56 protein-coding genes and 1 tRNA gene (2 of these 57 only partly in view) are annotated in these 55,146 nt (G+C 61.7%); 20 read left to right on the top strand and 37 right to left on the bottom strand.

All coding sequences use genetic code 11. The annotated features are described in order from the left end of the window. Window positions 1-50, bottom strand: a tRNA-Gly gene (locus tag BMZ35_RS02805); it reaches 25 nt to the left of the window's first position. 123 nt (window positions 51-173) lie between these two features. Between BMZ35_RS02805 and BMZ35_RS02800 the strand changes: the two genes are divergently transcribed. The 4 genes from BMZ35_RS02800 to BMZ35_RS02790 all read left to right on the top strand — a co-directional run bounded on the left by BMZ35_RS02800 (window position 174) and on the right by BMZ35_RS02790 (window position 2,541). Next, the gene (locus tag BMZ35_RS02800; protein WP_093090674.1) at window positions 174-542 is read left to right on the top strand and encodes a hypothetical protein; all 369 of its coding nucleotides are present in this window, start codon (window positions 174-176) and stop codon (window positions 540-542) included. Window positions 543-572: 30 nt separating this feature from the next. Then, on the top strand, window positions 573-713 hold the full coding sequence (locus BMZ35_RS20845; RefSeq protein ID WP_165609989.1) for a hypothetical protein: 141 nt from the start codon (window positions 573-575) through the stop codon (window positions 711-713). Between the two features lie 92 nt (window positions 714-805). Beyond that, window positions 806-1,669 carry a glycosyltransferase family A protein gene (locus tag BMZ35_RS02795; protein ID WP_131814313.1) on the top strand — a complete coding sequence of 288 codons (864 nt, stop codon included), beginning with the start codon at window positions 806-808 and terminating at the stop codon, window positions 1,667-1,669. A 32-nt stretch (window positions 1,670-1,701) separates the two neighbouring features. Beyond that, on the top strand, window positions 1,702-2,541 hold the full coding sequence (locus BMZ35_RS02790; protein ID WP_093090670.1) for a hypothetical protein: 840 nt from the start codon (window positions 1,702-1,704) through the stop codon (window positions 2,539-2,541). Between the two features lie 51 nt (window positions 2,542-2,592). Here BMZ35_RS02790 and BMZ35_RS02785 read toward each other — a convergent pair whose 3' ends face one another. After that, entirely contained in the window at window positions 2,593-6,036 is a 3,444-nt protein-coding gene (locus BMZ35_RS02785; protein WP_093090668.1) for a pyruvate carboxylase, read from the bottom strand. A 235-nt stretch (window positions 6,037-6,271) separates the two neighbouring features. On the opposite strand from BMZ35_RS02785, the gene BMZ35_RS02780 reads away from it, so the two are divergent. Next, entirely contained in the window at window positions 6,272-6,730 is a 459-nt protein-coding gene (locus tag BMZ35_RS02780; protein WP_110680240.1) for a rhodanese-like domain-containing protein, read from the top strand. Here the strand turns inward: BMZ35_RS02780 and BMZ35_RS02775 are convergent. Further along, window positions 6,727-7,860 (bottom strand): alpha-hydroxy acid oxidase, encoded by a 1,134-nt coding sequence (locus tag BMZ35_RS02775; RefSeq protein ID WP_093090664.1) that lies wholly within the window; start codon window positions 7,858-7,860, stop codon window positions 6,727-6,729. The two genes, BMZ35_RS02780 and BMZ35_RS02775, sit on opposite strands and share 4 nt — an antisense overlap. 132 nt (window positions 7,861-7,992) lie before the next feature. On the opposite strand from BMZ35_RS02775, the gene BMZ35_RS02770 reads away from it, so the two are divergent. Together BMZ35_RS02770 and BMZ35_RS02765 are read left to right on the top strand one after the other, a co-directional pair. Beyond that, complete coding sequence (locus BMZ35_RS02770) at window positions 7,993-10,428, top strand: ATP-dependent helicase (RefSeq protein WP_093092504.1); 2,436 nt, start codon at window positions 7,993-7,995, stop codon at window positions 10,426-10,428. Window positions 10,429-10,506: 78 nt separating this feature from the next. Beyond that, window positions 10,507-11,136, top strand: coding sequence for a glutathione S-transferase family protein (locus BMZ35_RS02765; RefSeq protein ID WP_093090662.1), 630 nt, complete (start codon window positions 10,507-10,509; stop codon window positions 11,134-11,136). Between the two features lie 424 nt (window positions 11,137-11,560). On the opposite strand, the gene BMZ35_RS02760 is transcribed toward BMZ35_RS02765, so the two are convergent. Beyond that, window positions 11,561-11,776, bottom strand: a complete 216-nt coding sequence (locus tag BMZ35_RS02760; RefSeq protein ID WP_093090660.1) for a DUF1127 domain-containing protein — start codon at window positions 11,774-11,776, stop codon at window positions 11,561-11,563. A gap of 243 nt (window positions 11,777-12,019) precedes the next feature. Between BMZ35_RS02760 and BMZ35_RS02755 the strand changes: the two genes are divergently transcribed. After that, entirely contained in the window at window positions 12,020-13,093 is a 1,074-nt protein-coding gene (locus tag BMZ35_RS02755) for an Mrp/NBP35 family ATP-binding protein (protein ID WP_093090658.1), read from the top strand. Here the strand turns inward: BMZ35_RS02755 and BMZ35_RS02750 are convergent, their stop codons facing one another. From BMZ35_RS02750 to BMZ35_RS02740, 3 genes are all read right to left on the bottom strand, one after another. Then, window positions 13,094-13,402: an EthD family reductase gene (locus BMZ35_RS02750; RefSeq protein ID WP_093090656.1), complete on the bottom strand. Its 309-nt coding sequence runs from the start codon at window positions 13,400-13,402 to the stop codon at window positions 13,094-13,096. Window positions 13,403-13,647: 245 nt separating this feature from the next. After that, window positions 13,648-14,361, bottom strand: a complete 714-nt coding sequence (locus tag BMZ35_RS02745; RefSeq protein ID WP_093090654.1) for an NYN domain-containing protein — start codon at window positions 14,359-14,361, stop codon at window positions 13,648-13,650. 300 nt (window positions 14,362-14,661) lie between these two features. Further along, window positions 14,662-15,798, bottom strand: coding sequence for an S-(hydroxymethyl)glutathione dehydrogenase/class III alcohol dehydrogenase (locus BMZ35_RS02740; protein WP_093092502.1), 1,137 nt, complete (start codon window positions 15,796-15,798; stop codon window positions 14,662-14,664). 144 nt (window positions 15,799-15,942) lie between these two features. Between BMZ35_RS02740 and BMZ35_RS02735 the strand changes: the two genes are divergently transcribed. After that, on the top strand, window positions 15,943-16,257 hold the full coding sequence (locus BMZ35_RS02735; protein WP_207502875.1) for an I78 family peptidase inhibitor: 315 nt from the start codon (window positions 15,943-15,945) through the stop codon (window positions 16,255-16,257). Between the two features lies 1 nt (window position 16,258). On the opposite strand, the gene BMZ35_RS02730 is transcribed toward BMZ35_RS02735, so the two are convergent. Together BMZ35_RS02730 and BMZ35_RS02725 are read right to left on the bottom strand one after the other, a co-directional pair. Next, window positions 16,259-16,699, bottom strand: a complete 441-nt coding sequence (locus BMZ35_RS02730; RefSeq protein WP_093090650.1) for a c-type cytochrome — start codon at window positions 16,697-16,699, stop codon at window positions 16,259-16,261. A 115-nt stretch (window positions 16,700-16,814) separates the two neighbouring features. Next, window positions 16,815-17,318 (bottom strand): fasciclin domain-containing protein, encoded by a 504-nt coding sequence (locus BMZ35_RS02725; protein ID WP_093090648.1) that lies wholly within the window; start codon window positions 17,316-17,318, stop codon window positions 16,815-16,817. A 264-nt stretch (window positions 17,319-17,582) separates the two neighbouring features. On the opposite strand from BMZ35_RS02725, the gene BMZ35_RS02720 reads away from it, so the two are divergent. Continuing rightward, window positions 17,583-19,241 (top strand): Y-family DNA polymerase, encoded by a 1,659-nt coding sequence (locus BMZ35_RS02720; protein WP_093090646.1) that lies wholly within the window; start codon window positions 17,583-17,585, stop codon window positions 19,239-19,241. 208 nt (window positions 19,242-19,449) lie between these two features. Then, window positions 19,450-19,797: a DUF2794 domain-containing protein gene (locus BMZ35_RS02715; protein WP_093092500.1), complete on the top strand. Its 348-nt coding sequence runs from the start codon at window positions 19,450-19,452 to the stop codon at window positions 19,795-19,797. 81 nt (window positions 19,798-19,878) lie between these two features. Here BMZ35_RS02715 and speB read toward each other — a convergent pair whose 3' ends face one another. From speB to BMZ35_RS02695, 4 genes are all read right to left on the bottom strand, one after another. Continuing rightward, window positions 19,879-20,847, bottom strand: coding sequence for an agmatinase (gene speB, locus BMZ35_RS02710; RefSeq protein WP_093090644.1), 969 nt, complete (start codon window positions 20,845-20,847; stop codon window positions 19,879-19,881). Next, on the bottom strand, window positions 20,844-21,722 hold the full coding sequence (locus BMZ35_RS02705; protein ID WP_093090642.1) for a C40 family peptidase: 879 nt from the start codon (window positions 21,720-21,722) through the stop codon (window positions 20,844-20,846). The genes speB and BMZ35_RS02705 overlap by 4 nt, the downstream gene beginning before the upstream one ends. Continuing rightward, window positions 21,722-23,110, bottom strand: coding sequence for a leucyl aminopeptidase family protein (locus BMZ35_RS02700; protein ID WP_093090640.1), 1,389 nt, complete (start codon window positions 23,108-23,110; stop codon window positions 21,722-21,724). Before BMZ35_RS02700 ends, BMZ35_RS02705 begins: the two co-directional genes overlap by 1 nt. Window positions 23,111-23,181: 71 nt before the next feature. After that, complete coding sequence (locus BMZ35_RS02695) at window positions 23,182-23,559, bottom strand: hypothetical protein (RefSeq protein ID WP_242654678.1); 378 nt, start codon at window positions 23,557-23,559, stop codon at window positions 23,182-23,184. A gap of 150 nt (window positions 23,560-23,709) precedes the next feature. Here BMZ35_RS02695 and BMZ35_RS02690 point away from each other — a divergent pair, with 150 nt between their 5' ends. Then, entirely contained in the window at window positions 23,710-24,360 is a 651-nt protein-coding gene (locus BMZ35_RS02690; protein ID WP_093090638.1) for a carbonic anhydrase, read from the top strand. Window positions 24,361-24,438: 78 nt separating this feature from the next. Here the strand turns inward: BMZ35_RS02690 and BMZ35_RS20840 are convergent, their stop codons facing one another. The 4 genes from BMZ35_RS20840 to BMZ35_RS02675 all read right to left on the bottom strand — a co-directional run bounded on the left by BMZ35_RS20840 (window position 24,439) and on the right by BMZ35_RS02675 (window position 29,093). Further along, complete coding sequence (locus BMZ35_RS20840) at window positions 24,439-24,576, bottom strand: hypothetical protein (protein ID WP_165609988.1); 138 nt, start codon at window positions 24,574-24,576, stop codon at window positions 24,439-24,441. Window positions 24,577-24,990: 414 nt separating this feature from the next. Then, window positions 24,991-26,601, bottom strand: a complete 1,611-nt coding sequence (locus BMZ35_RS02685; protein WP_165609987.1) for a DUF4139 domain-containing protein — start codon at window positions 26,599-26,601, stop codon at window positions 24,991-24,993. A 172-nt stretch (window positions 26,602-26,773) separates the two neighbouring features. Then, window positions 26,774-27,796 (bottom strand): aspartate-semialdehyde dehydrogenase, encoded by a 1,023-nt coding sequence (locus tag BMZ35_RS02680; protein WP_093090633.1) that lies wholly within the window; start codon window positions 27,794-27,796, stop codon window positions 26,774-26,776. Between the two features lie 124 nt (window positions 27,797-27,920). After that, the gene (locus BMZ35_RS02675) at window positions 27,921-29,093 is read right to left on the bottom strand and encodes an MFS transporter (RefSeq protein WP_093090631.1); all 1,173 of its coding nucleotides are present in this window, start codon (window positions 29,091-29,093) and stop codon (window positions 27,921-27,923) included. A gap of 156 nt (window positions 29,094-29,249) precedes the next feature. Between BMZ35_RS02675 and BMZ35_RS02670 the strand changes: the two genes are divergently transcribed. Next, a complete protein-coding gene (locus BMZ35_RS02670; protein ID WP_341350616.1) occupies window positions 29,250-30,401 on the top strand; it encodes a DUF3095 domain-containing protein in 1,152 nt (383 codons plus the stop codon). Between the two features lie 3 nt (window positions 30,402-30,404). On the opposite strand, the gene BMZ35_RS02665 is transcribed toward BMZ35_RS02670, so the two are convergent. The 6 genes from BMZ35_RS02665 to BMZ35_RS02640 all read right to left on the bottom strand — a co-directional run bounded on the left by BMZ35_RS02665 (window position 30,405) and on the right by BMZ35_RS02640 (window position 36,811). Beyond that, window positions 30,405-31,463, bottom strand: coding sequence for a branched-chain amino acid ABC transporter permease (locus tag BMZ35_RS02665; protein ID WP_093090629.1), 1,059 nt, complete (start codon window positions 31,461-31,463; stop codon window positions 30,405-30,407). A gap of 1 nt (window position 31,464) precedes the next feature. Next, complete coding sequence (locus tag BMZ35_RS02660; RefSeq protein WP_093090627.1) at window positions 31,465-32,496, bottom strand: branched-chain amino acid ABC transporter permease; 1,032 nt, start codon at window positions 32,494-32,496, stop codon at window positions 31,465-31,467. A 60-nt stretch (window positions 32,497-32,556) separates the two neighbouring features. Then, on the bottom strand, window positions 32,557-33,279 hold the full coding sequence (locus BMZ35_RS02655) for an ABC transporter ATP-binding protein (RefSeq protein ID WP_093090625.1): 723 nt from the start codon (window positions 33,277-33,279) through the stop codon (window positions 32,557-32,559). Further along, complete coding sequence (locus BMZ35_RS02650) at window positions 33,272-34,036, bottom strand: ABC transporter ATP-binding protein (RefSeq protein WP_093090624.1); 765 nt, start codon at window positions 34,034-34,036, stop codon at window positions 33,272-33,274. The genes BMZ35_RS02655 and BMZ35_RS02650 overlap by 8 nt, the downstream gene beginning before the upstream one ends. Window positions 34,037-34,111: 75 nt before the next feature. Beyond that, window positions 34,112-35,290 carry a substrate-binding domain-containing protein gene (locus BMZ35_RS02645; protein ID WP_093090622.1) on the bottom strand — a complete coding sequence of 393 codons (1,179 nt, stop codon included), beginning with the start codon at window positions 35,288-35,290 and terminating at the stop codon, window positions 34,112-34,114. A gap of 108 nt (window positions 35,291-35,398) precedes the next feature. After that, window positions 35,399-36,811, bottom strand: a complete 1,413-nt coding sequence (locus tag BMZ35_RS02640; RefSeq protein WP_093090620.1) for a pyridoxal phosphate-dependent decarboxylase family protein — start codon at window positions 36,809-36,811, stop codon at window positions 35,399-35,401. A gap of 99 nt (window positions 36,812-36,910) precedes the next feature. On the opposite strand from BMZ35_RS02640, the gene hpaR reads away from it, so the two are divergent. After that, window positions 36,911-37,351: a homoprotocatechuate degradation operon regulator HpaR gene (gene hpaR, locus BMZ35_RS02635; RefSeq protein WP_423227740.1), complete on the top strand. Its 441-nt coding sequence runs from the start codon at window positions 36,911-36,913 to the stop codon at window positions 37,349-37,351. Window positions 37,352-37,353: 2 nt separating this feature from the next. Here hpaR and maiA read toward each other — a convergent pair whose 3' ends face one another. The 7 genes from maiA to hmgA form a co-directional block, all read right to left on the bottom strand. Further along, window positions 37,354-37,995 carry a maleylacetoacetate isomerase gene (gene maiA / locus BMZ35_RS02630; RefSeq protein WP_093090618.1) on the bottom strand — a complete coding sequence of 214 codons (642 nt, stop codon included), beginning with the start codon at window positions 37,993-37,995 and terminating at the stop codon, window positions 37,354-37,356. 79 nt (window positions 37,996-38,074) lie between these two features. Further along, window positions 38,075-38,620 carry a VOC family protein gene (locus BMZ35_RS02625; RefSeq protein WP_093090616.1) on the bottom strand — a complete coding sequence of 182 codons (546 nt, stop codon included), beginning with the start codon at window positions 38,618-38,620 and terminating at the stop codon, window positions 38,075-38,077. A 5-nt stretch (window positions 38,621-38,625) separates the two neighbouring features. Beyond that, a complete protein-coding gene (locus BMZ35_RS02620; protein ID WP_093090614.1) occupies window positions 38,626-38,823 on the bottom strand; it encodes a DUF2783 domain-containing protein in 198 nt (65 codons plus the stop codon). A gap of 5 nt (window positions 38,824-38,828) precedes the next feature. Beyond that, window positions 38,829-40,442: an FAD-dependent oxidoreductase gene (locus BMZ35_RS02615; RefSeq protein ID WP_093090612.1), complete on the bottom strand. Its 1,614-nt coding sequence runs from the start codon at window positions 40,440-40,442 to the stop codon at window positions 38,829-38,831. A 167-nt stretch (window positions 40,443-40,609) separates the two neighbouring features. Continuing rightward, complete coding sequence (locus BMZ35_RS02610) at window positions 40,610-41,560, bottom strand: MBL fold metallo-hydrolase (protein WP_093090610.1); 951 nt, start codon at window positions 41,558-41,560, stop codon at window positions 40,610-40,612. An 11-nt stretch (window positions 41,561-41,571) separates the two neighbouring features. Continuing rightward, window positions 41,572-42,831: a fumarylacetoacetase gene (fahA, locus tag BMZ35_RS02605; protein ID WP_093090608.1), complete on the bottom strand. Its 1,260-nt coding sequence runs from the start codon at window positions 42,829-42,831 to the stop codon at window positions 41,572-41,574. Between the two features lie 13 nt (window positions 42,832-42,844). Continuing rightward, complete coding sequence (hmgA, locus tag BMZ35_RS02600; protein WP_093090606.1) at window positions 42,845-44,206, bottom strand: homogentisate 1,2-dioxygenase; 1,362 nt, start codon at window positions 44,204-44,206, stop codon at window positions 42,845-42,847. Between the two features lie 77 nt (window positions 44,207-44,283). Between hmgA and BMZ35_RS02595 the strand changes: the two genes are divergently transcribed. Further along, the gene (locus BMZ35_RS02595) at window positions 44,284-44,730 is read left to right on the top strand and encodes a MarR family winged helix-turn-helix transcriptional regulator (RefSeq protein ID WP_093092492.1); all 447 of its coding nucleotides are present in this window, start codon (window positions 44,284-44,286) and stop codon (window positions 44,728-44,730) included. Window positions 44,731-44,739: 9 nt separating this feature from the next. Here the strand turns inward: BMZ35_RS02595 and BMZ35_RS02590 are convergent, their stop codons facing one another. Continuing rightward, window positions 44,740-45,549 carry a division plane positioning ATPase MipZ gene (locus BMZ35_RS02590; RefSeq protein ID WP_093090604.1) on the bottom strand — a complete coding sequence of 270 codons (810 nt, stop codon included), beginning with the start codon at window positions 45,547-45,549 and terminating at the stop codon, window positions 44,740-44,742. Window positions 45,550-45,654: 105 nt separating this feature from the next. Continuing rightward, window positions 45,655-46,203: a pseudouridine synthase gene (locus BMZ35_RS02585; protein WP_093090602.1), complete on the bottom strand. Its 549-nt coding sequence runs from the start codon at window positions 46,201-46,203 to the stop codon at window positions 45,655-45,657. Window positions 46,204-46,298: 95 nt separating this feature from the next. On the opposite strand from BMZ35_RS02585, the gene BMZ35_RS02580 reads away from it, so the two are divergent. Both BMZ35_RS02580 and BMZ35_RS02575 read left to right on the top strand, forming a co-directional pair. Further along, window positions 46,299-47,441 carry a trans-sulfuration enzyme family protein gene (locus BMZ35_RS02580; RefSeq protein WP_093090600.1) on the top strand — a complete coding sequence of 381 codons (1,143 nt, stop codon included), beginning with the start codon at window positions 46,299-46,301 and terminating at the stop codon, window positions 47,439-47,441. A 130-nt stretch (window positions 47,442-47,571) separates the two neighbouring features. Further along, window positions 47,572-48,792, top strand: coding sequence for an MFS transporter (locus tag BMZ35_RS02575; protein WP_093090598.1), 1,221 nt, complete (start codon window positions 47,572-47,574; stop codon window positions 48,790-48,792). Here the strand turns inward: BMZ35_RS02575 and BMZ35_RS02570 are convergent. Continuing rightward, the gene (locus BMZ35_RS02570) at window positions 48,734-49,630 is read right to left on the bottom strand and encodes a LysR family transcriptional regulator (protein ID WP_093090596.1); all 897 of its coding nucleotides are present in this window, start codon (window positions 49,628-49,630) and stop codon (window positions 48,734-48,736) included. The two genes, BMZ35_RS02575 and BMZ35_RS02570, sit on opposite strands and share 59 nt — an antisense overlap. A gap of 101 nt (window positions 49,631-49,731) precedes the next feature. Here BMZ35_RS02570 and BMZ35_RS02565 point away from each other — a divergent pair, with 101 nt between their 5' ends. Continuing rightward, window positions 49,732-49,956, top strand: a complete 225-nt coding sequence (locus BMZ35_RS02565) for a hypothetical protein (RefSeq protein ID WP_093090594.1) — start codon at window positions 49,732-49,734, stop codon at window positions 49,954-49,956. Window positions 49,957-49,963: 7 nt separating this feature from the next. On the opposite strand, the gene BMZ35_RS02560 is transcribed toward BMZ35_RS02565, so the two are convergent. The 3 genes from BMZ35_RS02560 to rplS form a co-directional block, all read right to left on the bottom strand. After that, window positions 49,964-51,700 carry an adenylate/guanylate cyclase domain-containing protein gene (locus tag BMZ35_RS02560; RefSeq protein ID WP_165609986.1) on the bottom strand — a complete coding sequence of 579 codons (1,737 nt, stop codon included), beginning with the start codon at window positions 51,698-51,700 and terminating at the stop codon, window positions 49,964-49,966. 149 nt (window positions 51,701-51,849) lie between these two features. After that, complete coding sequence (gene rpmE / locus BMZ35_RS02555; RefSeq protein WP_093090590.1) at window positions 51,850-52,071, bottom strand: 50S ribosomal protein L31; 222 nt, start codon at window positions 52,069-52,071, stop codon at window positions 51,850-51,852. Between the two features lie 11 nt (window positions 52,072-52,082). Continuing rightward, complete coding sequence (gene rplS, locus BMZ35_RS02550; protein ID WP_093090588.1) at window positions 52,083-52,457, bottom strand: 50S ribosomal protein L19; 375 nt, start codon at window positions 52,455-52,457, stop codon at window positions 52,083-52,085. Window positions 52,458-52,880: 423 nt separating this feature from the next. Between rplS and BMZ35_RS02545 the strand changes: the two genes are divergently transcribed. Together BMZ35_RS02545 and BMZ35_RS02540 are read left to right on the top strand one after the other, a co-directional pair. After that, a complete protein-coding gene (locus BMZ35_RS02545) occupies window positions 52,881-53,690 on the top strand; it encodes a glycoside hydrolase family 25 protein (RefSeq protein ID WP_093090586.1) in 810 nt (269 codons plus the stop codon). A 97-nt stretch (window positions 53,691-53,787) separates the two neighbouring features. Then, window positions 53,788-55,086: an FAD-dependent oxidoreductase gene (locus BMZ35_RS02540; protein ID WP_093090584.1), complete on the top strand. Its 1,299-nt coding sequence runs from the start codon at window positions 53,788-53,790 to the stop codon at window positions 55,084-55,086. Window positions 55,087-55,142: 56 nt separating this feature from the next. On the opposite strand, the gene BMZ35_RS02535 is transcribed toward BMZ35_RS02540, so the two are convergent. Next, a protein-coding gene (locus BMZ35_RS02535; RefSeq protein WP_093090582.1) for a YegP family protein crosses the window boundary here: on the bottom strand, window positions 55,143-55,146 show its 3' portion. It continues 329 nt past the right edge of the window; only the last 4 of its 333 coding nucleotides appear in the window; the start codon falls outside the window, past its right edge — the gene reads right to left on this strand; it ends in the stop codon at window positions 55,143-55,145.

Raw genomic sequence — 55,146 nt, 5'->3', positions numbered from 1 at the left:
CCCGACCCTAACCTTGGCAAGGTTATGCTCTACCCCTGAGCTACGCCCGCTTCCTTGGGTGAGGCGTGGAATATAAAGAGTCGGGTTAGGCCGCAAGGGGTAAAATGGTCTGGCGTCAAAAAAAATAGCCTGAACAGACGACGGAAAGGGGCGCGCTGCGCGTATGAGGTCATATGACAGAAGAGGTTTCCAAATTCAGCCGCCGAGGAATTGTTCTGGGTGCACTGGCATGGCCCTTGGCCGGGCTGGCGCATTCCGGCCATGGAGTGGGATTCGTCGTGGCGGACGTCACCCTTCGGCGGGTGCGCGGCCAGACAGCGAGCCTGGTTGTCACCCTGTTCAACAGGGGAGAATCGGTCGTGAAGCTTGTTGGCGCGCAGGTGGATGGTGCCGCGGGAGCCATGCAGGCGGTCGAGCTCAAATCCGGCGCGCTGGTGGAGGTTGATCTGGCAATGACCTTTGATGGGGCGGTGCCAGCGGTTTTCACGGTGGTTCTGGATTTTGCGGAGCATGGAGAGATTCCGGTGGCGGTCTTTCGCTGACCGGGGAAGGAATTGAAGAGGACAAGAGGGATGTTCAAGGCAGAGAATGTACGGGTGGTCATGCTGGCGTTTGCGATCATGCTGGGTTTCGCGGCAAGTGGCGATTTGCGGGCCGACCCCAGCCACCTGTGTCCGGGAGAGGGCATTGCAGTGCAACTTGGAAGCGGTTGACGCGATTGCAAAAATACCGCCCGTGCGTGACTTGACCGTTTGGCGCGGCGTGGTAGGGACATGGGCAAGGAAAATTGCAAAGCCCCGAGCGCGTGTCCCAGAGATATATCATTACCCTGTCTTCCATTCCGCCGCGGTTTGGCCAGTTGCGGCCAACGCTGGAAAGCCTGCTGAACCAGACGGTCCCTGCCGAACGGGTGATCCTGTATCTGAATCGCCGGTATCGTCGCTTCCCCGACTGGGACGGCGCGCCGCCCGAGGTTCCCGAGGGGGTCGAGATTCGCTGGGTGGACGAGGATTGGGGCCCGGCGACCAAGATCCTGCCCGCCTTGCGGGACTTTGCCGGTCAGGATGTAGACCTGTTTTTCTGTGACGACGACCAGGAGTATCGCCCCTATCTGCTGGAGCGGATGCTGAAGGCGCGGGCAGCACGTCCCGAAGACTGCATCGCGATCAGCCCGATGGATGATTATCCGGCCCCTGTGGGGAAAGCCCGCAGAAGTGACAAGCGCCACCCGCATGTTCTTCGGCTTTGGAAGGCGACCAATGTCGGGTTTCACCTGCGTGACAAGTTGTGCCGGATCGGGGCATGGCTGAAGAAGCGCCCCTATGTGCAGCCAGCGCGGCGCAACATCTTGCGCACCGGGTACGCGGACGGGTTTGAAGGCTGGATGGGAGTTCTGGTGCGTCCCGACTTTTTTGCCGAAGAAGTGTTTGATATCCCCGAGTTTGCATGGCCGGTGGACGATGTCTGGCTGTCCGGGCATGCCCGCCGCAAGGGACATTGGCCGTGGATCATCGGCGGGTTCGGCGAGCCGATTCTCGAACCGTGGAGCGCCGAGGAGCATAACGGCGAGACCGCATTGCACCGGGCGGTGTTCGGCGGTTCGGATCGTGACGATTCCAACTTGGAAGTTGTACGTTATTTCCAGGAAACCTATGGCCTCTGGACGTGATCACGCCATGATGCGGTGAAAGGACCAAGCCCGTGCGCCCTTATGTGATCAGCCTGACCTCGATTCCATCGCGGTTTGCACATTTGAACCAAACCCTGAAGGGGCTGGTACGCCAATCGGTGCCGCCGCTGGCGATCCATGTCTATATCCCCGAAACCTATCGCCGGTTTCCTGACTGGGACGGGCGGTTGCCCGAGGTTGTGGAGGGTGTGACGATACGGCGTTGTCCCCAAGATTTTGGACCAGCCACCAAGGTTCTGCCCGCGCTCAGGGACTATGCCGGTCAGGATGTGGATATCCTGTTTTGCGACGACGAGATGCGCTATCCGCGGCGCTGGGCATCGTGGTTCCTGCGGCAAAGACAGCGCCAGCCCGAAGCCTGTATCGCGCTGGTGGGTGAAGATATTGCCGATATTCCACGCGCAGAGCGGACCGACGCCGTCGCGCCCAGGCCGCTGGACCTGTGGAAGGTCACGAATCCTGAACAGTGGATCAAGCGTGGGATCGAAGCCTTTGGGCAGCGCTGGCTGGGCTGGCCGATGCGCCATTTGGGGCGGCGGCTTTACCTGACCGGGGGATTCCTCGACACGTTTCAGGGGTTTGGCGGGGTCATGGTGCGCCCGCATTTCTTTCCAGAGCAAGTGTTTGATATCCCCCCAGTCCTTTGGGCTGTCGACGACCTTTGGTTGTCGGGTATGGCCAAGGTTGGAGGACATCCGGTGTGGGTTATTCCAATGCGCCCATCTCCGAATTCCCACCCGCATTACAAGGCGGATGCGCTGCATGAAGCGGTGATCGACGGGCATGACCGTGATGAGGCAAACCTGTTTGCCGAACGCTATATGCGCGACCATTACGGTATCTGGAAATGACAACGCCCCGCCGGGTTGGGCGGGGCGTGCGAGGTTGGCTTTCTACCGGGATCAGTCCAGTTCGACGAGGAGGTCCTTGGCGTCGATCTGGCCGCCTGCCTGAACGTGCAACGCCTTGACTGTGGCGTCGCGTTCGGCGTGGATACCGGTTTCCATCTTCATGGCTTCGATGGTCAGAAGAAGGTCGCCTTCCTTGACCTGTTGGCCGGCGCTGACCGCAACCGAGGCCACGACCCCCGGCATCGGCGCGCCGACATGGTTGGCATTGCCCTCTTCCGCCTTGGGGCGTTGGATGGTCGAGGACTTTACCAGACGGTTGGGCACGCGGATGGTGCGGGGCTGGCCGTTAAGTTCGAAGAAGACCTTCACTTCGCCGTTCTCGTCGGTTTCCCCCAGCGCCTGCAGGCGGATTTCCAGCGTCTTGCCGGGATCGATTTCGGCCGTGATTTCTTCGCCGGGCTCCATGCCATAGAAGAAAGTTCGTGTCGGCAGGGTGCGGACCGGACCGTAGGTGCGGTGGCGACCCATGTAGTCGAGGAAGACTTTGGGATACATCAGATAACCATTGAGATCTTCGCTATCGACCTTGAAGCCCTCGAGCTCCTCGACCAGCGCGGCGCGGGTGGCTTCGAGATCGACTGGCTCTAGATGTTTGCCGGGGCGCTCGGTGTTGGGTTTCTCGGACTTGAGCACCTTTTTGACGATGGTGTCAGGGAAACCGCCGGGGGGCTGGCCCAGGTTGCCGCGCATCATGTCGATGACCGAGTCCGGGAAAGCGACGTCGGTCTTGGGGTCTTCGACGTCGGCGCGGGTGAGGCCCTGAGAGACCATCATCAGCGCCATGTCACCCACGACCTTGGAAGATGGTGTCACCTTGACGATATCGCCGAACATCATGTTCACATCCGCATAGGACTGAGCGACCTCGTGCCAGCGTTCTTCAAGGCCAAGGCTGCGGGCCTGTGCCTTGAGATTGGTGAACTGGCCACCGGGCATCTCGTGCAGGTAGACTTCGGAGGCCGGGGCCTGCAGGCCGCTTTCAAAGGCCGCATACTGACCACGCACCGCTTCCCAGTAATTCGAGATTTCGCGCACGGCCCCAATATCGAGATCGCTTTCGCGATCGGTAAAGCGCAGCGCCTCGAGGATGGAGCCAAGCGTGGGCTGCGAGGTGTTGCCCGAGAAGGCGTCCATGGCGGCGTCGACACAATCGACCCCTGCGCGCGCGGCGGCGAGAACGGTGGCAATGGCGGCGCCGGACGTGTCGTGGGTGTGGAAGTGGATCGGGATGTCGACCGCATCTTTCAGGGCAGGGAACAGGACTTCGGCGGTGGGCACTTTCATCAGCCCGGCCATGTCCTTGATGCCCAGCACATGCGCGCCCGCGGCTTCCATTTGCTTTGCCATATCAACGTAATAGGCGATATCATACTTGGAGCGGGCCGGGTCGAGCGCGTCGCCGGTATAGCAGACGGTGCCTTCACAGATTTTGCCGTTTTCCTGCACCGCATCCATGGCAACGCGCATGTTCTCGACCCAATTGAGCGAGTCGAAGACGCGGAAAACGTCGACACCAGTTTCGGCGGCCTGACGAACAAATTCCTGCACCACGTTGTCGGGGTAGTTGGTGTAGCCCACGCCGTTGGAGGCGCGCAGCAGCATTTGCGTCAGGATATTGGGCATGGCTGCGCGGATATCGCGCAGGCGCTGCCACGGGCATTCCTGAAGAAAGCGATAGGCCACGTCGAAGGTCGCACCGCCCCAGCATTCCACCGAGAAGAGCTGTGGCAGGTTGGCGGCATAGGCCGGGGCCACCTTGATCATGTCGATTGAGCGCATCCGGGTAGCCAGAAGCGACTGGTGCCCGTCGCGCATGGTTGTGTCGGTAAACAGAAGCTGTTTCTGCGCCTTCATCCAGTCGGCAACAGCCTTGGGACCCTTCTCGCTAAGAAGGGTACGAGTGCCTGCCGGGGGCGTGTCCACGCGGCGTTCCGGGCAGCGGGCCGGTTTGAGGTCTTCGGCGGGCATCGGGCGGCCCTGCACCTCGGGGTGACCGTTCACCGTGATGTCGGCGATATAGGTCAGAACCTTGGTGCCGCGGTCGCGCCGTTTCTTGAACTGGAAAAGCTCCGGGGTCTCGTCGATGAACTTGGTGGTGTATTGGTTCGTCAGGAATGTCGGGTGTTTCAGCAGGTTCTCGACAAAGGCGATGTTCGTCGAGACGCCGCGAATACGGAACTCACGCAGGGCGCGGTCCATGCGGGCGATGGCCTTTTCCGGTGTCGGGGCCCAGGCGGTGACCTTGGTCAGTAGCGAGTCATAGTAGCGCGTGATGACGCCGCCCGCGTAAGCCGTGCCGCCATCCAGACGGATGCCCATACCGGTGGCCGAGCGATAGGCGGTGATACGGCCATAATCGGGAATGAAGTTGTTCTGCGGGTCTTCGGTGGTGATCCGGGTCTGAAGGGCATGTCCATTGAGGCGGATGTCGTATTGCGACGCCTTGCCGGTGGCTTCGGCGATGGATTTGCCTTCAGCGATCAGGATCTGGGCCTGCACGATGTCGATACCGGTGACTTCCTCGGTGACGGTGTGTTCCACCTGCACGCGTGGGTTGACCTCGATGAAGTAGAATTTGCCGGTTTCCATATCCATCAGGAATTCGACGGTGCCGGCGCATTCATAGTTCACATGGGCGCAGATCTTGCGGCCCAGTTCGCAGAGTTCTTCGCGCTGCGCTTCGGAAAGATAGGGGGCCGGGGCGCGCTCCACGACCTTCTGGTTGCGGCGCTGGACCGAGCAGTCGCGCTCGTAGAGGTGATAGATATTGCCCATCTTGTCGCCGAGGATCTGAACTTCGACGTGACGGGCGCGGGTGATCATCTTTTCAAGGTAGCCTTCGCCGTTGCCAAAGGCGGCTTCGGCCTCGCGACGGCCTTCGAGCACTTTTTCCTCGACCTCGTCGGGCCCGTGGATCGGGCGCATGCCGCGCCCGCCGCCGCCCCAGGAAGCCTTGAGCATCAGCGGATAGCCAATTTCTGCGGCTTCCTTGCGGATGGCCTCCATGTCATCGCCCAGCACCTCGGTCGCGGGGATGACGGGTACCCCAGCCTGGATCGCGACCTTGCGGGCGGATGCCTTATCACCAAGCGCGCGCATGGTCGCGGCCTTGGGGCCGATGAAGGTGATGCCGTTCTGTTCACAGGCGTCCACGAATTGCGGGTTCTCGGACAAAAGCCCATAGCCGGGGTGGATCGCGTCGGCACCGCATTCCTTGGCGACACGGATGATTTCGTCAATCGAGAGGTAGGCCGCGACGGGCCCCATGCCTTCGCCAATGCGATAGGCTTCGTCCGCCTTGAAACGGTGCAGGCCAAGCTTGTCTTCCTCGGCAAAGACCGCGACAGTCTTTTTACCCATTTCATTGGCGGCACGCATCACGCGGATGGCAATTTCGCCACGGTTGGCAATCAGGATCTTGTTGAAGTCGGTCATGGGCAGGCTCCCCCCTCTTCGGTGTCTGTCCGGTTGTTCGCTGCGCGCACCCTAAGGGGGTGCTGCAGCGCAGCGCAATACCAAGTCCTACGTATTTTGTTACATTTCTGTAGGGTTTCGTTCCGCGTTCAGTCTTATGGCACACGAATAAGTGACGTCACGCTCTTTGCGACCTGTTGATTACGATTCACGCCTGTGGCAGTTGTTACATGCTTGGTTTGGAATGTGAGTTGCCATGAATCGTAGAACGATGATCCTTGGGCTGGCTGTGCTGCCAGTGATCCCACATGTTGCATCGGCGAACCCGTTGAAGATTTCCGCCGGTGAAGCATTGTCGGAGGTCCGGGATGACAAGCTCATCCTGATTGATGTGCGCCGCCCGGAAGAGTGGCAATCAACTGGCGTTGCCGAGGGGGCTTGGCTGCTTGACATGACGCACAAGCAGTTTGGTCCACGTTTCCTGGCCGTGCTGGAGCGCAACCCGAACCACAAGATCGCCATCATCTGCCGAACCGGGAACCGAACCGGGTATCTGATGAAGGTCTTGGCCGAAAACGGAATCTCTGGCGTGTTGGATGTGTCCGAGGGTATGGCTGGCGGGCCAAATGGCAGGGGGTGGATCCCTTCCGGGCTGCCGCTGCAATCCGCGGAAGAAGCGCTTGACGCGATGCCGAAAGATCTGACCAAGGGCTAAGGCATCAGGCAGTTCGCGACGGGGTCGAGGGTTTCGAGACCCATCTGCCCCATGTTTGCGATCAGGTCCTTTTGTAGAATGTCGATAAGGTGATCCGGGCCTTTGGCGCCAAGCGCGGCGAGGGCATAGTGAAAGCCGCGCCCCATCATCACGAAATCCGCGCCCAAGGCATGGGCGCGCAGGATATCGAGGCCGGTTTCAAAGCCGCTGTCGACGATCAGGGGCAGATCAGTGGCCGCCCGAATCGTGGGGAGCACATCAATTGTGGCAGGGGCGGCGTCGAACTGGCGACCGGCGTGGTTTGAAATCCAGAGCGCGTCAACACCGGCTTCTTGCAACTTTGGTGTGTCTTCGGGACGCATCACGCCCTTGACCAAAAAGGGTCCGTTCCAGTGATCGCGCAGCCAGTGCAAATAATCCCAGTCGGGCGAGGTGCGCAGCAGGTATCCGGCGTGGGCGGTGGAATCCATGCCGGTAAGGTTCCCGGCATATTCGTCGATCAACCGCATGCGCGGCATGCCCTGTTGCAGGGTGCCAAGCGCCCATGCCGGGCGCATTGCGACCTGTGCCAGCAGGCGTGGGGTCAGGCGTGGCGGGGTGGTCAGGCCCGAGCGCACCTGTCGTTCGCGCCGGCTGGCGACGGGAACATCCACGGTCAGGATCAGGGTGGTGAACCCGGCGCGTTTTGCGCGAGCCAGCATATCCTTGCGAATCTCGGTGTCGCGAGGCGGGTACATCTGGAACCAGCCATGCGCACCGAGATGCGGGGCGATGGCTTCGGGTGTCTGGCTGGCGACGGTGGAAAGACAATAGGGAATGTTCAGGCGCTTGGCGGCGGCGGCCAAGAGGCGTTCGGCATCGGGCCAGATCAGGCCGGACATGCCCACGGGGGCAATGCCGATGGGCAGCGGGAACGACTGATCCAGAAGGGAGGCGGAAGTATCCGGTGTGATCTCGCCGTGCAGGATCGACGGCTGAAACAGGATTTGATCCAGCGCAGCACGGTTGCGGGCCTTGGTCCGCTCGTCACCGGTGGCGCTGTCGAGGAACTCCCAGACAAACTTGGGAATCCGGGTGCGCGCGCGGGTGCGCAGATCGCTGAGCGCGGGATATGTGCTGTGCAAGTCCATATCTCTTTGTTGGCTTTGCGCGGGCGGCTTGTCCAGAGGGGGCGAGATGTTTGGGGGGAATCGTAAAATGTGTGCAGAACATAGAGAGAACGAAGCTTTAACGTGGTTCCGCTTTGCGCTATTCTGGCGCGCATGAGCAGTTTTGACGAATTCGACGCCTTCGAAGGCGCTTCTCTTTCGGCTCGCGCCATGGCGGCGCGGCCGATGCCCTATCTTGACGAGTTGAATCCGGCCCAGCGTGAGGCGGTGGAGCAGCTGGACGGGCCGGTGTTAATGCTGGCCGGGGCAGGCACGGGCAAGACCAAGGCGTTGACCGCACGGATAGTACATTTGCTAAACACCGGGAAGGCGCGGCCGAACGAGATTCTGGCGGTGACCTTTACCAACAAGGCCGCGCGGGAAATGAAGAACCGCGTCGGCAACATGCTTGGCCACCAGATCGAGGGCATGCCGTGGCTGGGAACGTTCCATGCGATCTGTGTGAAGCTGCTGCGGCGGCATGCGGAGATGGTGGGGCTCAAGTCGAACTTCACGATTCTGGACACGGATGATCAACTGCGTTTGCTCAAGCAATTGGTGCAGGCGGCCGGTATTGACGACAAGCGCTGGCCTGCGCGGCAGTTGGCGCATCTGATCGATAGTTGGAAGAACCGAGCGTTGACACCCGAGACCCTGCCAGCGGCGGATCATGGCGCCTATAACCACCGCGGCGGAGAGTTGTATGCGCAGTATCAGCAGCGCTTGCTGGAGCTGAACGCGGTTGATTTCGGCGATTTGCTGCTGCATGTGGTGACGATTTTCCAGAAGCACCCGGATGTATTGGCGCAGTATCAGCGCTGGTTCAAATACGTGCTGGTGGACGAGTATCAGGATACCAACGTGGCGCAGTATTTGTGGTTGAGGCTGCTCGCGGGCGGACACAAGAATATCTGTTGCGTCGGTGATGACGACCAGTCGATCTATGGCTGGCGGGGTGCCGAGGTGGGCAATATCCTGCGGTTTGAAAAGGATTTTCCCGGCGCGCATGTGGTGCGGCTGGAGCAGAATTATCGCTCGACCGAGCATATCCTGAAGGCGGCGTCGAATGTCATTCGCGGCAATGAGGGGCGGTTGGGCAAGGAGCTTTGGACCGAGGCCGAGGGCGGTGAAAAGGTCCGTCTGATTGGCCATTGGGATGGCGAAGAAGAAGCACGCTGGATCGGGGAAGAGATCGAGGCGCTGCAAGGTGGTACGCGGGGGATGTCGCCCGTTGGGCTGGACGAGATCGCCATCCTCGTGCGGGCGTCGCACCAGATGCGCGCGTTTGAGGATCGGTTCCTGACGATTGGGCTGCCATATCGGGTGATTGGCGGGCCGCGGTTCTATGAGCGGATGGAGATTCGCGATGCCATGGCCTATTTCCGGCTGGTGGTGTCGCCCGACGACGATCTGGCCTTTGAGCGGGTGGTGAACACGCCCAAGCGCGGGCTCGGCAATGTTGCGCAGCAGAAGATTCAGACCTGTGCCCGGGCCAACGGAGTGAGCCTTGTGGAAGGCGCGCGTATCCTGCTTGAGGAAAAGGGACTGGGCGGCAAAGGCGCCAAGGAGCTGGCGCTGTTTCTGGACGGGTTGGAGCGCTGGCGGCGGCAGGGCATGGCGCCTGTGGTCGAGGTGCCGTTGGACGATGACGCGGTTGTGGATGATGAAGCCACGGTGACGGCGACGCGGTTGCAGGAGGGCAAGCCCGAGCTGTCACATGTGGAACTGGCGCAGGTCATTCTGGACGAATCCGGCTATACGGCGATGTGGCAGAACGACAAGACGCCCGAGGCGCCGGGGCGGTTGGAGAACCTCAAGGAACTGGTCAAGGCCCTGGAATCCTTTGAGAACCTTCAGGGATTTCTGGAGCATGTCAGCCTGATCATGGACAATGAAAGCGATGATGCGGAGCAGAAGGTGAGCATCATGACGCTGCATGCGGCCAAGGGCCTGGAATTTCCGGTGGTGTTCCTTCCCGGTTGGGAAGACGGGCTGTTCCCGTCGCAGCGCAGCATGGATGAGACCGGGCTCAAGGGGCTCGAGGAAGAGCGGCGGCTGGCCTATGTCGGGATCACGCGCGCCGAAGAGCTTTGCACGATTTCCTTTGCCGGGAATCGGATGGTGTTTGGGCAATGGCAGTCGCAGATGCCGTCGCGTTTTATTGATGAGTTGCCCGAAGAACATGTCGAAGTGCTCACCCCGCCGGGGCTTTATGGTGGGGGCTATGGTGCGGCTTCGGCGCGGCCGGTGGCCTCGGCGCTGGAAGAGCGGGCAACACGGGCGGATGGGTATAATTCGCCCGGCTGGAAGCGGATGCAGGCGCGTGCCGGTCAGTATGGCACCAGCCAGCCGCGCGAGAGCAAGCAGTCCGCGATCGATTTGCAGGCAGTGTCGAGCTTTACCGTCGGGGACCGGGTGTTTCATCAGAAATTTGGCTATGGCGTGATCACGGATATCGAGGGCGACAAGCTGAACGTGGCCTTTGAAAAGGCCGGAGAAAAGAAAGTGGTGGCGCGTTTCGTGACCGCACCGGATGACATCCCGTTTTGAGGCGCGCAGCTTTGACCCCGCGTCCGGATTGACAAGGGGGGGCGGTCCGCGCCCTGTTGAAGGCAGGAGGAGGACCACATGATTTTCTATGATTGCAGCACGGCGCCTAGCCCGCGGCGGGCGCGGATGTTCATCGCCGAAAAGGGGGTCGAGATTGAGACCCGCAATATCGACATGAGCAAGGCGGAGCAGTTGTCGCCTGAATTCCTTGCCGTAAACCCGCGTGCCACCGTGCCAACCTTTATCACCAAGGATGGGCAGGTTCTGGGAGAGAATATCGCGATTGCCACCTATCTCGAAGATGTGTTCCCCGACCCGCCCCTGATGGGGGGCGGGGCCGAAGAAAAAGCGTCGGTCATGATGTGGAACGCGATGAGCGAATTTCACGGTGGCATGGCAATTGCCGAAGCGCTGCGCAATGCGCATCCTGCGATGAAGGGGCGGGCCCTGCCGGGGCCCGAAAATTATGAGCAAATACAAGCGCTTGCCGAGCGCGGTCATGCGCGGGTGGGAGTGTTTTTCGATATGTTGGAGCAGCGCTTGCAGGAGAGTCCTTACCTTGCCTCGGGGCGGTTCACCTTTGCCGATATCACGGCCTTTGTCTTTTGCGATTTTGCACGTGTCATCAAGCGCAAGCTTCCCGATGAGCACACGGCCGCGCGGGACTGGTTCGCGCGCATCCAGGAGCGGCCAAGCGCCAAGCTTTGAGCGGTCTCTTCGGAAAAGAAAAACGGCGACGCAAAGGGAGGAGCGCGTCGCCGTTTCTTTTTTCAAGACACTCAGGGAGGAGGAAGGGTGCCTTGATTCCGGTGGGCCGTTTGACCCGATGTTCTGGCGCGGCGACACCAGGGAGGAGGAGAGGTGCCGCCGCTCTAGTCTCAAGGCGCCCCAGGGAGGAGGAGAGGGTCACCTTGATTCCGTTTGGGCCGCTTGGCCCGATATTCTGGCGCGGCGACACCAGGGAGGAGGAGAGGTGCCGCCGCTCTAGTCTCAAGGCACCCCAGGGAGGAGGAGAGGGTTGCCTTGATCCCGGTGGACCGTTGGGTCCGTATTTTGCTGCGGCAATGTCAGGGAGGAGGAGACATCGCCGCAGATGTGGAAAGCCCGAGGGAGGAGAGGGCTCTCCGAAACCTTAATGTTCTGCCGCGGCCTCCATCGCGACCCGACGCAGCATCGACCGGCTCATACCGAGGTCAGCCAGTTCGCGATCAGACAGAGCGTTCAGCTCGGCAAAGGTCTGACGGAACTTGCGGTGACGCTCAAAGCGTGCGACCAGATCGGCGAAGAGGGTGGAAAGGCCGCGCCCGGATGCCGAAGCAACTGCGGTTTGGTTTGCAGCGTATGCCATTTCAAAAACCCTTTCGGATGTGTCACTGTTCGTCGTTGATGATGAGCATATAGGGGCATGCTGCAGGTGCACAATGGACGGCTTCGCAAAGCTGCTATGCACTGAGGGAATGGGGACGTAGGGTCAATTCACGTTATGCTGCAAATATACGCAACTAGACGTAATAGTTGGTAAAATAGTTGTGAATTGTCCGGGCGGTCAAAAAAGAGATGCATTTTGCATGTGCAGAAAAAGGAGAGAAAAATGGGTGTCGAAAAGGCGGTGATTCTTGAAGGTCTGAGCCGTCTGGCGTTGCCGGACGGAGGCGATCTGGTCTCTCGTGATATGATAAGGGCGTTGACGATTGATGAAGGCGCGGTGCGTTTCGTCATCGAGGCGGCTTCTCCGGCGGTTGCACGTCAGATGGAGCCGCTGCGTCGTGCGGCGGAGGAGCTGGTGGGCAAGATCGACGGGGTGACGTCGGTTCAGGTTGCCTTGACGGCCCATGAAGCGGCGCCTGCGGCCAAGCCTGCGCCCAATCTAAAGATCGGTGGACATCCCAAGCCGCAAGCCGGCCCGATGCAAGTCCCCGGCGTGAAGCGTATCCTCGCCGTCGGATCGGGAAAGGGGGGCGTCGGCAAGTCCACCGTGTCCTCGAACCTGGCCGTCGCGCTGGCCAGGCAGGGGCGCAAGGTCGGTCTGCTGGACGCTGATATTTACGGCCCAAGCCAGCCACGCATGATGGGTGTGAACAAACGCCCCGCGTCACCTGACGGCAAGACCATCCTGCCGCTGCACAGCCACGGTGTGACGATCATGTCCCTGGGTTTCATGTTGGATGAGGACAAGCCGGTGGTCTGGCGAGGTCCGATGCTCATGGGTGCGTTGCAGCAGATGCTCACGCAGGTGCAGTGGGGCGAGTTGGACGTGCTGATCGTGGACCTGCCGCCGGGCACAGGGGATGTGCAATTGACCCTGTGCCAAAAGACGGAACTGACCGGGGCGATCGTTGTGTCGACCCCGCAGGACGTGGCGCTTCTGGATGCGCGCAAGGCGCTGGGCATGTTTGATCAGCTCAAGACGCCGGTGCTGGGACTTATTGAAAACATGAGCGTTTTCCATTGTCCGAACTGCGGCCACGAGGCGCATATCTTTGGCCAGGGCGGGGTTGCCGCCGAAGCCGAGAAGATTGGTGTGCCGCTGTTGGGCGCATTGCCGATTGACCTTGATACGCGGCTGGCCGGGGATGGGGGCACGCCGATCGCCGCTGGCGACAGCGATATGGCCAAGGCCTATGCGCGGATCGCCGAAGGGCTGGTCAAGGGGGGGATGGCCTGATCAGGCCACCACCTCTCCGATCAACACGTCGGGCTTCACATTGGTGAAGTTCGGCACATCGGCCATCACTGGGCCAGAGGCGGCCATGGCCGCCTTGAACGCGTTCTGATCCGCGAAGGTGATGGTGGCGATGGCGTGATAGCCTGCGGGCGTGTCCGGGCCACCGGCCACGCCTTTGGTGACGACGGTGCTGGCGATGTGGGGACCCATATGTTCACCCACGAGGTCGAAATGGGTCGAAAGATAGTAGTCGAAGTCGAAGGTCGATCCGTCCGCGACGGGGTAGATGACTTGCAGTGAAACGGCCATGTCGCGTGTCTCCTTGTTTGCATACAGCTTGGGGGAGTGTACGCGAAGGTGGGCGCTTCGGGGATTCTTTTTGTGCAGGGTTAAAAGAGGGTCACAGCTGCGAACACGACGTCGGTATCGCGTCGGTATTTTGTCGGTATCACGTCGGTCGCGTTTTGAGTCGCTGGCTCGGTCGGCTTTGTGACCGTGGCGCGCTTAATCATTTATGGAGAAAGCAACGCTCCACACGTCCCGGTCCCGTCATCTCAGTCTATGCGGCGCACCTGAAGCTGGTTGCCGGTCTTGCGGGTTTCAAAGCGTTTGAGAATCTTGACCAGATCGCTGAGTTTCTTGTGGCCGTATGTGCGGGTGTCGAAGTCCGGGTTGGCGGCGGTGATGTATTGGCCGAGCGGGCCCAGTGGGTACCAGTCGTCATCCTGTTCGATCTGTTCCATGGCCGAGAGAATCAGCGGGATTGCATCGTTGGCCGGGCGCTTGCCGCTCTTGGTCCTGGTACCCTTGGTGGTGGGGGCGGGTTCGTCGATGATGTTCTCGATCAGGACAAAGCGGTTGCAGACATTGCGCAGGCTTTCGGGGGCCTTGCCCTCGCCAATGCCGATCACGTCCATACCCTGTTCGCGGATGCGGTTGGCGAGCGCGGTGAAATCGCTGTCTGAAGAGACGATGACAAAACCGTCGAACCGCCCGGTGTGCAGGATGTCCATGGCGTCAATCACAAGGCCGATATCGGAGGCGTTCTTGCCCTTTGTATTGGCGGTTTCCTGATGCGCCACCAGCCCGTGTTCACGTACGGTGTCGGCCCAGCCCTTGAGCTGTCCCGAAGACCAGTCGCCATAGACCCGGCGCAGGGCGGGTTCGCCGAAAGAGGTGATCTCCTTGAGAATGGCGCCTGCATATTTGGCCGGGATGTTGTCGGCGTCGATCAGGACGGCGTAGAGGGGGCGGTCACGGTTGGGCATGGTGGGTCCTGTTGTTTTCAGTCAGCATGACGTTGGGTGAAGCGGAATGCAAACGGTCGGTGTTTTCGAACCGCCCGGAATCAAGGCGTGCTTGCACGCCGCCGGGCAGCGCCCGACCGCCCCATGGGCGGGCGCTTTTTCGCGGGTACTCTCACGCACAGAGGTTGGATGTTAATGGCTGGATAAAGTGGCGACCTCAATCGTTGCGGCGCCCACCCTCGGTCGGGCGCTGCCCGGCGGCACCCGAACGAAAACGGGCCGCAGAATTACGGCCCGGTTCCCAAAGATATCCCCGTAGGATCAGAACTCGACCACGGCGCGGATCGACTTGCCTTCGTGCATCAAATCAAAGCCTTCGTTGATCTGGTCCAGTGTGAGCTTGTGCGTGATCATGTCGTCGATTTCGATCTTGCCGTCCATGTACCAGTCGACAAATTTGGGCACATCGGTGCGGCCCTTGGCGCCGCCAAAGGCGGTGCCTTTCCAGACGCGGCCCGTCACAAGTTGGAACGGGCGGGTCGAGATTTCGGCCCCCGCCGGCGCCACGCCGATGATAACCGACACGCCCCAGCCTCGGTGCGAGCATTCCAGCGCGTCGCGCATGACCTGCACGTTGCCGGTGGCGTCAAAGGAGTAATCCACGCCACCGAAAGCGTCTTTCTCGGTCTTGGTGAGTTCGACGATCGCCTCGGTGACAGATTGGCCCTCGGGCAGTTTCGAGGGGTTCACGAAATGGGTCATGCCGAACTTCTTGGCCATCTCGGCCTTGTCGTCATTGAGGTCGATGCCAATGATCATGTCGGCCCCGGCCATGCGCAGGCCCTGGATCACGTTGAGACCGATGCCCCCCAGACCGAACACGGCCGCCGTCGAGCCGATTTCGACCCCGGCGGTGTTGATCACCGCGCCGATGCCGGTGGTCACGCCGCAGCCGATATAGCAGATCTTGTCGAAAGGCGCGTCGTCGCGCACCTTGGCCAGCGCAATCTCGGGCAGGACGGTGTGGTTGGCGAAGGTGGAGCAGCCCATGTAGTGATAGATCGGCGTGCCATCGAGCATCGAAAAGCGGGTGGTGCCGTCGGGCATGAGGCCCTGACCTTGGGTGCCGCGAATGGCGGTGCAGAGGTTGGTCTTGCCCGACAGGCAGGAATGGCATTCGCGGCATTCCGGCGTGTAGAGCGGGATCACGTGATCGCCGGGTTTAAGGGTGGTGACGCCTTCGCCCACTTCCAGGACGATGCCCGCGCCCTCGTGGCCAAGAATGGACGGGAACAGCCCCTCGGGATCGGCGCCCGAACGGGTGAATTCATCGGTATGGCAGATGCCGGTGGCCTTGACCTCGATCAGCACTTCGCCTGCCTTGGGGCCTTCGAGGTTCACCTCCATGATTTCAAGTGGTTTTCCGGCTTCCAAAGCCACGGCGGCACGTGTGCGCATCATTTTTCAAAGTCCTCCATCTGTTGGCGGCAGGGTGCTGCAAACGGGGGCGATTTTCAATAGGGGGGTGCGACATGCGGTTGCGCAGATACGACAGGGCGGGCATTGTTACCGAAGTTCCTGTTTCTGTTTTGAGGAGGCGATATGCGCCCTGTGATCCCCGCTATTCTGTGTCTTGGAGCTCTGGTGGCTTGTGCCGCACCTACCCCCATGCCGGAGCCGGAAATCAATGCGTCTGCGCAGATGTCGCAGCTTCCGTTGGTGGGATCGTCAAGCTGTTCGGAAGAGGCATTCGGGCCAATGCTGGGGCGTCCGGTATCGGTGCTGGACACGATCGAGACGCCTGAAAAGGTGCGCGTGATTGCGCCGGGGCAGATCATCACGATGGAATACCTGCCGCAGCGGCTGAACGTCGAACATGACGACCGCGAGATCGTCACCAAGGTCTGGTGCGGCTGAGTTACTTGTCGATCCGATAGCGTTTGTGGCATCCGCCGCAGGTGGCGCCAAGATCGCGCATCGTAGTGCTGAGTGTGCCGCGATCCGTGAAATCGAGCGCCAGCGCGGCCTGTTCCATCGTTTCGGCGCGACCGGCGAAATCGGACCAGTCCTCCCAGATCGCGGGGAGCGCTTCGGATTTCGGATCAGTGGCGGGGTTTTCGAACAGGTCGGGGATCTTGGCGGCGTTGAGGCTGAGCGTGTCGCGCGCCATGCGCGCCTTGGCCTGATGCAGCGGGATCTTTCCGCGGGCCATGTCGCCAAGGGTCTGGGTGGCCTTGCCGATTGCGCTCATGGCATCCATGCGTGCCTTCACGTCCGGGTCTTTGACTCCACCATGTGCCAAGGCCGCCGTGGCGGCGCAGATGGTAAGTATGGTCAGCGCGTGTTTGGTTCTGTTCATGCCTGTCTCCTTTTGGGGAGAGGGTAATGGCAGGAAGGCGCGGGGGCAAAGGCACAATTTTGTGCATTGCGAATGGGGGCACAGGCCGCAGCGCCCGCGCCCCCGATTCGGCAGATCAGCTCTGTGGGATCAGAACCGTGTCGATCACGTGGATCACGCCGTTGCTGGTGGCGATGTCGGCGGTCACGACAGTGGCGGCGTCGACTTTGACACCGTTCATTGCGTCCACGCTCAACTTGGAGCCCTCAACTGTCGCGACTTCGGCGGTTTTACCCGCGATGTCGCCCGACATCACCTTCGAAGGGATCACGTGATAGGTCAGGATGGCAACCAGCTGGTCCTTGTTTTCAGGCTTGAGCAGGTTTTCGACGGTGCCTTCGGGCAGGGCGGCAAACGCTGCGTCCGTGGGGGCGAAGACGGTAAAGGGACCGTCGCCCTTGAGTGTGTCGACCAGCCCGGCGGCCTGAACGGCGGCAACGAGCGTATTGAACGATCCTGCGGCAACGGCGGTGTCCACGATGTCCATCTTGGCGGCACTGCTGCCGGCCAGAGTGGCGTTCACGGCGGTGATCGACAGGGCGATGCCGCCAATGGCAGCGATGAAAGAACGTCTGAGCATGGTGTTTCCTCTTGTTGGTTGTATCTGGTCTACGGCGACGTTCTGCGGTTGGATGAGTGCCCATGGCGGATTTCTGGCGAAGATCCTTTAAGGTGCTGAAATTAAATGAATTACGTTTTCGTGAGATGCGCGTGAGCCGTTGCTTCGGTGGCGGGCGGGCCGTGCTGAAGTCTCGACAGGAGGAGAGAATCGCGGTATTTACCAATAGAACATAAGAAGAACATTTGCGCCTGATGTTCTGTTTGTGCTGCCTGATAGATTGACATGCCAACCCGCCGTATCCTGTCCCTGTGGTTCCCGCGTCTGGGGGCCGAACGCCTGATCCGTATGGAGCGGGGCCTTTTGGAGGCGCCGCTGGTGGTGTTGCAGGAAACCGGGCAGATGCAGGTGATTTCGTCGCTTTCCCCAGAGGCTGAAGCGGCGGGGCTGACGCTGGGCCAGCCCATGCGCGATGCGCAGGCCATGTGCCCCGAGGTGATCATGCGGCTGCAGAACAAGCCGGCCGAGGCCGCTTTCCTTGGCGTGATCCGGCGCTGGGCGGGCAAGTTCTCGCCCTGGGTTGCAGAACAGCCGCCGGATTCTCTGGTGATGGATATCACGGGTTGCGCCCATCTTTTTGGCGGGGAAGAGGGGCTGGTGTCCGAGGTGACCGAGGAATGCGCGCGTTTGGGGATGACGGTGCATGTCGGGCTGGCCGATACGCTGGGCGCGGCCTGGGCGCTGGCCCGGTTTGCCGCGCAGGCCGGTGAGAGTCACCGCAGCGGGGATGACATCCGCCAGGAAGCGCGGGCGACGCGCAGCCGGGCGGTCAGGCGGCGGCATTGGACCCGGGGTGGGACGCCGCCGACGACACTGGCCACGGCTGTGCAGGGCGCGCGGATCGCCCCGCCGGGCCAGACTCATGGCGCGCTGGCCGGTTTGCCGGTGGCGGGGCTGCGGCTGGAGGCCGAGACCCAGGCGGAACTGGCCCGGCTGGGTTTGCGCCGGATCGGGGATCTGAGCGGGCAACCCCGCGCGGCCCTAGCGCGGCGCTTTGGCAAGGGGCTGGTGCTGCGGCTGGACCAGGCGCTGGGCAGCGTGCCCGAACCAGTGAGCCCGGCCGCGCCCGCGCCGGTCTTTGCTGTGCGCATGACTTTGCCTGATCCGATCGGGCTGGAAGATGACCTGATGGCGGGGATCCAGCGGTTGCTGGTGCCGCTTTGCGACAAGCTGCGCGATCAGGGTAAGGGCGCGCGGGTGGTGCGGCTGCAGGTATTTCGCACCGACCAAAGCATGCAATGGGTGGATGTGGGGCTTGCGCGGGCGAGCGACGAGCCGGAGCGCATCCGCCCCTTGTTGCGGATGAAGCTTGACGAGATCGACGCCGGGTTCGGCATCGACATGCTGCGCATCGAAGCGGTCCGGGTCGAAGCGCTGCATCAGCGCCGGGCGGTCGGACATCTCGAAGCAGGGCGGGCGGTGGCCGAGCGCCTGTCGGCGGGCCATGCGCTTGATGACCTTGTGGGGCGGATCGGGGCGCGGATCGGGCTGGAACAGATCACCCGGCGCCACCCGGCCTCAAGCCATATCCCGGAAAAAGGCGCGCAGGTGCTGCATGCGGCCTGGTCCGAGCCCTACCGCGAAGACTGGCCCACCCCGCCGGTGGCGCGGCCCTTGCTGCTCTGGCATCCCGAACCGGTGATGGCGCCGGATACCCCGCGCCTGACCGGGCCGTTCCGCTGGCGCGGGCGCGACATGGCCTGGGTGGCGGCGCAAGGCCCCGAGCGGATCGCACCGGAATGGTGGCTGGATGATCCGGACTGGCGGACGGGGGTGCGCGACTATTGGCGCGTGACCTGTGAAAGTGGTGAGCGGCTCTGGCTCTACTACGCACATGGCGGGGCCATGTCCTCGGGCTGGTTCTGCCACGGGGCCTTTGCCTGATTGTCCGGAAAAAAGTGCCCCCGGCGGCGCGCACTGGGTGGGGGCAATAACGTCGCGCCGCCGGGGGTAGCGTTCAAGTTTCGCTATGAGAGTAAGATGCTGCATGGCTTTGGCAGAAAAAGGATCGCTCAAGGGCCATTTGCAGATGAATCTGAGGCAAAACCGAGGCAGGCTTGATTTCTCTCAAAAACGGCGCAAATCTGAGGGTATGAATGCCCAACCGCCCATTCCACTGCACACCGGCCCGCAGGCGCCGCCGCAGGTGGCGTTTCACCGCACCGAACTGAACCTGATCCTGTCGCTATATGGGCGCATGGTGGCTGCGGGCGAATGGCGCGACTACGGCATCTCGCTGCTCAAGGAAGCGGCCGTGTTCTCGGTCTTTCGGCGCACGGCGGAAAACCCGCTCTACCGGATCGAAAAGCGTCCCAAGCTGCGCAATCGGCAAGGCATGTACGCGGTCATCGGGATAGATGGGCAGGTACTCAAACGCGGCCATGACCTCAAGACCGTTTTGCGCGTGCTCGAGCGCAAGCTGATCCGCAGCGTCGACTAAAACGCCCCTTCACTTTCTTTTTCCAGAAATACCCCGGGGAGTCGCGGGCGTGCCCGCGACGGGGCGGCGCCCCAAATCCCTTCAGGTTTTGGCCGAGATCGCATTGGCCATAATGCAGAGCATTTCGAACATGATCGACACGCCGAGGAAGGCGGTTCCGCCCGAGCTGTCAAACGGTGGTGACACTTCGACCAGATCAGCCCCCACGAAATTGACCCCCTCCAGCGCGCGCACGACCTGAAGCGCCTCGAACGAATTCGGGCCGCCCACTTCAGGCGTGCCGGTGCCCGGCGCAAAGGTCGGGTCCACAAAGTCGATATCATAAGAAAGATAGGTGGGCGCGGTGCCGACAATTTCTCGGGCTTCGGCCATCACGTCGTCGAGGCCGCGGGCAAAATACTCCTCGATCTTGATCACGCGGATGCCGACCGACTTGGCGAAATCCTGGTCTTCACTGTCATATTGTGTGCCGCGAATGCCGATCTGGACCACGCGTTTGGGATCGAGAAGCCCTTCCTCGACCGCGCGGCGGAACGGGGTGCCGTGGGTGTACATCGTGCCGCCGAAATAGCTGTGAAAGAGATCGGTGTGGCTGTCGAAATGGACCATGCCCAGGGGGGCATCTGCCGCCAGCGCGCGTAGCACCGGCAGGGAGGTCAGGTGGTCTCCGCCTGCTGTAAGCGGAGTAATCCCCTGTGCGCGCACATCGGAATAGAAGGCGGTGATGCGGGCCATGCTGTCCTGGATATCCGCCGGGTTTGGGCCGACATCGCCGAGATCGGCGCAGTTGACCAGCTCGAACGGCCGCACGCCCGTGGCGCCGTTTTCTGCACGGATCATGGTTGAGGCATCGCGCAGCTGGCGCGGTCCGTGGCGCGGGCCGGGGCGGTTGGTCGTGCCCGAATCCCAAGGCACGCCGATCAGGCCGATATCGACATCCTTGCGCCGCGCATCATCAAGCCCCAGAACGGGTAGTCGCATGAAGCTGGGAATACCGGCAAAACGCGGTAGGTCCATGCCAGAGACGGGGTGAAAAAAGGAATCGGTCATGGTGCCTCCTGCGATGGGCGCTTGTGGGATGTGACCGGACCGCCGTCCTGGGCTGCGATCCTGGAAATGGTGTCGGCAATGGGTTCATAGGCCACGGCCATGTGATGGGCATTGGCGTGGATCAGCCTGTCTGGGTCTGCCACGAACGCGACATGGCCCTTCCAGAACAGAAGATCGCCGCGCTTGTATCCGCCGGAAGCAACGGCAAAGGCGGCTTCCTGGAGATCGCTGTCGCCGGGGCAGGGGATGTCGCAGGCCAGCAGGGCGGCCTGCACCAGACCGGAACAGTCGATGCCGAACCCGGAATTTCCCGCCCAGAGATAGGGGATGCCAAGATAGCGTTCAGCCTCGGCCACAGGGTCGGTGGCGATCTGGTCCAGCGGCAATAGCTGTGGCATCGGGACATAGACCGCGCTGCCCGTGCTGTCCGGGGATGTCGCGGGCCAGTCGATTTCGGCCCAGTCGCAATGGTCGTGATGGGAGGTGCGCACGGACACCTTGGCGCCAATGGGCAGGGGCATCGGCTCGTAGGCCGATTTCAGGCGCGGTTCAGAGCGCCAGTAGGTCGGTGCGATGACGCGATGGGTGGGGGTCAGGAAATCCGTTGCCAGCACGTCCTCGGGGACATAGCCGACATAACCGTCACGGGTTGCCTGTCCAAAGGCCCAACCGTTGCGTTTTTCCAGAACGTCGAAGCCTTCGCCAAAGGCCAGTTCGCGGTCGCGCGGGGCCGAGATGGCGGGTTGGCTGAGTAAAGGGGCCACGGGGACGGCGATCATGTGGCGGGTCGGCGCCACGAAGGCCGCAGCCTCGACCTTGCCCTTGAGGGCGGCATGGGCGACGGAGCCGTTGGCCGGGGTCAGGCGGCGGTCCATCAGAGCGGCAGCAGCTTGGGCAGGGCCGCAAGGATCGCGCGTGCGCCCATGCCGACTCCGCCCTTGGGACGGGCGGGGGCGGCGGTGGGATTCCAACCGTAGATGTCGAAATGGGCATAGCGCTGATCCGAAGCGAAGCGGCGCAGGAAAAGGGCGGCGGTGATAGACCCGGCCATGCCACCGGATGGAGCGTTGTCGAGATCGGCGATGTCCGGCTCGATCATCCTTTCGTAGGGCTCCCAGAAGGGCAGGCGCCAGACCGGATCGGCCACATGCGCCGCGGCCTGTTCCAAAACGGACGAAAAGACGGGATCGTCGGTGAAATAAGGGGCGAGATCTGGGCCGACGGCGACCCGGGCAGCGCCAGTAAGGGTGGCCATCGAGATCAGGAGATCGGGGTTTTCCTCGGAGGCCAGCGCCAACGCATCGGCCAGCACGAGGCGGCCTTCGGCATCTGTGTTGTTGATTTCAACGGTCAGGCCCTTGCGCGACGTGAGTACGTCGCCGGGGCGGAAAGCATCGCCCGAAACCGCATTTTCCACCGCCGGGATCAGGACGCGCAGACGCAGGCCCAGGTTCAGGGACATGATCATCTTCGCCAGTCCCAGCACCGTCGCAGCCCCGCCCATGTCCTTTTTCATCAGCGCCATGGAGTTGCCGGGCTTGAGGTTGAGGCCGCCGGTGTCAAAGCAGACACCCTTGCCGACGAGGGTCAGGGATGAGCCCGTGTTGCCCCATGTCAGGTCGATCAGGCGCGGGGCACGGTTGGGCGCGGCGGCGCGCCCAACCGCATGGATCATCGGAAAGTTCTGGTGCAGCAGATCATCGCCGCGGGTCACGTTGACTTGGGCGCCATGGGTTTCTGCGAGGTCTCGTGCGGCGGTTTCGAGCGCAGCGGGACCCATGTCGGCGGCGGGGGTGTTGATCAGGTCCCGGGTCAGCGCCTCGGCGGCGGCGATAGCCTCGACACGCGACGCATCAATGCCGGGGGGGCAGACGAGGCGCGCCGCGCTTCCGGATTTTTTCTTATATTTGTCAAAAGCATAGGAGGACAGTAGCCAGCCAAGCGTTTCGGTTTCAATGTCGCCAGCGGGCAAAGGCAGGGCGAGTTGGTAAGTGCCGGGGGGGAGCGCGGCGGCGGCGGCAGCGAGCGGAAAGCGGACTCGGCCGCGCGACGTGGCATCGCCAAAGCCCGCAACCGCCAGCAAAGGCGTGCCGGATGTGCCAGGGACCAACAGCGTTTTTCCGGTCACGGGCTTGAAGTCGCTGGCTGCGACCCAGCGCTGGATCGCGGGGGATTGGGATGAGAGCCAGCCGTCAAATCCGTCCTTGTCGACGATGTGGAGTGGCAGGGCGTCGGCGGTCGCCGGGGCGAAAGTCAGGGACATGGGGGCCTCTTGCGGTCGGTCGGATTGACAGAGCACAGGTTATCCCAAGCGCGCGCGCCTGCAAGCCCGGATCAGATCGGCAGGTCCTGAAGGTCCCAGATTTCGCGCAAGCTGCCTTCGCCCAGACGTATCATACGCGAAAGCGTGGCTGCCAGCGCCGCCGGGTCGCCAGAAGCGCAGCAAGCCGTCACATCCCCGGCGACGCGTGCCAGCGTGGTCATGCCAAGACGGGCCGCAATCGTGGAGATCGAGGCAGCGCAGGCTGCGAGATCCCCCGGCAAGCTTTGTTGATAGAGGGTTTCGGCATGCGGCAGGCGCAGCGCCAGTTCCTCGATCGCCTGGGCCACCATGTCGTCGGCGGCGCAGTCCATCTGAATGTAAATGCGTGCAAGCTCGTCCTGATCGACCGAAACATCTTCGGACGGTCGCAGGATTGGTACCTGTGTCACTGTCTCACCCCATATTTCCCATTTCGTCCACACCCGAGACGAAAAATGCGCTGAACTCCTTCTCAAAAAGTTGATGCGCGGCAAGATTACCTGTCGAAATTTGTGCAAATTAGGGATATCTCCACGAGAATTTTGGAAAAGGGACATGACATGGAACACGCCAAACCTTTGCCCTCCTACCTTGTGCAGCGGTATCACGGGTGGAAAGCGACCTCTTATGCGCAGAATGAAAGCTGGTATCGGCATCTTGGCGCTGAAGGGCAGCATCCGCGCGCGATGATCATTTCCTGTTGTGACAGCCGCGTGCATGTCACGTCGATCTTTGGAGCGGATCAGGGCGAGTTCTTTATTCACCGCAATATCGCGAATCTCGTGCCGCCCTACAAACCGGACGGGAATCAGCACGGCACCTCGGCGGCGGTGGAATATGCCGTGACCGCGCTCAAGGTGGCGCATCTGGTGGTTCTGGGACATTCGCAATGTGGCGGTGTGCAGGGCTGTATCGACATGTGCAAGGGCGACGCGCCGCAACTGGAGAGCAAGGAAAGCTTTGTCGGACGCTGGATGGACGTGTTGCGCCCCGGTTATGAAGCGGTTGCCGATGTTGCCGAAGGGCCTGAACAGGCGCGGGCGCTGGAAAAACAGTCGATTCTGGTATCGCTTGGCAACCTGATGACTTTCCCGTTCGTCCAGAACCGCGTTGCAAGCGGTGATCTGAGCCTGCATGGGCTGTGGCACAATATTGGGGAAGGTGGTCTGGAAGCCTATGACCCCAAGACCGGGGTCTTCGAGCAGGTCTGAGGCGGAAGCGCCCTCTGAAAATGAGGCAGCCCGCTGATGGCGGGCTGTATCCTGATGCGTTTGCCCCCGTAAGTCGGGTCAGATGAAGATATTCGACTGGTTGCGGTTCGAAGCCATCAGAGCGCGCAGGCGACGTTCACGGGCCTTTTCTGCAAGCGACTGATATTCGATGTTTGCATTTTCCATGGTGTTGTCCTTGTAGATCCGCTTTGGCATGTGAGCCTCCAGTGTTACGTTATTGCCCTTGTCTTATCGACATCTTCAATCTGCTCCCGGAATGCGGCGGAAGTGGCGCGAAATGTGTCGAAAAGGCGGAAATCAGGGTCAATTTTAGAAACACAGCGTTTCGGGCCCAGCAACGCTATGCTGAGGGCCTGAAAAGGCGCATATCATTTGTCGCAGGACCACCCATTCGCCGCCCGGCACATCGCCGGCGGACCCTGGACAGTAACTGCCCCACTGCCCGAAACCTGAGGTCCGGGACCCGTTATCCAGAGACCTCCCATAAGGGGCATGCTGTGGATAACTGTCGATGGTGATAAATCCGGTTCTTGTTCCGAATGTGGCAGCGGGCTGACATTTCGGGGGAGTGATTCGGCGCGACTGTGGCGCCGGTCATGGGGTTCGGATCTAGTGAAGCTCCATGTCTCCGGGCCATTTCAGGTGAGTCGATAGGGTGACATCGAGGCTGTCCCCGGCGGGCACCACCCGTTCCCAGGCGAGGATGCCGCGGTCGTCGTCGTGGTTGACCTGATCGGGTTGGGGTTTGGCCTGCCACGTGATTTGCAGGTCTTCCTGTTCCGAATACGGCACGCGTCCAAGGATACGCATGTCCCAGCTCCTGTTGCTCAGGTTCTCGATGGTGAAGCGGCGGGTTTCCTTGAGTTCGTTGCGCGACGTGAGCACGCCGCTGTCTCCGGCTTCGCGGTCGAGCACGGTCTGCGACAGCCGCAGGCCGTTGATCGGGCCAAAGGAAAGGTCGAGCGTGTCCCCCTCGGCCACGAGCGGCATTTCCCCCCGGCTGATGAACTGGCCGTTGAGGTAATAGCTGGTTTCATAGCTCGGCAGGATGGTTTCGCCGGTGTCATTGGTCAGCGTGGCCATCAGGAAGGCGGTTTCATCGCGCATCGGGTTGGCCAGCGCAAAGACGCCGGGGGTGGTGTCGAGCGTATCGAGCGACAGGCGCAGGTTGTCGTCACCCGATCCCAGCGAAACCGGTGCGGGATAGACATAGGTGGCGTTGATTCCGTCGCTGAAATCGGGCGCAGCGATGGCCTCGGCCATAACCGGGGATTCTGGGGCCGGGGCGGCCTTGCTGTCATAGGTGGCCCCGGCGCGGCGTTCCTGTTTTTCGTATATGGCGCGTCGTTCCGGGTAGAGCGGGCTGGGCACGGTCTGGTCGTTGGGGCGGCTGGTGGAGAGGGTGACAGCGACGTCACGCCAGTCTTCGCCGGTATTCTGGCCGACAAAGGCGCCGCGTTGCAGGGAAAGCTGCGTGGTGTCGGTATGGGTGAGGTGCACGTCATAGACAGGCATCCAGCCGGCCTGATGTACGAGATGGGTGAGGGTGAGCGTGCCGGTGGTAGCCTCGGGCGCGGTGATCGTCACGGCCAGCATGGCGGAGTTGTTCTGCGGCGGGGTCAGGGCGTCGACGGTCTGCTGGGCCTTGGCGAGAGTTTCCGTCAATTCCTTGAGGGTGTCGGCAAAGCCGCGCGCCTCGCGTTGGGCGGCGGCGGCGTCCTGATGGGCAGCCAGCGTCTGGGCCGCGATCAGGTCGAGCGTGGCCTGCAGGGTTTCCGGGGAGGGGGCGGTCTCTGTCGGGCCGGTCAGGGTCGCGAGGTAGGTGATGCGGGCCTGGGCCGCCGTCTCGCGCATCAACACGTCTTCTCGCGCATCCCGAGTTGTTTCGATTTCACCTTCGAGGCGTTTGACCTCGGCCTTGGCGGCGGTGAGTTCGGGGCTGTCGATGGTGTCGACAGGCAGGACGCGGCCCTGTCGCACGGTGACAGCACCAAGGGTCACGCCGTCGATGGCAACACGCACCGAATGAGGATCAAGCGACGGCGGCAGGCCGGTGATGAGCAGCTCGTGGTCACCTTGTGGTGCCGGGAAGACCGCCGTGCGGGTCACGGTGGCGCCCTGGCTGTAGATCACGGCTTCGGTTACAGGCGTGGAAAGGGGAATGGTTTCGGCATAGAGCGCGGTGGGCAGGAAAAGGAGCGCGGCAAAGGCTTTGGTCATAAGGCACCTGTCTGACTGTCTTTCGGACAAGATGAGGATGCCGGGGATGGGAAGGCAAGGCCGTGGTTCTCGAACGGCGAGAAATGGCCGGTGAAGACGCGGTGCCATGCGGGGCAATATGAAAAAGGGCGCCCCTTGGGACGCCCTTTCGGTCATTCAGATGTCGCGCGGCTCAGCCCTTTTTGAGAACTTCGCGGCCCAGCGTTTCGGCGATTTGCACCGCGTTCAGTGCTGCACCCTTGCGCAGGTTGTCCGAGACGCACCACAGGTTCAGGCCGTTTTCAACGGTGCTGTCCTGACGGATGCGCGAAATGAAGGTGGCGAAATCGCCGACGCATTCTTTCGGGGTCACGTAGCCGCCGTCTTCGCGTTTGTCGATCACCATGATGCCCGGTGCCTCGCGCAGGATGTCGCGCGCTTCGTCTTCATCGAGAAAGTCCTCGAACTCGATGTTGATCGATTCCGAGTGACCCACGAAGACCGGCACGCGCACGCAGGTCGCGGTGACCTTGATCGCCGGATCGACGATCTTCTTGGTTTCGGCCACCATCTTCCATTCTTCCTTGGTCGAGCCGTCTTCCATGAAGACGTCGATATGGGGGATGACGTTGAAGGCGATGTCCTTGGTATAGACCTTGCGCTGGTAATCGTCGGTCGGGTTGTAGACGGCCTTGGTCTGGTCCCAGAGTTCGTCAATCGCGGCTTTGCCCGAGCCCGAGACCGACTGGTAGGTCGAGACGACAACGCGCTTGATCGTGGCACGGTCATGCAGCGGTTTCAGGGCGACAACCATCTGCGCGGTCGAGCAGTTGGGGTTGGCGATGATGTTTTTCTTGGAATACCCATGGATCGCGTCGGCGTTGCATTCCGGAACGATCAGCGGCACGTCGGGGTCGTAGCGGTAGAGCGACGAGTTGTCGATCACCACACAGCCCGCCTTGGCCGCGATGGGGGCGTATTTCTTGGTGGCGTCCGAGCCGATGGCAAACAGCGCCATGTCCCAGCCCGAGAAATCGAACTGTTCGATGTCCTGGGTCTTGATGGTCTTGTCGCCGAAAGTGACCTCGGTGCCCAGCGAACGGCGGCTTGCCAGCGCTGCGATTTCATCAACCGGGAACTGGCGCTCGGCCAGGATATTCAGCATTTCGCGGCCCACATTGCCCGTGGCGCCTGCGACGACGACGCGATAACCCATTTCAGGTCTCCTCAAGATTAGGACGCGCCCTATTAGCGTCGTTTGCCCTCAGAAAAAAGGGGGTTCGTAACGGATTCTCGTGAAGTGGCGCATTTCGGGATGCGATGGATGCGCGCAGGCAGTGTCAGTCGGTGCGGTCCTCGGAGAACAGGTAGATCACGAGACCGATTGTGACGAGGACACCGAACCCGGCGAACAGGATCTGGTAGGCCAGCAGCGGGTCGGATGCCGAAACCGCGCCATGCAGGCGGCCCGATCCGAATTGGGTCACGCCGACCCCGCCAATGCCAAAGAGGTTCAGCAAGGTCACACCGCGCCCGGTGAGATGGGCAGGAAAGAAGCTGCGGGCGTGGGCGATAATGACCGGGAAAGCCGCTCCGAAAAAACCGATAGCCGCCATGAGGGCGATAGCGCCCCATGCATTCGAGTCGATCCAGAAGGCAAGGGCAAAGAGAGCCAGCGCACCGAGGCCCGAGCCGACAAACACCACCCATTTGCGGGTCCCGAGGATGCGGTCGATCGGCCCATAGACCAGCGTGCCGAGGATCATGGCGATGCCCATCACCAGCGTTGCCTGACCGATGCCCCCTGTATCAAGCGCGAACACGTCCGAGAGATAGGGGCCGATCCAGAGGCCGCGGATGCCTGCGGCGGGCATGTAGTTGACGAACATCAGCGGGATGATCAGCCACAGGGCCGGGATCCTGAGCAGGTCGAGCACCGAGCCTTTTTCGTCATGTTCGACATGGGGCGGATCCTGCACCATGACCCAGAGGCCCAGTGCGGTGATGCTGCTGATCCCGGCGAGCGCCCAGAGCGAGGCCCGCCAGCCGATGGTTTCGGCGGCCCATGCCATCGGGTAGGCGGCGACAAGGTTGCCCACCGAGCCGACGCCCAGCATGAGCGCAGCAAGGGTCGCAAAGCGTGCCGGGGGATAGGAGCGGGCGAAGATGTAGTAGCTGGCCATCAGGACGGGTGAACAGCCAACCCCGATCAGCCCCATGGCAAGCGAAATATGCAGGGGCGTTGTGGCCAGCGCAAAGAGCGCGGCCCCACCGCCGCCCCCGATCAGGAGAAGCAGACCCGAGGTGCGGCGTGGGCCAAAACGGTCCAACGCGGCGCCCACGGGGATCTGCATGGCGGCAAAGACAAGGAACCACAGGCCCGAGGCGTTGGCGAGATCGGCCGGGGTCGCTCCGATGTCGGCATCGAGCACCTGTGTCAGGACAGCGAGGAAGGCGCGGAAGAATTGACTGAGCACATAGGCAAGGCACAGCAGGATCAGATCGGCGCGCATGTGGGGGTCTCCTTCCTCATGAAGCGTGGACTTCATCCGACCGGGATGAAAAAGGCAAGGGGGCGGTTCACATGGATGTGCGCCGATGTGCGTTGAAGTGATCCTGATGACTCCCATCTTCGTAACCGTAAAGGAACCGGCGAGGGGTCGTGGGTCGTGTATTTGAAACAGTCTGATCAGAAGTATTATGAAAACCTGCCGCGTGTCGCCGATTTCAATCGGTTGGCCGAACCGGCGGGCTATGTGCCGTTGCCCGATGACTGGATCGTCGGGGTGGCGGACATTGTCGGGTCCACGCGCGAGATTGAGCGCGGGCGTTACAAGACCGTCAACATGGTCGGCGCGGCGGTGATTTCGGCGCAGCTCAACGCGGCAGGTCTGGCGCGTCTGCCTTATGTGTTTGGCGGGGATGGCGCGGGATTTGCCGTGTGGCCAGAACAGCGCGGCGCGGCGGAAAAGGCGTTGGATGCGGTGCGGCGCTGGGCGCGGCGGGAATTTGACATATCTCTGCGGGTGGCCACGGTCACGGTGGGTGACATTCGCGCCGCCGGGCATGATATCCGCGTGGCCCGGTTCGCGCCCTCCGAAGGTGTCGATTACGCCATGTTCTCGGGGGGCGGCGTGGCCTGGGCCGAGGCGCAGATGAAGGCGGGTGCTATTGGGCTGCCCGACGACGCAGGCACGGGCGACGATCCGGACTTGACCGGGCTGTCCTGCCGTTGGTCCAACCTTGGCGCCGAAAATGGCGCGATCCTGTCCTTGGTGATGGAGCCCCGGGACGGCGTGTCCGAGCGCGCCTTTTCCAAGGTGGCGCGCAGCGTCCTCAAAGCCGCTGACGGCGCGGGGCGGGGAGGTCATCCCGTGCCAAGCAAGGGGCCGGATTTCCGCTTCCCGCCGGTCGGATTGACGCTGGAGGCGCATGTGAGCCACGGCAAACGCCCGCTCTGGATGCAAAAACTTGTGCTCTTGGGGGGCAATTTCATGATCTGGGCGCTGTTTCGCAGCAATATGCGCCTTGGGAATTTCAGCCCGGAACGCTATCGCGCGGAGGTTGGCCCGAACGCCGATTTCCGCAAGTTCGACGACGGTTTGAAGATGACGCTGGATTGTGACGGGGAAACGCAGGCCCGGATCGAGCGTGTCTTGCGGCGGGCGGAAGAGCGGGGCGTAATCCGCTATGGTCTGCATGCGCAGGACGAGGCTTTGATGACCTGCCTGGTGCCCTCAGCGAGCGAAAATACCCATATGCATTTCGTGGATGGCGCGGCGGGGGGCTATGCCCGCGCCGCGGCCCAGTTGCTTGGCTGACGCCTATTTCCCTTGTCGCAGGCGTCCGACGATGCCGGTGGGGAAGAAATAGACCGACAGGATAAAGAGCACGCCCAGCCAGAGCAGCCAGCGGTCGGCATTCAGCAGATCCGGCAGGATCGGAATACCGCTTACGGCGTGCGATGCGACGTCCATCAGGTTCTGCAGGTAGTTCTGCGCCAGCACAAAGAGCGTGGCCCCGATCACCGCGCCATACATCGTGCCCATGCCGCCGATCACCACCATCAGGAGGATGTCGATCATGATCTCCATCGAAAGCGATGTGTCCGGCCCGACATAGCGCAGCCAGATCGCATAGAGCGACCCTGCAAGGGCTGCGATGGCCGCCGAAATGCAGGTTGCCACAACACGGTAATGCACCACGCGATAACCGATCGCTTCGGCGCGGAAATCGTTTTCGCGGATCGCCAGCAGCACGCGGCCAAAGGGCGAATGCACCATGCGCAGCATCAGCAGGAACAGGATCAGGCAGGAGAAGAAGACAAGATAGTACTTCAGAAGCTTGCCGTTCATCTTGACGCCGAACAGCTCTCCGTCGGCGAATTTGAAGGCCGGGCCCAGTTCGCGCGGGATCTTGTAGGAAAGACCGTCTTCGCCCCCGGTGAGTCCGGAAAGCTGCGAGACCAGCACGGCGACGGCCGAAGCCACAGCCAGCGTGATCATGGCGAAGAAGATTGCGCGCACCCGCAGGGAAAACAGACCAATCAAGAGTGCCAGAAGGGCCGCAATCAACGCGCCGGAGAGCGAGCCGACAAGGAGCGCATCAAAGCCGCGCCCCATATGGGTGCTGGCCAGCGCCACGCCATAGGCGCCCAATCCGAAGAACATGGTGTGGGCAAAGCTGACGATGCCGCCATAGCCCAGCATCAGATCATACGAGGCCACCAGAACGATGAAGATGCAAATGCGTGCAGCCGTATCGACGGAGCGTACCCCCGGGAAGATGAAGGGCGCAAGCGCTAGACAGATCAGGATGACGGCCAGAAGAATGGCCAGCACGGTAGAGCGGGGCATGTCGCCCGAAAGCAGTTTGTTCAGCATGTCATTTCGCCTTCACAACCGGGATCATGCCCATCGGGCGCCACATTAGGATCGCCACCATCAGGCCAATGTTGGAAATCAGCGCCAGCTTGGGTTCGAGAAAGGCGACATAGTTCTGCATCAGCCCCACCATCAGGGCGCCGATGAAGCAGCCCTCGACCGAGCCCAGCCCGCCGATGATCACCACGATGAAGATCAGGATCATGGTCTGGTTGCCCATATGGGCGGTGATGACTTCCTGGTAGAGCCCCCAGAGCACGCCGCCCAGACCCGCCAGCGCAGAGCCTGCGATGAAGACACCGACAAAGACCAGTCGCAAACGATATCCCAGCGCTTCGACCATCTCGCCGTTCTCGACGCCTGCGCGCACGATCAGGCCGATCTTGGTCCGCCGCAGCACCCAGCGCATCGCGAGGAACACGACAAGGCCGATCCCTACGGCGACAAGCCGGTATTTCTCAAGCGCGGCCCCGGCAAAGGTGATCGCGCCCTTGAGCGCCTCGGGGCGGTTGATAAAGATCTCTTCCGGTCCCCAGAGCACGATGATCAGCTGTTCCACCACGATCAACCCGCCCATGGTGACAAGGATCTGCTTCAGGTGGTGGCCATAGACAGGCTTGACGATGACCTTTTCAAAAGCCCAGCCCATGAGGCCCGTGGCGGCCATGGCCCCGACAATGGCGACCATCATCGCGGTGAGGTTGAGCCAGAGCGACGGCGCGCCGGTCATGTGTTCCAGCATCAACAGAAAAGAGATGCCGACAAAGGCGCCGACCGAGACAAAGGCGCCATGTCCAAAGTTGATCACGTCCATCAGGCCAAAAACCAGCGTCAGGCCGGAGGCCATGATGAAGATCATCATGCCCATGGCCAGCCCTGACACTGTGAGCGTCAGCCAGCTTGAGGTCGAGGGAATGGCGATCAGGCCAAGGATCATCAATGCGATGATCAACAACACGGGCGCATGTGGCTCTAGTCGTTCGGCCAGCGACATGCGCGCCATGGTGGGATTATGTTCCGGTGCGGCACTCATCGCGACCCCCCTGCTTCATTTTGCCAAAAATACTCAAAATCCGACGGTGCATCTGTCGCATCAGTGGTTCTCCATGCTCAGGCCCATCAGCCGTTCCTGCAACTCGGCGTCGGTGGCGAGCTGTTTCATCTCGCCGGACCAGACCATGCGCCCGTCATCCATCACGTTGGCGCTGTCTCCCAGGGCGCGGGCGACCGAGAAGTTCTGTTCGACCAGAAGGATCGACGCGCCCTGTTCCTTCAACTCGCGCAGCGCACGCGCCATGGTCGAGATGATGGCCGGGGCAAGGCCCTTGGTCGGTTCGTCGATCAGATAGAGGCGACGCTCTTCAATCATGGCGCGGGCAATCGAAAGCATCTGTTTCTGCCCGCCCGAGAGCGTGCCGGCGTCTTTCTTCCAGAAGGTTCCCAATGCGGGGAAGACCGAGAACAGCCATTCCAGCCGGGTGGAATCGATCGGGCCGGACACTGCGGCAAGGGTCATGTTTTCCTCGACCGAAAGGTCCGAGAAGATGCCCATGTCCTCGGGGACGAACCCGATGCCCAGACGTGCGATGGCGGGGGTGGGCAGGCGGGCGATGTCCTGTCCGTCGAACAGCACCTGGCCTTCATGGGCGCGCCAGTGGCCAATGATCGTGCGCAGCGTGGTGGTTTTGCCCACACCATTGCGCCCCAGAAGCATCGTCACAGCGCCGCGCGGCACATCAAGGTCCACCCCTTGCAGGATGTGATACTGCGCGATGTTGGTGCGCACGCCCTTGAGGGAAAGAATGGGATCAGACATCTTCCAGCTCCTTGCCCATATAGGCTTCCTGAACCACGTCCGAGGCGATCACTTCAGTGGGTTCGCCATCTGCGGCCAGCGCGCCGTTGTGCAGCACGATGATGCGATCGGCGAGCTTGGCGATCACGTCCATCTTGTGTTCCACGAGCAGGATCGAGCGATCCTTGCGATGTTTCAGCTCGGCAATGAGATCAAGCACCACGGGCGCTTCGTCGACCGACATGCCTGCGGTGGGTTCGTCGAACATGTAGACCAGCGGATCGAGTGCAATCAGCAGGGCGACTTCAAGCTTGCGCTGGTCGCCGTGGGAGAGTTCGGTGACGGGCTGCAAAGCCTGATCGGCAAGTCGCACACGTTCGACGATTTCCATCGCCGGGGTGGTCAGGTCGTCATGGCTCGAGGCCATGGAGAACATGTTGAAGCCGCGCCCCGACTTTGACTGGATCACGAGGCGGACGTTTTCCAGCACGTTGAGGTTGGGAAACAGGTTGGTCAACTGAAAGGCGCGCCCGATGCCAAGATGGGTGCGCTGGGCCACGGACATGCGGGTGATGTCGCGGTCATTGAGCACCACCTTGCCCTCGCTCGACGGGATCTGCCCGGAGATGAGGTTGAAATAGGTGGTCTTGCCCGCGCCATTGGGGCCCACGATGGCCGTAAGTTCGCCCGTGTTGAAGGTGCAGGAGATGTGATCGACCGCCACATGGCCGCCGAAACGGACCGTCAGGTCAGTGGTCTGAAGAATAGGATGAGACATTTGGGGAAGTTCCCTTGGGTGGGAAAGCATGAGGCCCGGCAGGGGAACCGCCGGGCCTCGGATCTGCGGTTCGGTTTACTTGTTGCGGATCGGGATCGGCAGATCCTCGATGGTCAGTTCCTTGACCAGATCGGGGATCGCCCATTCCACGTTGTCATCCACGCGGATTTTGAAGTGATACATGGACTGCATCGCCTGATGGTCTTCGGCGCGGAATTTCATCATGCCCTTGGGCGTCATCCATTCCATGCCTTCCATGGCGGCGATGAGGGTTTCCGTGTCGGTGTCGCCGCCGGTTTTCTTGAGCGCTTCGACCACGGCCATGCCGGTGGCCATGCCGCCAGCGGTGAAGAAGTCGGGCGGGCTGTTGTAGCGTTCCTGATGGGTGGCAACGAGCCAGTCATTCACTTCGTTGTCGGGAAGCTCGTAGTAGTAGTAGATCGCGCCTTCCATACCGGGGAAGTCCTTGTAGCCCTTCAGAGCCGCGAGGATGTTGCCGCCAGTGGCCAGTTCAATGCCAAAGCGGCTGGGGTCCATGGCCTGGATCTTGCCCAGCGGGTTGCCGCCGCCAGCCCAGAGGATGAACACTTTCTTTTCGCCATCAAGGTCTTTCATGGCGTTGAAGATACGTTCTGCAGCTGCGGTGAAATCGGTGGTGTCGGTGGGGGCGTATTCTTCGTGTACGACCTCGGTACCGGTGCCTTCGAGCGCTTCCTTGAAGGCCGAAACGCCGTCGCGGCCAAAGGCGTAGTCCTGTGCCAGCGTGGCGATTTTCACGTCCGGGCCTGCCATGGCGATGGCCTGTGCCACGGCGTCCTGCGAGGAGTTGCGGCCGGTGCGGAAGATGTAGCGGTTCCAGTTGGCGCCGGTGATGGAGTCGGCAACGGCGGGGTGCACGATCAGCAGTTTCTCGAATTCCTCGGCAACCGGCAGCATGGCCAGCGCAACGCCCGAGGAGACCGGACCAATGGCGAGGTCGACTTCATCGTCGCCATAGGCTTCTTCCAGAAGCGCCTTGCCGTTGTCGGGCTTCAGCTGGGTGTCTTTTTCGATGATGACGATCTTTTCGCCATTCACTTCCATGGTGCCGCCGGTGGCATATTCGATGCCCAGCATCAGGCCGTCATGGGATTGTTTGGCATAGGCCTCGAACGGGCCGGTTTTGCCGTATACGTGGGCGATCTTGATGTCGGCAGCGGCGGCACTTGCCAGCGCCAAGGCCGAGACCATGCCCGAAAGCAGTAGTTTCTTCATGAGTTTTCCTCCCTGAGATCACGTCCGGATTTTGGCCGGAAGCATTGATCTCATGGTAGGGGGAGGGAGTGAATTGGGTCAATTCGGGGAAAATACGTAGTCGTAAAACTACGTAAGTTCGGCCGAAATTTCCTGAATGACTTCAAGGGCAAAGAGGATGTCTTCGCGTGTGGCGTTGACCTGTCCGGCCTGAAAACGGATCACGAGATTGCCGTTCACGCGGGTCTGGGTGAGGTAGATGCGCCCGTCATCGTTGATCCGGTCCACCAGGGTTTGGTTGAGCCTGTCAGGATCGGTGGTCCCGTCCGGCACATAGCGGAAGGTAAAGAGCGAGAGCACGGGGTCGGTGATGATCTCGAAGTCCGGGAGGGCGCGGATGGCGGTGCAAAGCTCTTCGGCCCATGTCACGTGGTTGCGGATCATCTCTTGCAGACCATTGAGCCCATAACTGCGCAGGACAAACCAGATCTTGAGCGCGCGGAAGCGGCGCCCCAGGGGGACTGACCATTCAGAATAGTTGATGATCCCGTCTTTGCCATGGGTCTTGAGGTATTCGGGCTGGATCGCCAGCGTGCGCACGAGATCATCCGGGTTGCGCAGGAAATGCGCAGAGCAGTCGAACTGCACTCCGAGCCATTTGTGCGGGTTGAACACAACGCTGTCGGCGCGCTCGACGCCTGTCCAGAGGGTTCGGTATTCGGGGCAGATCATCGCCGCCCCGGCCCATGCAGCATCGACATGCAGGTACAGCCCATGTGCCTCGGCAACGTCGCAGGTGGCGGTAATGTCGTCACAGGCACCGGTGCCGGTGCCCCCTGTGCAGGCGATGATGCCCGCCGGGGTGAGACCGGCCGCGATGTCGGCCTTGATCGCAGCATCAAGCGCGGCGGGGTCCATGGCGCGGGTGGGGCCCTGGGTCGGGATGCGCACTAAGTTGTCCTGACCAATGCCAGAGACCCAGATGGCGCGGTCAACCGAGGTGTGGACCTCGGCAGAGCAGTAGATGCGCAAGGTCGACAATCCGGCGAGGCCCTTTTCATTGCCCTGCCAGTTCAGCGCCCGTTCGCGCATGGTCAGCACGGCGGCAAGGGTGGCCGAAGAGGCGCTGTCCTGAATGACGCCGGAAAACCCGTCGGGCAGGCCGATGGACTGGCGTAGCCAGTCGATCATGCGGGTTTCCATTTCGGTGGCGGCGGGGGAGGTCTGCCACAACATGCATTGCGGGGCGATCACGGATGTCAGGTAATCGGCCAGCATCGAGGGCGGTGTGGCATTGGCCGGGAAATAGGCAAAGAAGCGCGGATGCTGCCAATGGGTGATGCCGGGCATCACGGTTTTCTCGAAATCGGCAAAGATCGCGTCCATGTCCTCGCCCACCGTCGGGGGCGTGGCGGGCAGGGCATTCAGCACATCACCGGGCGCGACCTGTGCGCGCACCGGGCGTTCACGCAGGGTTTCGTGATACCCGCGCGCCCAGTCGGAAATCTTTGCGCCCCAACGAGAAAACTCTGACCATTGCATAATTTACCCCTCCAATAATGTTAACAGGTTAATCAAGTGATGTCCGCTTAGCAAGATAATGAATTTGCCTTTTTTCGCCCTTGGGTGCATGTAGTTTTCATGACTATCGAGACGAATATTCCGGCCACTTCTCAATCTCTGCCCATTGCCTTGCTTCGGGCACGGGAAAAGGTGATGGGGCCGATCCGCAATATGCTGGCCGATGCCGGTGTAACCGAACAACAATGGCGCGTTTTGCGGGTCTTGATGGAAGAAGGGCCGCTGGACCCGACCTCGATTGCCGAGCGTGCGGTTCTTTTGCTGCCAAGCCTGACCCGGATTCTGCAGAAGCTAGAAGAGAAGGGCCTTGTCACGCGCACGCGCGATGACAATGACCGTCGCCGTCAGGTGATCACGGTGACCGAGGCGGGCCATGCGCTGATTGCGCAGAACATGCCCGCCAGCCAGCGACAGATGGCGCGGTTGCGCGAGGAGTTGGGTGACGAAAAGTACCAGGGCCTGTTGGCCCTGTTGGATGATCTGAACCAGCTCGATCTCTGAGATCAGCCGGGGTTCACTTCGTCAGGATGCGCCGCTGCAAAGGCGGGATGCGCACTACAGGCCGCTTCAACGGATTTGATCCGCTCACACCCTGAGAAATCAGCGTTCCAGCGGCGGGCATTGTAGAGCTGGGGCATCAGGCAGATGTCGGCCAGCGACGGCGTGTCGCCAGTGCAGTAAGGGGCCTGCTCAAAGCCTTCGAGCAGCGCTTCGAAGGCGGCGAGACCGGGTGGGATAAAGCGCTGCATCCACGTGGTCATGCCGGTCATCTTGTCATCCGAAATGTACCCGGCCGCAAACCCGGCAACGGATACGTTGCAGACTGGATGCACGTCCACGGCGACCGAATGGGCGAGGGCGCGGACCTGCGCGGCCTCGGCTGGTTCCTTGGGTAGAAGGCCCAGATTGCGGGTTTCGTTAAGGTAATCGAGGATGGCCAGCGACTGGGTAAAGCGATGACCGTCGATGTCCAGCACCGGAACCAGGCCCTGCGGATTACGGGCGACATGGTCGGGCGTCTTGTGTTCGCCTTTGACCAGGTCGACTGGAATGGCCGTATAGTCGATGCCCGCAAGGTTGAGCGCGATGCGCAGGCGGTAGCTGGCAGAGGAGCGCCAGTAGTCAAAGAGAATGGTGTCGGTCATGAAGGCTGTCCCCTGAGTATGCAACAACCGGCCCGATTGGGGCCGGTTGTCTCTTGTTTACGCGATTTTGATTGCGTTGTTAAATGTCTTTGTTCAGTTCCTTGGCGTGCAGCCAATCAGCGTGTTTGGGCGCCTTCTTGGTCACGGACCATTCGTTGAGCATGTCCCACTTCACTTCGTCCATACGCTTGAGCATGGCTTCTTCTTCGGGATCGGGGCAGGCCAGTTCGACGCGGTGGCCGTTGGGATCGAAGAAATAGATCGAGTGGAAGATCGAGTGGTCGGTCACACCCAGAACCTCGACACCGTTGGCTTCGAGATGCTCTTTGAACTCGATCAGGGTGGCGCGGTCCTTCACCTTGAAGGCGATGTGCTGCACCCAGATCGGGGTGTTGGGATCGCGGCCCATTTCCGGCTTGGTCGGCAGTTCGAAGAAGGCCAGAACATTGCCATTCCCGGCATCAAGGAACAGGTGCATGTAGGGATCGGGCTCGTGGGTCGACGGGACGTGATCCTCGGCAATGGCGAGGATGAAGTCCATGTTGAGCATCTTGCCATACCACTCGACGGTTTCCTTGGCGTCTTTGCAGCGATAGGCGACGTGGTGGATTTGTTCGATTTTCATGGGGGTTACTCCTTCAGTGCGGCGGCTTCGAGCGCCTGCGAGAGAACGGCGCGGTTGCCGATGTGGTTGGCGAGCACGAGAACAAGGCGTGCGTTGAGCGCATCGCTCTGGTCTTTCGCAAGGCCCTCGTGGGCGGCCAGCAGTTCGGCGTAGAAATCATCCGCGCCATCGATGTTGGGGGTCAGTGTCAGTTGATCGGACATGTCTGTTACTCCTTGCCGGTTGCGCGGCGCAGCGCGGTGCGGAACTGGGCTTCGTCAAAGCTGGCGCGACGGGCGGCGACGTGCTGATCCGGGCGTATCAGGTAGACGGCGCTGTCATTTTCGCCAAGGTAGCGGCGCTTGAGTTCGAGCGAGGCGTCATCCTTGACCGAGAGGGCCAGCCGGGTGACTTCGACCCCGTCTTCCTCGAAGCTGTCGGGGGCATCGGCATCAATGGTGAGCAGGATGAACTTGTCGCCCAGCTTGGGAAGCAGGAAATCATCCCCCAGCGGCGCATCCGGGCAGGGCGAGCCGGGCCGGGTGCGGGCCGGGCCGTCAAGCAGCGCATCGGCCGAGTTGAGCGGCGAACCGTCATAGGTGCAGGGCACCGAAAGGCGGCCCGAGTTCACCAGCGGGCGGGCAAAGGAATAATGTTCGGACAGGTCCAGAACAGCGTCGCGCAGGATGCGGCTCATGTCGGACTTGGGCGTGATGAAATCGGTCGAGCGCGAGGAGTTGAGAATGTTCTCATCCGCGCCGTGGATACGCTCCATGTCGTAGCTGTCGAGCAGCGATTCGGGCGCCTTGCCGTCCATGACAAGCTTGAGCTTCCAGCACAGGTTATCGGTGTCCTGAAGGCCCGAGTTTGCGCCACGGGCGCCGAATGGCGACACCTGGTGCGCGGCATCGCCGGCAAAGAGCACGCGGCCATGGCGGAACTGTTCCATGCGGCGGCACTGGAAGGTGTAGATCGACACCCATTCGAGTTCGAACTCGACATCGTCGCCCAGCATCTGCTTGAGACGCGGGATCACGTTCTCGGGGCGCTTTTCGCGTTCCTTGTCGATGTCCCAGCCCAGTTGCAGGTCGATGCGCCAGACATTGTCGGGCTGTTTGTGGAGCAGCGCGGATTGACCCTTGTTGAAGGGCGGATCGAACCAGAACCAGCGCTCGGTCGGGAATTCCGCTTCCATGATAACGTCGGCAATCAGGAAGTTGTCCTCAAAAACGCGGCCCACAAAGTCGAGGCCGAGCATGCGGCGGGCCGGGGAATTGGCGCCATCACAGGCGATCAGCCATTCGGCTTCGAGCGTGTAGGCGCCTTCGGGCGTGTCCACTTCGAGGGTTACGTGATCGTCATGGGTGCCAATCGCCTCGACCTTGTTGCGGCCACGGATTTCGATCGGTGCGCCAGCGGCCTGCAGTTCGCGGACGCGGTTCACCATGTATTCTTCGAAGTAATACTGCTGAAGGTTGATGAAGGCCGGGCGCTGGTGGCCGTCTTCGGGCAGCAGGTTGAAGTCATAGACCTGGCGGTCGTCAAAGAAGACCTTGCCGATGTTCCATTCAACACCCTTGTCGACCATCGGCTGACCACAGCCCAGACGATCAAGTATTTCTAGCGGGCGTTTGGCGTAGCAGACCGCGCGGCTTCCGAAGCTGACCTTGTCGTTGTCGTCGAGAATGACAACTTCGACGCCCTGCTGGGCGAGGTCGATGGCCGCGCCAAGACCGATGGGGCCGGCGCCGATGATGACGACCTTGCGCCGAACCGGCGTCTGGGCGTCCTGATCCGGGCTGCGCTCGTAAGCGTAGAGCGGAATTTCGAAGATTTTGTTCATGGTCTCCTCCCGATGATGGGCAAATCTCTCCCAAGCTCCGGCGCGGGGCTGCGCCGGGGCGATTGCATTTAGTGTCTCATGTTCCCCGGATGTGTCACACGATCTGGATCAAATCGTGGTTTGCGGGGTAGGCTCCTCCGCCCGCAAAAGGGGGAGGAGCGGTCGGATTAGCCCTGAAGGGCCTCCCACATTTCCAGATCGCGTTGAGCAGTCCAGATGCGGGGATGCGCGATGCCGCGGGCTTCGTCATAGGCGCGCGCCACGTTGAAGGGCAGGCAGTGCTCGTAGATCGCATAGTCTGCGAATTTCGGATCGCATTCGGCGCGCACGGCGTCCCAGGCTTCTTTCAGCGAGCCACCGCGCGCCGCCACACGGGCTGCGGGCAGATAGGTGCTCTGAACGAAGTCGCGGGTGCTTTCGATGGCGCGGTCCACGGCTTCTTTGCCGACCAGTGCGCCGCCCCGACCCGGCGCGATGGCGTCGACGTCATAGGCTTTGATATTGTCCAGCGTGTTGCCCCAATCGGCAAAGTGACCGTCGCCGCAGTAGCAGGCCGAGTGGTCTTCGACGATGTCGCCGGTGAACATGACGTTCTGGTCCGGCACGTGGATCACGGCGTCGCCGGCGGTGTGGGCGCGGCCGATCTGCTTGATGTTCACGCGGCGCTTGCCGAGGAACACGGTCATTTCGTCGGTGAAGGTGGTGGTCGGGAAGGTCAGGCCAGGGATCGACTCGTGGCCTTCGAACAGGCGCGGGAAGCGCTGGAATTCGCTGTCCCAGTCTTCCTGACCGCGTTCCAGCACCATATTGTAGGCGGTGTTGGACATGATGACCTGCTGGGCGTTGAAGGCAGAGGCCCCCAGAACGCGCACGGCGTGATAATGGGTCAGAACCACATGGGTGATCGGTTTGTCGGTGACAGTGCGCACGCAGTCGATCACCTTGTTGGCCAGACGCGGGGTGGCCTGTGCCTCGACGATCATGACGCTGTCGTCGCCGATGATGACGCCTGAGTTCGGGTCGCCCTCGGCGGTGAAGGCGTAGAGGCCTTCGCCGATCTCATCAAAGGTAATTTTCTTTTCGGTCATGTCCCCTTGGGACGCGAATGCTTTTGCCATTGGGTTCTTCCTTATTTTGCGGGCCATGCCACGGCGGGCAGGATTTTTCCGGTACAGTCGCCGAAACCGATGGTGAAACCGTCTCCACGGGCGTTGCCGCGCAGGGTCAGGGTGTCACCGTCTTCGATGAAGCTGCGGGTTTCGCCGGTGTCGAGGGTGAAGGGTTCGCGACCTGCCCAGCTGACTTCCATCAGAGAGCCGTATTCGCCCTTGTTGGGGCCAGAGATCGTGCCCGACCCAAGGAGGTCGCCGACATTCATGCCACACCCGCCAATGGCGTGATGGCAAAGCTGTTCGGCAGCCGAGTAATACATGCGGTTGTAGTTGGTCTTGGCGACGACCGAAGCGGTCTCGGCACCTTCGGGCTGCATCAGCACTTCGAGGTCGATGTCAAAGAGGCCGTCCTTGGTGCTGTCGAGATAGGGCAGCAGCTCTTTTTCGCGGTCCGGCGTGGGCGCGCGGAACTCTTCCAATGCCGCAGCGGTCACGATCCACGGGGAGATCGAGGTGCCAAACGCCTTGCCCTGGAACGGGCCAAGCGGCTGGTATTCCCAGCCCTGAATGTCGCGCGCGGACCAGTCGTTCAGCAGCACGTAGCCAAAGATCATGTCGTCGGCTTGATCCACGGTGATCGGCTGACCGAATTCGCTAGGGGTGCCGACGATGGCGCCCATTTCCAGCTCGATATCCAGTCGCATCGAGGGGCCAAAGCTGGGCATCTCGGCGTCGGGGGCCTTGCGCTGACCGTTGGGGCGGTGGATCGGCGTGCCCGAGACCACGACAGACGAAGCGCGCCCGTTGTAGCCGATCGGGATGTGCAGCCAGTTGGCGGGCAGATCGGGTGAGCCGCGCAGGATCGCGCCCATGTTGGCGGCGTGCTGACGGCCGGCATAGAAGTCGGTGTATTCGCTGACGGCAAAGGGCATGTGCAGGGTCGCGTCAGCCATCGGCACGAGCAGCGGCTCAACCGCCGACTGCTCGGCGCTGCCTTCGGCCAGAAGCCCGGTGAGGCGGGCGCGCAGGGCGGCCCATGCTTCGGAACCCATGTCCATCAGGTCGTTCCAGTACGGCACGTCAAAGACCGGGATCTCGGACATCGTGACCAGACCGGCCTCTTCGGCGGCGGCCATGTCGAGGATCATGTCACCGATGGCGACACCGCAGCGTTCCTCGGTCCCGGCGGTCGAGAACACGCCGTAGGGCAGGTTGTTGAGCGGGAAGGGGTGGTTGGCGTCATTGGCCGAAGCCACCCAGCTTTTCATCAATGGCATCGTGTCGTGTTCCTTATTTCTTGCCCGGGGTGCCATCGAATTTCTTTTCGATGTCGGACCAGCAATCAATGTAATCGTCCTGAAGCGGGGCTTCATCTGCGGCAAATGTGGTCAGATGCTGCGGGAAGCGGGTTTCGAACATGAAGGACATGGTGTTGTCCAGCTTTTCCGCCTTGAGATCGGCGTTGGAAGCGCCCTCAAAGGCGTTCTTGTCCGGACCGTGGGGCAGCATCATGTTGTGCAGGGACATGCCGCCGGGGATGAAGCCCTTGGGCTTGGCGTCATACTGGCCATAGATGTTGCCCATCAGCTCGGACATGATGTTCTTGTGATACCATGGCGGGCGGAAGGTGTCCTCGGCCACCATCCAGCGTTCGCGGAACAGCACGAAGTCGATATTGGCGGTGCCGGGCTGGCCTGAGGGGGCGGTGAGCACGGTGAAGATCGACGGGTCGGGATGGTCGAACAGGATCGCGCCGACCGGGCAATAGGTGCGCAGGTCGTATTTCACAGGGGCATAGTTGCCGTGCCATGCGACCACGTCGAGCGGTGACTGGCCGATATTGGTCTTGTGGAACTGACCGCACCATTTCACGGTGACGGTCGAGGGCACTTCGCGGTCTTCATAGGCCGCAACAGGCGCCTTGAAGTCGCGCGGGTTGGCCATGCAGTTGGCACCGATCGGGCCGCGGCCCGGAAGCTCGAATTTCTGGCCGTAATTCTCGCAGACAAAGCCGCGGGCCGGGCCTTCGAGCACTTCGACGCGATAGAGAAGACCGCGCGGAATGATGGCGATTTCCTTGGGCTCAAGGTCGATGATGCCCAGCTCGGTCGAGAAGCGCAGCACGCCCTCTTGCGGGACAACCAGCAGTTCGGAATCGGCGGAGAAGAAATAGTCATCCTCCATGGATTCGGTGACGAGGTAGATATGCGAAGCCATGCCGACCTGCGTATTCACATCGCCTGCAGTAGTCATGGTGCGCATGCCCGTGACCCATGTCAGCTTCTCGTCGGTGTGCGGCACCGGATCCCAGCGATACTGGCCGAGGCTGGTGACATCGGGATCGACATTGGGGGCCGACTTCCAGAACGGCACGTCGATCTTTTCATAGCGGTGGGAATGCTTGACTGACGGGCGGATGCGATAGCACCACGTGCGTTCGTTCTGGTGGCTGGGGGCGGTGAAGGCGGTGCCCGAAAGCTGTTCGCCGTAAAGCCCGTAGTTGCATGTCTGCGGAGAGTTCATGCCCTGCGGCAGGGCACCGGGCAGGGCCTCGGTTTCATAGTCATTGCCAAAACCCGGCATGTAGCCTTCGTGTGGGCCGGGCAGGGACGGGGCCATCTGCATGCGGGTCGGAACAGTATGTTTAGTCATGTCGCGCGCTCCTGTTTCGAATTTGGTTGCTTTGGTAATAGTTGTTTTTGTAACTAACAAGCAGGAGGATGGACCTCATGCCACAAAAAGATGATTTTTCGCTGCAGGACTTTACGCCCTACCTGCTCAACCAGGCGGCGGAAGAAAGCAGCCTTGCGTTTCAGCGAGTATACAAGAATCGCTACGGGATGCTGAGAACGGAATGGCGGGTGCTGTTCCACCTGGGCACCTATGGCGAAATGACCGCCACCGACATTTGCACCAAGGCACGGATTCATAAGACAAAAATCAGCCGCGCGGTGCAAAAGCTGGTTGAGCGACGCTTTGTTGTACGGGCGCGCAGCGATGAAGATCGGCGGGTGGAAAAGCTCAAACTCACGCCCGCCGGGGACACCGCCTATCGCGATCTGAGGGCGGTGGCAGAGGAGTATGATGCCAAGCTGCGGGCGCAATTCACCAGCGGTGAAGTGGCGCTTTTGCGGATGATGCTCAAGCGGCTGGCGGGGTTGGAATCAGCGGAGTGATTCGCCCGATCAGAAGTCGACCGACACGCCCGGAAGGTTCAGCGCCTTGATCAGGTCGCGCAATTCCTGACGGGCGGCGACGTTCGAGATGTTGAGTTGCTTGACCCCGATATCGCGCAGATCGAGCAGGGTCAGGCCACGCGGGAACAGCTCTCGGAAGATCACTCGTTCGTTGAAACCGGGGGCCACGCGGAAGCCGATCCGCTTGGCCAGACGTTCCAGCGCCCGGCCCATCTTTTCCTTGTTGACCATCTGTTGTGCGCCCATGCGGTTGCGCATCACGATCCAGTCGATCGGCTTCAGGCCCGCCTGGGCACGCAGCTGGCGGGCGTTCCAGACCATTTCGGAATAGACCGAGGGGCCAAGGATTTTTTCGCCGTCGCCATCGATATGGGCCAGAAGGTCGAAATCGACAAAGCTGTCATTCAAGGGCGTGACCAGCGTGTCGGCGAGAGAATGGGCAACCTGTGACAGGCGGGTGTGCGAGCCGGGACAGTCGATCAGGATGAAGTCATTGCCCGGCTCAAGCGCGGCCACGGCGGCAGACAGACGGTGGTCATAGATGTTTTCACCGGGCTTGAGCGTCGCCGGGTCGATCTCGGGCAGGTCCTGATAGGAGGGACCGGGCAGGTCGAGGCCGGATTGCTCCATGAACTTGCGGCGGTTGTCGACATAGCGGCCAAAGCTTTTCTGGCGCAGGTCGAGGTCAAGCCCGCCGACCTTGTGGCCCATGCGGGTCAGGGCGGTGGCGATGTGCATTGACAGCGTGGATTTTCCCGCGCCGCCCTTTTCGTTACCGACCACGATAATATGTGCCATGTGCCTGCCCCTGCCGGTTCGTGTTTCGCGCCGGAATACGGCGCGCACCCGTTCCTGTCCACTATATGTTGTGTTTATCCACAGGAAAAGTGGCCAGTCTGCTGTTTACGCATCACGCCATTTGCCCGGTTGCAGCCCATCCAAAGTCCAATGCCCGATCCGCGCCCGGATCAGGCGCAGTGTGGGGTGGCCGACAGCGGCGGTCATGCGGCGGACTTGCCGGTTACGCCCCTCGCGGATGGTGAGTTCGATCCAGCAATCCGGCACCGACTTGCGAAAGCGGACCGGAGGCGTGCGCGGCCAGAGGTCTTCGGGCGCGTCGATGCGGCGGGCTTCGGCGGGTTTGGTGCGGCCATCCTTGAGGTCCACGCCTTTGCGCAAGGCGTCCAGCGCGGCGGCATCGGGCAGGCCCTCGACCTGAACCCAGTAGGTTTTGGACATCTTGTGGCGTGGATTGGAGATGCGGGCCTGCAACTGACCGTCATCGGTCAGTACCATCAATCCTTCGCTGTCCCGGTCGAGCCGCCCCGCGGGATAGACACCGGGCACGTCGATGAAGGCCGACAGGGTCGGGCGCGGGCTGCCTTCGGTGCCCTTGTCGGTGAATTGCGACAGGACATCATAGGGTTTGTTGAAGAGGATCGTACGGGCCATGGCGTCTCCCTAGCATCTGAAAGAACGCGGCGCGAGGGGGCTTGCATGTTCGCCGCATGTGGCGGCAGATGGGGCGAGACTAGAAGGAGCGCGTGATGGACCTCAAAGAGATGCACCCCGACACGTTGCTGGCCCAGGCGGGCGGCGCGATTGATCTGGCCAGTGGCGGGGTGGTGCCGCCGATCCAGCCCTCCACGACCTTTGTGCGTGATGCGGATTATGCGCCGCTCAACCCAGCCAACACCTATGCGCGCGACCACAATGACGCGGTGCGGCAGGCCGAAGCGGTTCTGACGCAACTGGAAGGGGGCGATGCAGCGCTGCTGTTTCCTTCGGGCATGGCGGCAATCGCGGCGTTGTTTCGCACGGTGCCAACCGGTGGGCGTGTTATTGTGCAGTCGGGGATCTACTGGGGTACGACCAAGTGGATCCGCGAATTCTGTGAGCGCCGTCAGGTGGTTATGGATGAGGTGGATGCCAGCGATGCGGCCGCTTTGATGGCGGCTTGTGCGACGGGGGCGGCGCATCTGGTGTGGATCGAAACGCCGTCGAACCCGTGGCTGAAGATCGTGGATATCGCCGTGGCCAAGAAGGCCGCGCGGTCCTGTGGTGCGCTTTTGGCGGTGGACAGTACGGCGGCGTCGCCGATCCTGACCAACCCGCTGAAGCTTGGGGCGGATGTGGTGATGCATTCGACCACCAAGGTGATCAACGGGCATTCGGATGTGCTGGGCGGGGTGCTGGTGGCGCGCGATCCGGGCGCGGTCTGGGACGAGATCGCCAATGACCGGGCGAGCGCGGGGGCTGTCATGGGGCCATTTGAGGCTTGGCTGCTGCTGCGGGGGATGCGGACGCTGCCTTTGCGGGTTGAGCGGATGTGCGAAAACGCGATGAAGGTGGCGCGGTTCCTGGAGGATCATCCGGCTGTCGAGGCGGTCTGGTATCCGGGGCTGGAGAGCCATCCGGGGCATGAGCTTGCCAAGCGCCAGATGCCGCAAGGCTTTGGATTCCTTATGTCTTTTCTGGTCAAAGGCGACCGGGACACGGCGTTGAAAGTGGCGGGGCGCCTCGGGCTGTTTCATCGGGCCACGTCGCTTGGTGGGGTCGAGAGCCTTGTGGAACATCGCCACACGATCGAGCCGCATACCGGCATTCCCGAAACACTGTTGCGGATTTCGGTGGGGACCGAAAAAGCCGACGATTTGATCGCGGATCTGGGGCAGGCGCTGGGGCAATAGCGCGCAAAACGGGCATCGGTATCACGTCGGTATTGTGTCGGTATCGCGTCGGTAATGGCGGCGCGCCCAGCACCGTCTCCGGGATAATGGGCCTATTGCAGCGAAACCTTTGGCGACCTAGCGTGATTTGATGACTGACACCGATATCCTTGACAGCCGCTATAGCTGGACCCGCCTTTTGGTGACGCTCGCCATTGCGCTGGTGGGCAATGTCGGGATGTGGGCGGTGATCGTGGTGATGCCGGCGGTGCAGGCCGAGTTCGCGATTGACCGGGCCGATGCCTCCTTGCCGTATACGCTCACGATGATCGGTTTTGCGCTCGGCAATTTCGGGATTGGTCGGGCGGTGGATCGCTGGGGCATCACGCTGGCGCTGTCGGGGGCCGCGGGTCTTATTGCGGTGAGCTTTGCCGCCGCTGCCCTCAGCCCGACAGTCATGTTGCTGTCACTGGCGCATTTCTTTCTGGGCTTTGGCACGGCGGCGAGTTTCGGGCCGTTGATTGCCGATATCTCGTTGTGGTTCCAGAAGCGGCGCGGCATCGCGGTGGCGATTGCAGCGAGCGGCAATTACCTGTCGGGGGCGCTTTGGCCGATGGTGCTAAGCGGGGTGCTCAGCGGCTATGGCTGGCGGGTGGTGTTTGCGGTGCTGGCCGTGCTGACGCTGGCCGTGGTGGTGCCGCTGTCGATGCTGCTCAGGCGACGGGTGCCGATGGAGGCGATGACGGCGCAGGCCATGGCGGCCACTGCACGACAGGGGCGGGTGCCGTTCCGTCCGGTGGTGCTGCAATGGATGCTCGGGATTGCCGGGATTGGCTGTTGTGTGGCGATGTCGATGCCACAGGTGCATATCGTGTCCTTCTGTGTCGACCTTGGCTATGGGCCGGCGGTGGGGGCGGAAATGCTGTCGCTGATGCTGTTGGGCGGTGTGGTGTCGCGGCTGGTGTCGGGGGCTTTGGCCGATCGGTTGGGCGGGGTGCTGACCCTGTTGATCGGGTCTGCCTTGCAATGCGCGGCGCTGTTCCTGTTCCTGCCGTTTGACGGGTTGGTGCCGCTTTATCTCGTCAGCCTTGTCTTTGGCCTGTCGCAGGGCGGCATCGTTCCGGCCTATGCCATTGTCGTGCGGGAATACATGCCCGCCAAGGAAGCCGGGGCGCGGGTTGGCTTCGTGATGATGGCGACGATCATGGGCATGGCGCTGGGCGGGTGGATGTCGGGCTGGATCTACGACATGAGCGGCAATTACGAATGGGCGTTCCTCAACGGGATCGCGTGGAACTTCCTAAACATCGCGATCATGATCGTGATCCTGATGCGGGGACGTCCTCCGAAATTGCGCGCAGTAGCCACTTGATGAATGTCTGAACGTTCCTGCGCGGCGGCCACGGTGGCGTCACGATGAAGTATGACGAGACGTGCTGGATTTGTACCGGCGCGACTTTTAGTGAGCCCTGATCCAGCTGACGCGCCACGTCGACCTGAGATTCAAGCAACAGGCCCATGCCCTGTTCCGCCGCGCGGATTTCGAGTGCGGGGTTGCCTACGTCGATGGTGCGTATTTGCGCCGGGTCGATGCCCGATTGCCGGAGCACGTCGCGCTCCCAGGTGTCTTCATGCGGGATGAGCCACGGCATGTCTTGCCAATTGGTTGCCGGGTCATCCACGAGCCTTGGCGATGCCAAGGCAAGGGTTGGACTTTGCAGGAGGCGACGGGCGTCAAGATCCGGCCAGCCGCCTTCGCCCGCCCGCACGGCGAGATCAAAGCCCTCTGCGACGAGATCGACCGCCCGGTCCGTGGGGGTGAATGCGATTTCTGTATCAGGGTGTTGCAGCCAGAAATCGGCGATGCGCGGGAAAATGACGGATTCGGCGAAATAGGCCGTCGTGGTGACACGGACGGGTTGCTGCCCGCCCTGTTCCATAGCGGACAGGACACCGTCGTTTATCGCGGTGAAGCCCGACTGAAGGCTTTGGGCCAGACGCTGGCCTTCCGGAGTTGGCGTGATGCCGCGTGGGGAGCGAACGAGCAAGGGCAGGCCCAGATGCGTCTCCAACGCTTTGACCTGCTGGGCGACGGCGGCGTGGGTGACATTGAGCGACCTTGCCGCAGCGCTGAAGCTGCCGGACTGAACGGTGGCATCAAAAGCGCGCAAGGCCGTAAGCGATGGGAGTTTGGTCCAGTCAATGGTCATGGATGAAAGTTCAGCTTACAGGGTTTCAGAAATGCTGGTTCGAAATCTACTGCAGTTTCATTCAATATTCACTTGAAAGTTGCGCTTGTGGGAGAAGAACCATGCTCATTCAGGACGAAAAGATGTTGTTTCATGTTTCAGCATTCGATGCAGCCGGCCGGCTTCGGATCAGCCATGATCGGCGGGCTGATGAGGCCGCGCGAGAATTGGCTCTGGTCCGAAGGGTGGCGCGTCGCGGTGCAGTGTGGGCTGTCCTAGTAAGGGTGATCGCGCTGGTGCGTAACGACCCGGCGCCGAAGAGCGTGCAGCCCAAGCCCATTGTTTGAAAGGTGCCTACTCGGGCATCCCGGCGCGGCGCAGCCCTTCGAGCCAGCGTTCGTGATCGTCCGGGTAGCGGATCGGGACGATGTCGCGCACCATGGACACGGTCAGGCCGGGCATGAGCGCCAGCAGGCGTTGCATGGTGGCTTGCGCGGCTTCGCTCTGACCGATCATGGCCTGTGCTGCGGCCAGTTGGCGCAAGGCGGAGGCATAATTGGGAAATTCCGCCAGTACCTCGTTGCAGACCTCTATGCAGCGTTCGTAATTCTCGTCGAGATAGGCTGCGATGCCGTGGCCACCATACCAGAAGGCGCGATAGGGATCGCGCGGGCTGAGGGTCGTGGCGCGTTCCGCACTTGCGCGGGCGGCGGCGTACTCGCGGCTGACACCATGGAAGGCGGCCAGAACGCCGTGGGCGTTGGAGAGGTTCGGGTTGAGCTGCAGCGCCCGGTTGAGGTGCAGCGGCGCCTTGTCATAGTCGCGCCCGAACATGTAGGCCATGCCAAGGATGCTGTGGGCCGTGGCGTCGGATTCATCGGCCTTCACGGCGTCCTGCCCATGGCGGATCGCTTCGGCAATTGCGACCTTGGTGTCGCGCCGCCACAGGTGCAGCATGGCGTGCATCTTGGCCAGCGCAAGGATGGCGTGGGCGTCCGAAAGGCGCGGATCGAGCGCGATGGCGTCCGTGGCAAAGGCCTGCGCCCTGGCGATGCTCTCTTCGCTCAGATGCCCGATATACCAGCGTCCGAGCAGGATTTTTTCCCAGGCGTTTGTCTCGGTTTCCGCCTTGCGGCGCGAGCGATGCGTTTCGGCGTTGAGCGCCTCGGGCGCGACGGAGGCGACGATGGCTTGGGTGATTTCGTCCTGAACCGCGAAAATGTCGTCAAGGTCGCGGTCAAACCGCCCGGCCCAGAGATGGGCACCGGTGGCGCCTTCGATGAGCTGCGCGGTGACACGTATCCGGTTACCAGCCTTGCGGACTGACCCCTCGAGCAGATAGCGCACGCCAAGCTCGGCGCAGACATCCTCGGCCCGGACAGGTGTGCCTTTGTAGGTAAAGCTGGTGTTGCGGGCGATGACGAAGAATTCGCGAAAATGCGACAGCTCGGTGATGATGTCCTCGGAGATGCCGTCGGAAAAGAACTCCTGATCCGGGTCGCCCGACATGTTGTCAAAGGCGAGCACCACGATGGAGGCTTTCTTGAATTTCTCGGGGTCTTGCGTAGGGCGCGGGCTGCGATGTTCGGGGGTCCATGTCAAAACGGTGACTGGGGCAGGGAAGTTTTTGAGCGTTTGCGGGCCGATGTCGTCAAAGCGTTCTGCCAGATGGGGGGCGAGGTGGGCATGGGCGCTGGCGGATAATGCGATGCCGCCTTCGGGGGCCAGCGCTTCGAGACGTGCAGCGATGTTGACGCCGTCCCCGAAGATGTCTTCGCCCTGTTGGATGATATCCCCGATATTGAGGCCGATGCGGAAGGTCAGGGGGGCATCGAGGCCGGGGACGGTTTCTGGTGGGGTGCTCTGAAGTGCGAGGGCGCATTCGGTGGCGTTGGTAATACTGGGAAACTCAACCAGTGCGCCGTCGCCGAGGAGTTTAACGATCCGCCCGCCATTGGCCTTCACCGCCGGTTTGAACACGCTGCGCAGGTTCCGGCCAAGAGCGGCGACGGTGGCGTCTTCGTCGCGCGCCATCAGCCGGGAAAACCCGACGACGTCGATGGCGAGAATGGCGGCGAGTCTGCGCTGCATTTTGCGGGTCCCAAAATTGTGTCCGGCCAGAGTGGCACGGGTTGGTGGAATCGCAAAGGAGAATGCAGGGACAACGCGCGGGGCTTTGGGGGAAAGAAAAACGCCGCCCCCGAGGGAGCGGCGTTTGCGAAATCGAAACTGGCGTAAGCTTAGAAGCCCAGACCTTCGTATTTCTTTTTGAACTTCGAAACGCGGCCGCCGGCGTCCATCAGGCGGGTGCTGCCGCCGTTCCATGCGGGGTGCACGGAGGGGTCAACGTCCAGAGCCAGCGTGTCGCCTTCGTTGCCGTAGGTCGAGCGCATCTTGATGATGGTGCCGTCGGTCATTTTGACGTCGATGAAGTGGTAGTCGGGATGGGTGTCTTTTTTCATGAGACCACTCCTTACGCTTGCTTGGGCTTGTAGTTGGTATCTTCCGCGATACGGGCCGATTTACCACGACGCGCGCGCAGGTAGTACAGCTTGGCGCGACGGACACGGCCACGACGCACGACGGTGATGCTGTCGATGTTGGTCGAGTGCAGCGGGAACACACGCTCCACGCCTTCGCCAAAGGAAATCTTGCGAACGGTGAACGAACCGGCAATGCCTGAACCGTTTTTACGGCTGATGCAGACGCCTTCGTAGTTCTGCACACGGGTGCGCGTACCTTCGGTCACCTTGAAGCCGACGCGAATGGTGTCGCCAGCTTTGAAATCGGGGATGTCTTTCCCCAAGGCGGCAATTTGTTCCGCCTCGATTTGTGCGATCAGATCCATCTGACCTTCTCCTAACTTGCTCGTGGTTTGGTCCACGAAGATGTATGCGCCTCAGAGCTCTTGGTCTTCTTCCGGGTCCGCATGGATGCGCCCGCCAGAGGTCAGGTCGTCTTTTCTTGTTCGCCTGGCATCCTGCACGCCGGGATCGGACGAAGAAGCCCGAAAGGCGATGCCTGCAATAGCCAAAACGCCCGGAGCCGCGAAAGCGATTCCGAACAGGGGGTCGTTTAAGCAGTTTGCGCCCTGCGATCAAGGGCGGAGTCGGTTTGGGCGGCGAAATTCATGCCACGCGCCGGATTCCGCGCAATTTTCCGCGAGGCGGACATCCGGTGGTTGCAAAATAGGGGGGTGAAGGAGTCTATGGAGGGCAGGGTCCGGGATTGCGCGGGCTTGTTTTCGGGTGTTTGGCACAAGAGAGTTTTCATGCGTATTGGTTTGTTTCTGTGTTTTCTGGCTGTGACCCTGACGGCGTGTGGACGCCGGGCACCGGAACCGCCGCCGCACAAGGCCACGCCCGTGGTGGCCTCTTACCCGGTCGAACAATTCCGCACCTATCCCCGATTCGCGGATGTCGATCCGCATGAATGGGACGGGCGCGCGCCGACCAGCTATCCGATCCACGGCATCGACATTTCGCGCTGGCAGGGGGCGATCGACTGGAAGAAGGCCAAGAGATCAGGGGTGAGTTTTGCCTTTATCAAGGCCACCGAGGGCGGCGACGTCGCTGACCCGAAATTCCGTGAACACATGCGCGGGGCCAAGGCCGCCGGGGTGCCCTGGGGCGCGTATCACTACTACTATTTCTGCCGAAAACCCGAGGAGCAGGCGCGCTGGTTCATCAAACACGTTCCAAAGGGTGCCGATCTGCCGCATGTGCTCGACATGGAATGGAACCCACGCTCGCGCACCTGCAAACGGCGCCCCTCGGAACGTGAGGTCTGGTCGGAGGCGCGGGTGTTTCTCAATATGCTAGAGGCGCATTACGGACGACGTCCGGTTCTCTACACGACGGTGGATTTCTGGCGCGACACGAATATCGGCAAATTGAGTCGGACCGAGTTCTGGTTGCGCTCGGTGGCAGGGCACCCGCAAAAGGTCTATCCCGGCGCCTACTGGACGTTCTGGCAATATACCGGCACCGGCCTCATTCCCGGGATCGAGGGCGAGGTGGACATCAACGTGTTCCGTGGCTCGCCGGAAGGCTTCGGACAGTGGATCGTAGGCGCCTCCTGAGACGCGGTTTTTCTGGACCACGCAGGACAGACGTGCATCCTGTTTCTCAATGGTTTCAAATATCCATTGCGAAATGGGGTGAACAGGAGGGAGCCGCATGTCTGAACGCGCGTGGACAGCGGATGTGCTGGTCGTGGGCGGTGGCACCGCCGGGTTCGGTGCGGCGGTGGCGGCCGCGCGGCAGGGGCTGGATGTCTGCCTGATCGAAGCCTCGGGCAAGGTGGGCGGGGTGATGGCCTTTTGTCCGGGGATGCCGTGGGGCGCGGCCTATCCCAACGACAGGATCATTGGCGGCCTCATGGAGGAACTTGCCGGGCGGCTGTTTGCGATGACGCCGGCAGCGGCGGAAAAGCGGGCTTGTACCCTGGCGAATTTCGGGCCGGAAATCCTCTACGATCACGATCTGGCCACCCTGACCATGTTTGAAATGCTCGAAGAGGCGGGGGTGCGGGTGCATCTCAATACCACCGCGCTGGCCCCGCGTATGGCGGGCAACCGGGTGGAGGCCGTCGAGGTATTCGATAGGCACGGGGCACATCTGATCGAGGTTGGCGTTGTCATCGACTGTTCCGGGGATGGTGATCTGTCGGCGCGGGCCGGGGTGCCCTATACGCTGGGAGATGACAGCGGCAACCTGATGGGGGTGACGCTGAGTTTTCATATGGTGGGGGCCGACTGGGACCGGGTGTTTGCCGAGGACGATCCCTATTTCACGCGCTACGCGGCCATGGGCATTGCGCAAGGGCGCCTGCACCCGGACCTCGCACAGCTCTACATGATGAAAGGTTTCCATCGTGACACGGTGTTTTGCAATTCGGTGGTGATCCGGGGCGTGGACGGGACCGATGCGCGCGCCGTGGCGGCGGCGACGCAGGAAGGGCGGCGGCGCTGCAGGCAACTGGCGGAATTCCTACGCGCGGATTTGCCGGGGTTCGAGGCTGCGCGGATGATGTATCTTGGTCCCACTGTCGGTGTGCGCGAGACGCGCCGACTGGAGGGGATGTACCGCGTCACCGGAGCAGACCTTGCGGCGGCTACGCAGTTCGAGGACGGGATTGTCTGCTGCGATAACCCGGTGGACGATGTCATGCGGGGGGCGCGGATGACCCATGACGCGATCGTCGGGCAGGGGGCCTATTACACCATCCCGTTCCGGTCGCTGGTGCCGCGCGACATAGGGAACCTGATGTTTGCGGGGCGGATCATCTGCGCGGACCCGGTCGCCTTTGCCTCCGTGCGGGGGATGCCGCAATGCATGGCCATGGGGCAGGCCACGGGCACGGCGGCGGCGCTGGCCTTGCGGGACGGGCTGTCGGTGCAGGAGGTGGATCGCGTGAAGCTTGTCGCCGATCTGCAGGCGCAAGGCGTGCGCGGGATTGGAGGCGCCGCGCTTTAGGTCATTCAAGGGGACGCCGGACCGCTTTGGAAGTGGCCCGGCATCCTGTCTTCTGATCAG

Origin of the sequence: Shimia aestuarii (genome assembly GCF_900114635.1) — a bacterium.
Taxonomy (GTDB): domain Bacteria; phylum Pseudomonadota; class Alphaproteobacteria; order Rhodobacterales; family Rhodobacteraceae; genus Shimia; species Shimia aestuarii.
The sequence above is the reverse complement of the archived record's forward strand: the minus strand, read 5'-3'. Positions and strand labels throughout refer to the sequence as shown.

Coding starts and splice junctions, on each gene's coding strand:
- BMZ35_RS02655 (WP_093090625.1), bottom strand. CDS start 33,279: ATGTCTGATCCCATTCTTTCCCTCAAGGGCGTGCGCACCAACATCGCG.
- BMZ35_RS02575 (WP_093090598.1), top strand. CDS start 47,572: ATGACTGACACCGATATCCTTGACAGCCGCTATAGCTGGACCCGCCTT.
- hpaR (WP_423227740.1), top strand. CDS start 36,911: ATGACTATCGAGACGAATATTCCGGCCACTTCTCAATCTCTGCCCATT.
- BMZ35_RS02610 (WP_093090610.1), bottom strand. CDS start 41,560: ATGGCAAAAGCATTCGCGTCCCAAGGGGACATGACCGAAAAGAAAATT.
- BMZ35_RS20840 (WP_165609988.1), bottom strand. CDS start 24,576: ATGCCAAAGCGGATCTACAAGGACAACACCATGGAAAATGCAAACATC.
- BMZ35_RS02775 (WP_093090664.1), bottom strand. CDS start 7,860: ATGGACTTGCACAGCACATATCCCGCGCTCAGCGATCTGCGCACCCGC.
- BMZ35_RS02780 (WP_110680240.1), top strand. CDS start 6,272: ATGAATCGTAGAACGATGATCCTTGGGCTGGCTGTGCTGCCAGTGATC.
- BMZ35_RS02660 (WP_093090627.1), bottom strand. CDS start 32,496: ATGAGTGCCGCACCGGAACATAATCCCACCATGGCGCGCATGTCGCTG.
- fahA (WP_093090608.1), bottom strand. CDS start 42,831: ATGCCATTGATGAAAAGCTGGGTGGCTTCGGCCAATGACGCCAACCAC.
- BMZ35_RS02645 (WP_093090622.1), bottom strand. CDS start 35,290: ATGAAGAAACTACTGCTTTCGGGCATGGTCTCGGCCTTGGCGCTGGCA.
- rplS (WP_093090588.1), bottom strand. CDS start 52,457: ATGGATCTGATCGCACAAATCGAGGCGGAACAAATTGCCGCCTTGGGG.
- BMZ35_RS02620 (WP_093090614.1), bottom strand. CDS start 38,823: ATGTCCGATCAACTGACACTGACCCCCAACATCGATGGCGCGGATGAT.
- BMZ35_RS02750 (WP_093090656.1), bottom strand. CDS start 13,402: ATGGCCGTTTCACTGCAAGTCATCTACCCCGTCGCGGACGGATCGACC.
- BMZ35_RS02615 (WP_093090612.1), bottom strand. CDS start 40,442: ATGAACAAAATCTTCGAAATTCCGCTCTACGCTTACGAGCGCAGCCCG.
- BMZ35_RS02685 (WP_165609987.1), bottom strand. CDS start 26,601: ATGACCAAAGCCTTTGCCGCGCTCCTTTTCCTGCCCACCGCGCTCTAT.
- BMZ35_RS02595 (WP_093092492.1), top strand. CDS start 44,284: ATGCCACAAAAAGATGATTTTTCGCTGCAGGACTTTACGCCCTACCTG.
- BMZ35_RS02545 (WP_093090586.1), top strand. CDS start 52,881: ATGCGTATTGGTTTGTTTCTGTGTTTTCTGGCTGTGACCCTGACGGCG.
- BMZ35_RS02720 (WP_093090646.1), top strand. CDS start 17,583: ATGCCAACCCGCCGTATCCTGTCCCTGTGGTTCCCGCGTCTGGGGGCC.
- BMZ35_RS02735 (WP_207502875.1), top strand. CDS start 15,943: ATGCGCCCTGTGATCCCCGCTATTCTGTGTCTTGGAGCTCTGGTGGCT.
- BMZ35_RS02665 (WP_093090629.1), bottom strand. CDS start 31,463: ATGCTGAACAAACTGCTTTCGGGCGACATGCCCCGCTCTACCGTGCTG.
- BMZ35_RS02725 (WP_093090648.1), bottom strand. CDS start 17,318: ATGCTCAGACGTTCTTTCATCGCTGCCATTGGCGGCATCGCCCTGTCG.
- BMZ35_RS02650 (WP_093090624.1), bottom strand. CDS start 34,036: ATGTCTCATCCTATTCTTCAGACCACTGACCTGACGGTCCGTTTCGGC.
- BMZ35_RS02640 (WP_093090620.1), bottom strand. CDS start 36,811: ATGCAATGGTCAGAGTTTTCTCGTTGGGGCGCAAAGATTTCCGACTGG.
- BMZ35_RS02590 (WP_093090604.1), bottom strand. CDS start 45,549: ATGGCACATATTATCGTGGTCGGTAACGAAAAGGGCGGCGCGGGAAAA.
- BMZ35_RS02785 (WP_093090668.1), bottom strand. CDS start 6,036: ATGACCGACTTCAACAAGATCCTGATTGCCAACCGTGGCGAAATTGCC.
- BMZ35_RS02585 (WP_093090602.1), bottom strand. CDS start 46,203: ATGGCCCGTACGATCCTCTTCAACAAACCCTATGATGTCCTGTCGCAA.
- BMZ35_RS02580 (WP_093090600.1), top strand. CDS start 46,299: ATGGACCTCAAAGAGATGCACCCCGACACGTTGCTGGCCCAGGCGGGC.
- BMZ35_RS02675 (WP_093090631.1), bottom strand. CDS start 29,093: ATGCGCGCCGATCTGATCCTGCTGTGCCTTGCCTATGTGCTCAGTCAA.
- BMZ35_RS02540 (WP_093090584.1), top strand. CDS start 53,788: ATGTCTGAACGCGCGTGGACAGCGGATGTGCTGGTCGTGGGCGGTGGC.
- BMZ35_RS02680 (WP_093090633.1), bottom strand. CDS start 27,796: ATGGGTTATCGCGTCGTCGTCGCAGGCGCCACGGGCAATGTGGGCCGC.
- rpmE (WP_093090590.1), bottom strand. CDS start 52,071: ATGAAAAAAGACACCCATCCCGACTACCACTTCATCGACGTCAAAATG.
- BMZ35_RS02715 (WP_093092500.1), top strand. CDS start 19,450: ATGAATGCCCAACCGCCCATTCCACTGCACACCGGCCCGCAGGCGCCG.
- BMZ35_RS02705 (WP_093090642.1), bottom strand. CDS start 21,722: ATGGACCGCCGCCTGACCCCGGCCAACGGCTCCGTCGCCCATGCCGCC.
- BMZ35_RS02770 (WP_093092504.1), top strand. CDS start 7,993: ATGAGCAGTTTTGACGAATTCGACGCCTTCGAAGGCGCTTCTCTTTCG.
- BMZ35_RS02730 (WP_093090650.1), bottom strand. CDS start 16,699: ATGAACAGAACCAAACACGCGCTGACCATACTTACCATCTGCGCCGCC.
- BMZ35_RS02755 (WP_093090658.1), top strand. CDS start 12,020: ATGGGTGTCGAAAAGGCGGTGATTCTTGAAGGTCTGAGCCGTCTGGCG.
- BMZ35_RS02625 (WP_093090616.1), bottom strand. CDS start 38,620: ATGAAAATCGAACAAATCCACCACGTCGCCTATCGCTGCAAAGACGCC.
- hmgA (WP_093090606.1), bottom strand. CDS start 44,206: ATGACTAAACATACTGTTCCGACCCGCATGCAGATGGCCCCGTCCCTG.
- BMZ35_RS02690 (WP_093090638.1), top strand. CDS start 23,710: ATGGAACACGCCAAACCTTTGCCCTCCTACCTTGTGCAGCGGTATCAC.
- BMZ35_RS20845 (WP_165609989.1), top strand. CDS start 573: ATGTTCAAGGCAGAGAATGTACGGGTGGTCATGCTGGCGTTTGCGATC.
- BMZ35_RS02565 (WP_093090594.1), top strand. CDS start 49,732: ATGCTCATTCAGGACGAAAAGATGTTGTTTCATGTTTCAGCATTCGAT.
- maiA (WP_093090618.1), bottom strand. CDS start 37,995: ATGACCGACACCATTCTCTTTGACTACTGGCGCTCCTCTGCCAGCTAC.
- BMZ35_RS02700 (WP_093090640.1), bottom strand. CDS start 23,110: ATGTCCCTGACTTTCGCCCCGGCGACCGCCGACGCCCTGCCACTCCAC.
- BMZ35_RS02745 (WP_093090654.1), bottom strand. CDS start 14,361: ATGCCCAACCGTGACCGCCCCCTCTACGCCGTCCTGATCGACGCCGAC.
- BMZ35_RS02560 (WP_165609986.1), bottom strand. CDS start 51,700: ATGCAGCGCAGACTCGCCGCCATTCTCGCCATCGACGTCGTCGGGTTT.
- BMZ35_RS02760 (WP_093090660.1), bottom strand. CDS start 11,776: ATGGCATACGCTGCAAACCAAACCGCAGTTGCTTCGGCATCCGGGCGC.
- speB (WP_093090644.1), bottom strand. CDS start 20,847: ATGACCGATTCCTTTTTTCACCCCGTCTCTGGCATGGACCTACCGCGT.
- BMZ35_RS02740 (WP_093092502.1), bottom strand. CDS start 15,798: ATGCGCACACGTGCCGCCGTGGCTTTGGAAGCCGGAAAACCACTTGAA.
- BMZ35_RS02800 (WP_093090674.1), top strand. CDS start 174: ATGACAGAAGAGGTTTCCAAATTCAGCCGCCGAGGAATTGTTCTGGGT.
- BMZ35_RS02765 (WP_093090662.1), top strand. CDS start 10,507: ATGATTTTCTATGATTGCAGCACGGCGCCTAGCCCGCGGCGGGCGCGG.
- BMZ35_RS02570 (WP_093090596.1), bottom strand. CDS start 49,630: ATGACCATTGACTGGACCAAACTCCCATCGCTTACGGCCTTGCGCGCT.